The organism is Nocardia aegles, from assembly GCF_052545135.1.
Window position 1 is genome coordinate 339,939 of record NZ_JBQWRI010000004.1, and the last position, 55,410, is coordinate 395,348.

Annotated in this window: 60 protein-coding genes, 1 other RNA gene and 3 pseudogenes (2 of these 64 running past the window's edge); 27 read left to right on the plus strand and 37 right to left on the minus strand. The window is 66.6% G+C overall.

Annotated elements, in window-relative coordinates; genetic code table 11:
- The 6 genes and pseudogenes from ACT89H_RS15015 to glnA (ACT89H_RS15040) form a co-directional block, all read right to left on the minus strand.
- Positions 1-755 carry the 5' portion of a hypothetical protein gene (locus tag ACT89H_RS15015; protein ID WP_445109199.1) on the minus strand. The gene continues 1,393 nt to the left of window position 1, outside the view, so only the first 755 of its 2,148 coding nucleotides appear in the window; it begins with the start codon at positions 753-755; the stop codon falls past the left edge of the window.
- 248 nt (positions 756-1,003) lie between these two features.
- On the minus strand, positions 1,004-1,324 hold the full coding sequence (locus tag ACT89H_RS15020; RefSeq protein ID WP_445109200.1) for a hypothetical protein: 321 nt from the start codon (positions 1,322-1,324) through the stop codon (positions 1,004-1,006).
- 91 nt (positions 1,325-1,415) lie between these two features.
- Positions 1,416-1,763, minus strand: coding sequence for a hypothetical protein (locus ACT89H_RS15025; protein WP_445109201.1), 348 nt, complete (start codon positions 1,761-1,763; stop codon positions 1,416-1,418).
- A 21-nt stretch (positions 1,764-1,784) separates the two neighbouring features.
- On the minus strand, positions 1,785-2,111 hold the full coding sequence (locus ACT89H_RS15030) for a hypothetical protein (RefSeq protein ID WP_445109202.1): 327 nt from the start codon (positions 2,109-2,111) through the stop codon (positions 1,785-1,787).
- Positions 2,112-2,577: 466 nt separating this feature from the next.
- Positions 2,578-2,697: pseudogene (locus ACT89H_RS15035) on the minus strand (type II toxin-antitoxin system PemK/MazF family toxin); the annotation flags it as partial.
- Positions 2,698-2,883: 186 nt separating this feature from the next.
- A complete protein-coding gene (gene glnA / locus ACT89H_RS15040; protein ID WP_067800793.1) occupies positions 2,884-4,320 on the minus strand; it encodes a type I glutamate--ammonia ligase in 1,437 nt (478 codons plus the stop codon).
- Between the two features lie 253 nt (positions 4,321-4,573).
- Between glnA (ACT89H_RS15040) and ACT89H_RS15045 the strand changes: the two genes are divergently transcribed.
- Positions 4,574-5,029 (plus strand): RDD family protein, encoded by a 456-nt coding sequence (locus ACT89H_RS15045; RefSeq protein WP_445109203.1) that lies wholly within the window; start codon positions 4,574-4,576, stop codon positions 5,027-5,029.
- A 79-nt stretch (positions 5,030-5,108) separates the two neighbouring features.
- On the opposite strand, the gene ACT89H_RS15050 is transcribed toward ACT89H_RS15045, so the two are convergent.
- Together ACT89H_RS15050 and ACT89H_RS15055 are read right to left on the minus strand one after the other, a co-directional pair.
- Positions 5,109-5,843, minus strand: coding sequence for a DUF4191 domain-containing protein (locus ACT89H_RS15050; protein ID WP_445109204.1), 735 nt, complete (start codon positions 5,841-5,843; stop codon positions 5,109-5,111).
- A gap of 62 nt (positions 5,844-5,905) precedes the next feature.
- Positions 5,906-6,349 (minus strand): TY-Chap domain-containing protein, encoded by a 444-nt coding sequence (locus ACT89H_RS15055; RefSeq protein WP_445109205.1) that lies wholly within the window; start codon positions 6,347-6,349, stop codon positions 5,906-5,908.
- A gap of 207 nt (positions 6,350-6,556) precedes the next feature.
- Between ACT89H_RS15055 and ACT89H_RS15060 the strand changes: the two genes are divergently transcribed.
- The 3 genes from ACT89H_RS15060 to ACT89H_RS15070 all read left to right on the plus strand — a co-directional run bounded on the left by ACT89H_RS15060 (position 6,557) and on the right by ACT89H_RS15070 (position 8,645).
- Positions 6,557-6,712, plus strand: coding sequence for a hypothetical protein (locus tag ACT89H_RS15060; RefSeq protein ID WP_445109206.1), 156 nt, complete (start codon positions 6,557-6,559; stop codon positions 6,710-6,712).
- Positions 6,713-6,789: 77 nt separating this feature from the next.
- Complete coding sequence (locus ACT89H_RS15065) at positions 6,790-7,530, plus strand: DUF2334 domain-containing protein (RefSeq protein WP_445109207.1); 741 nt, start codon at positions 6,790-6,792, stop codon at positions 7,528-7,530.
- An 8-nt stretch (positions 7,531-7,538) separates the two neighbouring features.
- Complete coding sequence (locus tag ACT89H_RS15070; RefSeq protein WP_445109208.1) at positions 7,539-8,645, plus strand: glycosyltransferase; 1,107 nt, start codon at positions 7,539-7,541, stop codon at positions 8,643-8,645.
- Here the strand turns inward: ACT89H_RS15070 and ACT89H_RS15075 are convergent.
- Positions 8,618-9,529 carry a DMT family transporter gene (locus ACT89H_RS15075; RefSeq protein ID WP_445109209.1) on the minus strand — a complete coding sequence of 304 codons (912 nt, stop codon included), beginning with the start codon at positions 9,527-9,529 and terminating at the stop codon, positions 8,618-8,620. The two genes, ACT89H_RS15070 and ACT89H_RS15075, sit on opposite strands and share 28 nt — an antisense overlap.
- Positions 9,530-9,640: 111 nt before the next feature.
- Here ACT89H_RS15075 and ACT89H_RS15080 point away from each other — a divergent pair, with 111 nt between their 5' ends.
- Genes ACT89H_RS15080 through ACT89H_RS15095 form a run of 4 tightly spaced genes read left to right on the plus strand, consistent with a single transcriptional unit; the run spans position 9,641 to position 14,021 of the window.
- The gene (locus ACT89H_RS15080) at positions 9,641-11,308 is read left to right on the plus strand and encodes a CocE/NonD family hydrolase (protein ID WP_445109210.1); all 1,668 of its coding nucleotides are present in this window, start codon (positions 9,641-9,643) and stop codon (positions 11,306-11,308) included.
- Positions 11,305-12,675, plus strand: coding sequence for a M20/M25/M40 family metallo-hydrolase (locus ACT89H_RS15085; protein ID WP_445109211.1), 1,371 nt, complete (start codon positions 11,305-11,307; stop codon positions 12,673-12,675). Before ACT89H_RS15080 ends, ACT89H_RS15085 begins: the two co-directional genes overlap by 4 nt.
- Positions 12,672-13,559 (plus strand): alpha/beta hydrolase, encoded by an 888-nt coding sequence (locus ACT89H_RS15090; RefSeq protein WP_445109212.1) that lies wholly within the window; start codon positions 12,672-12,674, stop codon positions 13,557-13,559. The genes ACT89H_RS15085 and ACT89H_RS15090 overlap by 4 nt, the downstream gene beginning before the upstream one ends.
- A gap of 9 nt (positions 13,560-13,568) precedes the next feature.
- Positions 13,569-14,021, plus strand: coding sequence for a 6,7-dimethyl-8-ribityllumazine synthase (locus ACT89H_RS15095; protein ID WP_445109213.1), 453 nt, complete (start codon positions 13,569-13,571; stop codon positions 14,019-14,021).
- A 5-nt stretch (positions 14,022-14,026) separates the two neighbouring features.
- Here the strand turns inward: ACT89H_RS15095 and ACT89H_RS15100 are convergent, their stop codons facing one another.
- The 5 genes from ACT89H_RS15100 to ACT89H_RS15120 form a co-directional block, all read right to left on the minus strand.
- The gene (locus ACT89H_RS15100; RefSeq protein WP_445109214.1) at positions 14,027-15,457 is read right to left on the minus strand and encodes a neutral zinc metallopeptidase; all 1,431 of its coding nucleotides are present in this window, start codon (positions 15,455-15,457) and stop codon (positions 14,027-14,029) included.
- A 152-nt stretch (positions 15,458-15,609) separates the two neighbouring features.
- Positions 15,610-16,554, minus strand: coding sequence for an endonuclease/exonuclease/phosphatase family protein (locus ACT89H_RS15105; RefSeq protein ID WP_445109215.1), 945 nt, complete (start codon positions 16,552-16,554; stop codon positions 15,610-15,612).
- 120 nt (positions 16,555-16,674) lie between these two features.
- The gene (locus tag ACT89H_RS15110; protein WP_445109216.1) at positions 16,675-17,364 is read right to left on the minus strand and encodes a class I SAM-dependent methyltransferase; all 690 of its coding nucleotides are present in this window, start codon (positions 17,362-17,364) and stop codon (positions 16,675-16,677) included.
- A 104-nt stretch (positions 17,365-17,468) separates the two neighbouring features.
- Positions 17,469-18,236, minus strand: a complete 768-nt coding sequence (locus tag ACT89H_RS15115) for an ESX secretion-associated protein EspG (protein WP_445109217.1) — start codon at positions 18,234-18,236, stop codon at positions 17,469-17,471.
- A gap of 1 nt (position 18,237) precedes the next feature.
- Positions 18,238-19,395, minus strand: a complete 1,158-nt coding sequence (locus ACT89H_RS15120) for a WXG100 family type VII secretion target (protein WP_445109218.1) — start codon at positions 19,393-19,395, stop codon at positions 18,238-18,240.
- Between the two features lie 253 nt (positions 19,396-19,648).
- Between ACT89H_RS15120 and ACT89H_RS15125 the strand changes: the two genes are divergently transcribed.
- The 5 genes from ACT89H_RS15125 (at position 19,649) to ACT89H_RS15145 (ending at position 22,438) form a co-directional block, all read left to right on the plus strand.
- Positions 19,649-19,963, plus strand: a complete 315-nt coding sequence (locus tag ACT89H_RS15125) for a WXG100 family type VII secretion target (protein ID WP_445109219.1) — start codon at positions 19,649-19,651, stop codon at positions 19,961-19,963.
- 15 nt (positions 19,964-19,978) lie between these two features.
- Positions 19,979-20,278, plus strand: coding sequence for a WXG100 family type VII secretion target (locus ACT89H_RS15130; protein WP_445109220.1), 300 nt, complete (start codon positions 19,979-19,981; stop codon positions 20,276-20,278).
- On the plus strand, positions 20,275-21,552 hold the full coding sequence (locus tag ACT89H_RS15135; protein WP_445109221.1) for a WXG100-like domain-containing protein: 1,278 nt from the start codon (positions 20,275-20,277) through the stop codon (positions 21,550-21,552). Before ACT89H_RS15130 ends, ACT89H_RS15135 begins: the two co-directional genes overlap by 4 nt.
- A complete protein-coding gene (locus ACT89H_RS15140) occupies positions 21,549-21,962 on the plus strand; it encodes a hypothetical protein (RefSeq protein WP_445109222.1) in 414 nt (137 codons plus the stop codon). The genes ACT89H_RS15135 and ACT89H_RS15140 overlap by 4 nt, the downstream gene beginning before the upstream one ends.
- A gap of 131 nt (positions 21,963-22,093) precedes the next feature.
- Positions 22,094-22,438: a hypothetical protein gene (locus tag ACT89H_RS15145; RefSeq protein ID WP_445109223.1), complete on the plus strand. Its 345-nt coding sequence runs from the start codon at positions 22,094-22,096 to the stop codon at positions 22,436-22,438.
- A gap of 1,177 nt (positions 22,439-23,615) precedes the next feature.
- On the opposite strand, the gene ACT89H_RS15150 is transcribed toward ACT89H_RS15145, so the two are convergent.
- The 14 genes and pseudogenes from ACT89H_RS15150 to ACT89H_RS15215 all read right to left on the minus strand — a co-directional run bounded on the left by ACT89H_RS15150 (position 23,616) and on the right by ACT89H_RS15215 (position 32,146).
- Positions 23,616-23,960 (minus strand): YrdB family protein, encoded by a 345-nt coding sequence (locus ACT89H_RS15150; protein ID WP_445109224.1) that lies wholly within the window; start codon positions 23,958-23,960, stop codon positions 23,616-23,618.
- 78 nt (positions 23,961-24,038) lie between these two features.
- The gene (locus ACT89H_RS15155) at positions 24,039-24,788 is read right to left on the minus strand and encodes a pentapeptide repeat-containing protein (protein ID WP_445109225.1); all 750 of its coding nucleotides are present in this window, start codon (positions 24,786-24,788) and stop codon (positions 24,039-24,041) included.
- A 50-nt stretch (positions 24,789-24,838) separates the two neighbouring features.
- Positions 24,839-25,258 carry a hypothetical protein gene (locus ACT89H_RS15160; RefSeq protein ID WP_445109226.1) on the minus strand — a complete coding sequence of 140 codons (420 nt, stop codon included), beginning with the start codon at positions 25,256-25,258 and terminating at the stop codon, positions 24,839-24,841.
- Positions 25,259-25,286: 28 nt separating this feature from the next.
- On the minus strand, positions 25,287-25,703 hold the full coding sequence (locus tag ACT89H_RS15165) for a hypothetical protein (RefSeq protein ID WP_445109227.1): 417 nt from the start codon (positions 25,701-25,703) through the stop codon (positions 25,287-25,289).
- Positions 25,704-25,730: 27 nt separating this feature from the next.
- Entirely contained in the window at positions 25,731-26,027 is a 297-nt protein-coding gene (locus ACT89H_RS15170; RefSeq protein ID WP_445109228.1) for a hypothetical protein, read from the minus strand.
- Between the two features lie 12 nt (positions 26,028-26,039).
- Positions 26,040-27,392: a hypothetical protein gene (locus ACT89H_RS15175; protein WP_445109229.1), complete on the minus strand. Its 1,353-nt coding sequence runs from the start codon at positions 27,390-27,392 to the stop codon at positions 26,040-26,042.
- On the minus strand, positions 27,389-27,694 hold the full coding sequence (locus ACT89H_RS15180) for a WXG100 family type VII secretion target (RefSeq protein ID WP_445109230.1): 306 nt from the start codon (positions 27,692-27,694) through the stop codon (positions 27,389-27,391). Before ACT89H_RS15180 ends, ACT89H_RS15175 begins: the two co-directional genes overlap by 4 nt.
- Positions 27,691-28,032, minus strand: coding sequence for a WXG100 family type VII secretion target (locus ACT89H_RS15185; RefSeq protein ID WP_445109231.1), 342 nt, complete (start codon positions 28,030-28,032; stop codon positions 27,691-27,693). Before ACT89H_RS15185 ends, ACT89H_RS15180 begins: the two co-directional genes overlap by 4 nt.
- A gap of 10 nt (positions 28,033-28,042) precedes the next feature.
- Positions 28,043-28,519 carry a hypothetical protein gene (locus ACT89H_RS15190; RefSeq protein WP_445109232.1) on the minus strand — a complete coding sequence of 159 codons (477 nt, stop codon included), beginning with the start codon at positions 28,517-28,519 and terminating at the stop codon, positions 28,043-28,045.
- A 41-nt stretch (positions 28,520-28,560) separates the two neighbouring features.
- The gene (locus tag ACT89H_RS15195) at positions 28,561-29,142 is read right to left on the minus strand and encodes a DUF3558 domain-containing protein (RefSeq protein ID WP_445109233.1); all 582 of its coding nucleotides are present in this window, start codon (positions 29,140-29,142) and stop codon (positions 28,561-28,563) included.
- A gap of 186 nt (positions 29,143-29,328) precedes the next feature.
- Positions 29,329-29,805, minus strand: a complete 477-nt coding sequence (locus tag ACT89H_RS15200) for a hypothetical protein (RefSeq protein WP_445109234.1) — start codon at positions 29,803-29,805, stop codon at positions 29,329-29,331.
- Between the two features lie 41 nt (positions 29,806-29,846).
- Positions 29,847-30,428, minus strand: coding sequence for a DUF3558 domain-containing protein (locus tag ACT89H_RS15205; protein WP_445109235.1), 582 nt, complete (start codon positions 30,426-30,428; stop codon positions 29,847-29,849).
- Between the two features lie 506 nt (positions 30,429-30,934).
- Positions 30,935-31,279 (minus strand): DUF397 domain-containing protein, encoded by a 345-nt coding sequence (locus ACT89H_RS15210; protein WP_445109236.1) that lies wholly within the window; start codon positions 31,277-31,279, stop codon positions 30,935-30,937.
- Positions 31,280-31,288: 9 nt separating this feature from the next.
- Positions 31,289-32,146, minus strand: a pseudogene (locus ACT89H_RS15215) (helix-turn-helix domain-containing protein).
- A gap of 297 nt (positions 32,147-32,443) precedes the next feature.
- On the opposite strand from ACT89H_RS15215, the gene ACT89H_RS15220 reads away from it, so the two are divergent.
- From ACT89H_RS15220 to ACT89H_RS15240, 5 genes are read left to right on the plus strand one after another with little or no spacing between them, the layout of a single operon-like run.
- On the plus strand, positions 32,444-32,815 hold the full coding sequence (locus ACT89H_RS15220) for a hypothetical protein (RefSeq protein ID WP_445109237.1): 372 nt from the start codon (positions 32,444-32,446) through the stop codon (positions 32,813-32,815).
- Positions 32,812-33,720, plus strand: a complete 909-nt coding sequence (locus ACT89H_RS15225) for a hypothetical protein (protein WP_445109238.1) — start codon at positions 32,812-32,814, stop codon at positions 33,718-33,720. Before ACT89H_RS15220 ends, ACT89H_RS15225 begins: the two co-directional genes overlap by 4 nt.
- Positions 33,717-34,022: a hypothetical protein gene (locus ACT89H_RS15230; RefSeq protein WP_445109239.1), complete on the plus strand. Its 306-nt coding sequence runs from the start codon at positions 33,717-33,719 to the stop codon at positions 34,020-34,022. The genes ACT89H_RS15225 and ACT89H_RS15230 overlap by 4 nt, the downstream gene beginning before the upstream one ends.
- Before the next feature lie 11 nt (positions 34,023-34,033).
- Positions 34,034-34,204: a hypothetical protein gene (locus tag ACT89H_RS15235; RefSeq protein WP_445109240.1), complete on the plus strand. Its 171-nt coding sequence runs from the start codon at positions 34,034-34,036 to the stop codon at positions 34,202-34,204.
- On the plus strand, positions 34,201-36,606 hold the full coding sequence (locus ACT89H_RS15240; RefSeq protein WP_445109241.1) for a helicase associated domain-containing protein: 2,406 nt from the start codon (positions 34,201-34,203) through the stop codon (positions 36,604-36,606). Before ACT89H_RS15235 ends, ACT89H_RS15240 begins: the two co-directional genes overlap by 4 nt.
- A gap of 453 nt (positions 36,607-37,059) precedes the next feature.
- On the opposite strand, the gene ACT89H_RS15245 is transcribed toward ACT89H_RS15240, so the two are convergent.
- On the minus strand, positions 37,060-38,637 hold the full coding sequence (locus ACT89H_RS15245) for an AAA family ATPase (protein ID WP_445109242.1): 1,578 nt from the start codon (positions 38,635-38,637) through the stop codon (positions 37,060-37,062).
- Positions 38,638-38,814: 177 nt separating this feature from the next.
- Here ACT89H_RS15245 and ACT89H_RS15250 point away from each other — a divergent pair, with 177 nt between their 5' ends.
- The gene (locus ACT89H_RS15250; protein ID WP_445109243.1) at positions 38,815-39,783 is read left to right on the plus strand and encodes an ADP-ribosylglycohydrolase family protein; all 969 of its coding nucleotides are present in this window, start codon (positions 38,815-38,817) and stop codon (positions 39,781-39,783) included.
- Between the two features lie 12 nt (positions 39,784-39,795).
- On the opposite strand, the gene ACT89H_RS15255 is transcribed toward ACT89H_RS15250, so the two are convergent.
- The 4 genes from ACT89H_RS15255 to ACT89H_RS15270 form a co-directional block, all read right to left on the minus strand.
- Complete coding sequence (locus ACT89H_RS15255; RefSeq protein ID WP_445109244.1) at positions 39,796-40,035, minus strand: hypothetical protein; 240 nt, start codon at positions 40,033-40,035, stop codon at positions 39,796-39,798.
- Between the two features lie 118 nt (positions 40,036-40,153).
- Positions 40,154-43,165 carry a bifunctional [glutamine synthetase] adenylyltransferase/[glutamine synthetase]-adenylyl-L-tyrosine phosphorylase gene (locus ACT89H_RS15260; protein ID WP_445109245.1) on the minus strand — a complete coding sequence of 1,004 codons (3,012 nt, stop codon included), beginning with the start codon at positions 43,163-43,165 and terminating at the stop codon, positions 40,154-40,156.
- Positions 43,166-43,222: 57 nt separating this feature from the next.
- On the minus strand, positions 43,223-44,560 hold the full coding sequence (gene glnA / locus ACT89H_RS15265) for a type I glutamate--ammonia ligase (protein WP_445109246.1): 1,338 nt from the start codon (positions 44,558-44,560) through the stop codon (positions 43,223-43,225).
- Positions 44,561-44,753: 193 nt separating this feature from the next.
- Complete coding sequence (locus ACT89H_RS15270; RefSeq protein ID WP_445109346.1) at positions 44,754-46,292, minus strand: alpha/beta hydrolase; 1,539 nt, start codon at positions 46,290-46,292, stop codon at positions 44,754-44,756.
- Positions 46,293-46,478: 186 nt separating this feature from the next.
- Between ACT89H_RS15270 and panB the strand changes: the two genes are divergently transcribed.
- The 4 genes and pseudogenes from panB to ACT89H_RS15290 all read left to right on the plus strand — a co-directional run bounded on the left by panB (position 46,479) and on the right by ACT89H_RS15290 (position 49,844).
- The gene (panB, locus tag ACT89H_RS15275; protein ID WP_445109247.1) at positions 46,479-47,333 is read left to right on the plus strand and encodes a 3-methyl-2-oxobutanoate hydroxymethyltransferase; all 855 of its coding nucleotides are present in this window, start codon (positions 46,479-46,481) and stop codon (positions 47,331-47,333) included.
- A 175-nt stretch (positions 47,334-47,508) separates the two neighbouring features.
- On the plus strand, positions 47,509-47,976 hold the full coding sequence (locus ACT89H_RS15280; RefSeq protein WP_445109248.1) for a hypothetical protein: 468 nt from the start codon (positions 47,509-47,511) through the stop codon (positions 47,974-47,976).
- Between the two features lie 14 nt (positions 47,977-47,990).
- Positions 47,991-48,944: pseudogene (pip, locus tag ACT89H_RS15285) on the plus strand (prolyl aminopeptidase); the annotation flags it as partial.
- Between the two features lie 39 nt (positions 48,945-48,983).
- Positions 48,984-49,844, plus strand: coding sequence for a CHAD domain-containing protein (locus ACT89H_RS15290; protein WP_445109347.1), 861 nt, complete (start codon positions 48,984-48,986; stop codon positions 49,842-49,844).
- Between the two features lie 62 nt (positions 49,845-49,906).
- Here ACT89H_RS15290 and ACT89H_RS15295 read toward each other — a convergent pair whose 3' ends face one another.
- Positions 49,907-51,358: an RNB domain-containing ribonuclease gene (locus ACT89H_RS15295; protein WP_445109249.1), complete on the minus strand. Its 1,452-nt coding sequence runs from the start codon at positions 51,356-51,358 to the stop codon at positions 49,907-49,909.
- A 16-nt stretch (positions 51,359-51,374) separates the two neighbouring features.
- Positions 51,375-51,689, minus strand: coding sequence for a hypothetical protein (locus ACT89H_RS15300; protein ID WP_445109250.1), 315 nt, complete (start codon positions 51,687-51,689; stop codon positions 51,375-51,377).
- A gap of 452 nt (positions 51,690-52,141) precedes the next feature.
- On the opposite strand from ACT89H_RS15300, the gene ACT89H_RS15305 reads away from it, so the two are divergent.
- The gene (locus ACT89H_RS15305) at positions 52,142-52,516 is read left to right on the plus strand and encodes a hypothetical protein (RefSeq protein ID WP_445109251.1); all 375 of its coding nucleotides are present in this window, start codon (positions 52,142-52,144) and stop codon (positions 52,514-52,516) included.
- 87 nt (positions 52,517-52,603) lie between these two features.
- Here ACT89H_RS15305 and rnpB read toward each other — a convergent pair.
- Positions 52,604-53,018, minus strand: an RNA gene (gene rnpB, locus ACT89H_RS15310) — RNase P RNA component class A.
- Between the two features lie 36 nt (positions 53,019-53,054).
- Here rnpB and ACT89H_RS15315 point away from each other — a divergent pair.
- The 3 genes from ACT89H_RS15315 to ACT89H_RS15325 all read left to right on the plus strand — a co-directional run bounded on the left by ACT89H_RS15315 (position 53,055) and on the right by ACT89H_RS15325 (position 54,901).
- The gene (locus ACT89H_RS15315; protein ID WP_445109252.1) at positions 53,055-53,942 is read left to right on the plus strand and encodes an alpha/beta hydrolase; all 888 of its coding nucleotides are present in this window, start codon (positions 53,055-53,057) and stop codon (positions 53,940-53,942) included.
- Positions 53,943-54,063: 121 nt separating this feature from the next.
- On the plus strand, positions 54,064-54,630 hold the full coding sequence (locus ACT89H_RS15320) for an NUDIX hydrolase (protein WP_445109253.1): 567 nt from the start codon (positions 54,064-54,066) through the stop codon (positions 54,628-54,630).
- Entirely contained in the window at positions 54,530-54,901 is a 372-nt protein-coding gene (locus ACT89H_RS15325) for a GNAT family N-acetyltransferase (RefSeq protein WP_445109254.1), read from the plus strand. The genes ACT89H_RS15320 and ACT89H_RS15325 overlap by 101 nt, the downstream gene beginning before the upstream one ends.
- Before the next feature lie 6 nt (positions 54,902-54,907).
- Here ACT89H_RS15325 and ACT89H_RS15330 read toward each other — a convergent pair whose 3' ends face one another.
- On the minus strand, positions 54,908-55,410 hold the 3' portion of the coding sequence (locus tag ACT89H_RS15330) for a hypothetical protein (RefSeq protein ID WP_445109255.1). Its footprint extends 163 nt past the window's final position; 503 of the gene's 666 nt are visible here — the last part of the coding sequence; its start codon lies off the right edge, out of view; the stop codon is at positions 54,908-54,910.

A 55,410-nucleotide genomic window follows, 5' to 3' on the forward strand; every position in this document is an offset into this window, starting at 1 on the left:
ACCTTGTCCCACATTTTCCGATAGGTACGATCGTTGTCGGCGGTGAGCTTTAGATTCTCCGTTTTGAAGTCGTCGTCCCTGGCCGACCACTGGGCGTCCAACTCGTCGAGGAAGTCGGACGCCGATTTATAGGCGTCGACAGCCGCCCCCTTTCCCCCGGCTTGCGCCTCCGCGCCGTGCCCCATCGAATCGGTGAACGATTTACTAAGGTTATTGTCCCAGATAAGGGTGTCTTTACCCTTTTCCGGTGAGGTCAGGGCGATCGGCTTCTTCTTGTCCCCCATTTGCTTCTCGAGATACTCGAGCTGGTGGTTCGCCAAACTGATGTAGGTCTTCAGATCGTCCGAAGGGCTACCGGGAGGGAGCTTGATCTTCAACCGGAAGTCATCGAATCGGTCGCCCTCTTGTGGATCTTTTTCCAGACCCTCCATGTAGTTTTTCTTCTGTTCCTCCTCCGTGGGCGGAGGAGGAACGGGCGCCTTACGATCATGTTTATCGTCGCGCTTGTCCGGATCAGCACGATATACGCCGTCGACCAGCTTTACTTTGTAAGCGGACCCATCCGGGGTGAGCACGTAATCCATGTCCCCGGGACGGTCCCAAGAGTCCAATTTCTTGGGATCCCCACCCGGATCGGCCTCATACAGGATCACTCCGCCACCGGGCTTTTCCTGCGCGGTGTAGTAGCCCGACTCGGGACGGCTCGTCGATTTTGTATAGTTGCCATTCTTGTCGTAGGTGAAGTAGTTGGTCATGCGTCCTCCTGGACGGGCGGTTCACCGCGCCTGTCGCGAAGCCCTGCCCTGATGCCGTTGCCTCGATCGCCGATGAGGGAAATTCCGCCGCTTACCGGCAGCGGGGCGTCCCGCCCGGTCGACGAAGCCCGGATCGTTTCGCGCACCCGTTAGCAGAACCATCGCTCAGAATCGTGATTCCGAACGGTTCGCGAGCCGATTGCGACCATTCCGAATCCTCCCGCAGGATACCCCCGGGACGCTGGAGTTCAGACCTCCGCCGACGTACTCCGAATCGCCGCGCCACCTGCTCCGTCAGTCTGCTCGATCGCCCCTGCGGTCGCCTGGGAATTATCGCCCGTGTCCTGGCGGCCATCCGCCACCGAGTTCCAGCCGACCGCACGATCACGCCGGTACGGCCGACCGTAATTCTCCAGGAATCCGTAAGCCGCCCAGCCATTCGTCGCGATGAAATCGACTTCGTAATCAGGATCGTTCTTCGCGCGTTCCCGAAAGCCGGGGACCATGTCATGGTTGACGCCGCGAAGTCGGCGCCACTCTTGTGGATCCTGCTCGAACTCGGTGACCATATCGACGAACCCTCTCCATTCCGACCGACTTCCCCATTCTTCAATATCCCCATCCCTGGGAATACCGAGAGCAGGCCTGAGCAGGGAGTTTTCAGTACCCGGCGCCGAACGCCGCCTTCTCCATGAGGTGGTACTCGGCCTCGGTGGGCAACCCCAACGAGTCGGCCAAGCGCGGCAACGCGCCGTTGTACAGCAGCTCCGCACGCCGCCCCACCCGAGACTTCTGGTAGGCCAGGCGGGCAACTCGAACGATTTCGGCCGCGAGCCAGCTGTCGGTGTTCTCCCACACCTCGTCGCCGAGGTGAAGACCGACGATCGTGCCGCTTCGATCGCAGGCGACCCCGACGGAGTAGTCGGGATTGAACACCTCGTAGATCGACGTCAGCCAATCGGGCGGCGCTTCGCTCTCGACGGCGCCCGAGACGCCCAGCTCTGCCACGGCTTCGCTCCTAGGTCTGGTCTAGAGTTTCGGTTCCGGCAACGACACCGCTGGTGGCCACGCCGTCTGCTGGACGGCGAGCCGGTGCTGCCGGAGGGCGTCTTCGGTGCTGTCCCGAATCGCCGCCATGATGTCCGCCACCAACTCCTGGCTACTCGACGAATGCGCGATCGTTCCCTCCGCGATGTACAGATCGGTGAGGCGACCTGCCCCGTCGACCTCTGGAATCACCCTGGCGCTGGGCGAGGGCCGTCGAGCGCGGATGCCCTTGATCCGCTCCATCATGTCGTCGACGGCGTGCACGAACTCGCGACCGGATTCGAGCGCTGCCGCCGTGTACGGATGCATCACTCGGATCTTCCACCCGAAACCGATCCCACGCTAGGCATGGGGAAATCCCTCCGCGCTACGGCACCGCGGCCGGGCAGCGTCCGAGCAGGCCATACGGTCATCCGACGCCCCATCGAACCGGCGCCGAGCTCTCTCCGCATGCCACCTCCTGCAAGGACGATACGTATCCATTCTTCACGCTCAGCGCCAACTTCCCACGCATGAGAACGGTCCGCCGAGCTTGCCGATGAGAGCCGCAGTGTGAGTTTCGCCGTAAACGCGAACGAGCCCCTCCGATCGCGACCATTGAATGATCACGAAAAGATGGGCTCGTCGACTACCGCGCGTACCCCGCACGACGCACCTGCGTGCAGGCACTCCGCCAGGTCGGCGAACTTACGACTTACGTCCAAGTACAGCTCGGATTACGACCTGGCAGTTCGCTGGTTCAGGGCAGGCCGAGGGCGATGGCCAGCGCCCGGTTCACCGCGAGCACGTCGGCGGTCACGCGATTGCGCGCGTTGTTCGACACGATCAGCCACGGCTTCGCGCCGTAGCCGAGATCAGCACGGTACACCTGCCCCCGAACAGGCGCGGCCGTCACGCGGTAGCCTGCCGCGCGTTACGCCGCGCCCGCAGTGACCGCTGATCGACACCTACGGCCATCTGTGGCCGGATACGGACGAGTCCACCCGCCAGGTGATCGCTGCTGTGATCACTGAGCGGATGGACTCGAATCCGTCTACTGCGTACCTAAGGCCCGAATCAGGCCTGAATACGCAGGTCAGGCTTACACGTCGAAGTACAGCTCGAACTCGTACGGGTGCGGCCGCAGGTTCACCGGGGCGATCTCGCCTTCGCGCTTGAGGGTGATCCAGGTCTCGATCAGGTCCTCGGTGAAGACGTTGCCTTCGGTGAGGTAGTCGTGGTCCTGCTCGAGGCGGTCGATGACCGACGCCAGGCTGGTGGGGGCCTGCGGGATGTTCTTGGCCTCCTCCGGCGGGAGCTCGTAGAGGTCCTTGTCGACCGGGGCCAGCGGCTCGATCTTCTTCTTGATGCCGTCCAGGCCGGCCATCATCATGGCGGCGAAGGCCAGGTAGGGGTTGCCCGAGGAGTCCGGCGCGCGGAACTCGAGGCGCTTGGCCTTCGGGTTGTTGCCGGTGACCGGGATACGGACCGCGGCGGAGCGGTTGCGCTGCGAGTACACCAGGTTGATCGGGGCCTCGTAGCCGGGGACCAGGCGGTGGTAGGAGTTCACCGTCGGGTTGGTGAACGCCAGCAGCGACGGCGCGTGGTGCAGGATGCCGCCGATGTAGTGGCGGGCCAGGTCGGACAGGCCGCCGTAGCCGGCCTCGTCGTGGAACAGCGGCTTGCCGTCCTTCCACAGCGACTGGTGCACGTGCATACCCGAGCCGTTGTCGCCGAACAGCGGCTTCGGCATGAAGGTGACGGTCTTGCCTTCCTGCCACGCGGTGTTCTTGACGATGTACTTGAACAGCTGCAGGTCGTCGGCCGCGGCGAGCAGGGTGTTGAACTTGTAGTTGATCTCGGCCTGACCGGCGGTGCCGACCTCGTGGTGGCCGCGCTCCAGCTCGAAGCCGGAGTTCTGCAGGTTGGTCGAGATCTTGTCGCGCAGGTCGACGTAGTGGTCGTAGGGCGCGACCGGGAAGTAGCCACCCTTGTTGCGGACCTTGTAACCGCGGTTGCGGGTGCCGTCCGGGTTGAACTCCGCGCCGGTGTTCCAGGAGCCGGAGACCGACTCGATCTCGTAGAAGGCGCCGTTCATGGCCGAGTCGTAGCGGATCGAGTCGAAGATGTAGAACTCCGCCTCGGGGCCGAAGTACGCGGTGTCGGCGATGCCGGTGGAGCGCAGGTACTCCTCCGCCTTGCGCGCGACGTTACGCGGGTCGCGGCTGTAGGCCTCCCGGGTGAACGGGTCGTGCACGAAGAAGTTGAGGTTCAGCGTCTTGGCGGCGCGGAACGGGTCGACACGCGCGGTGGAGAAGTCGGGCAGCAGCAGCATGTCCGACTCGTCGATGGACTGGAACCCACGAACGGAGGAGCCGTCGAACGCTAGCCCTTCCTCGGCGAGGTCGGTGGTGAAGGCCTTCCCCGGGATCGAGAAGTGCTGCTGCACACCGGGCAGATCGCTGAACCGGATGTCGACGTACTCGATGTCCTCATCAGCGATGTATTTGATGACCTCGTCGGCCGTGCTGAACGTCACTTGTTCTCCTTACGGATCGGTTCCCAGCCAGTGTCGCTTGCATGGGTTCGTCGCGACCAGACGCTATGGATGCCGTGTTTCCCTGTCGTCAAGGCTGTGTTTCGCCGGTGTTACACGTGTGTCCGGCAGCGTGGTGCTGACCACCATGACTCGACATGCATGGTAGTCCTGCCTCCCGCCGATGTGCGCGCCGACGCTGAACTCCGCTTATGCGGCATCAGACGCCGGTTCGGCCGCGCCTATTCTGGGGTGCATGGCACGTATCACCGGCTCTTGGCTCTCCGGACCTCCAGCCGACTCCGGCGGCCCGGAAACTTCCGAATTCCCCGGTGAACAGCTCGGCCTGCCGAAGACCGGAGCGGGTTCGCTGGCCGGTATGGGCCGCCGTATCGCCGCCCTGTTCGTGGACTGGCTGATCGCGCTCGGCATCGCGGCGCTGATCACCCGCAGCGGTTCGGCGTCGAGTCTGACGCTGCTGATCTGGTTCGTCATCGGCGTCGGCGCCGTCACCCTGTTCGGGTTCACGCCGGGGCAGTACTTCCTGCGGTTGCGCACGGTGCGCATCGACGCGGCGGCGCCGGTCGGCTTCGTCCGGGCGCTGGCCAGGCAGGTACTGCTGCTGTTCGTGGTTCCCGCCCTGTTCACCGACGCCGATGGGCGCGGCATGCACGACCGTGCGACCGGCACGGCGCTGGTGCATTCACACTGAACTTCCGATCCGGGCGGTAGCGAACGACGAAAAGGCCCGCATCCCCGGGCGGGGAGGCGGGCCCTTCGAGGGAGCAGGATCAGCGGCGGCGGATGGTGCGCTGCACACCGCGCATCTTGGCGCCCGCGGGCATCGGCCCCTTCGGCAGGGCGGGCCCGCTGCGCGCGCTGAGGGCGGCCAGCCTGCCTTCGATGAGGTCCATGCGCTTGGTGTCGATGTTGCGCGGCAGCTTGGTGAGGTAGCGCTGGAGGTCCTTGAGCGGCACCTGGCCTTCATCGTTGCCGATGACGATGTCGTAGATCGGGGTGTCGCCGATCAGCCGGGCCGTGCGCTTCTTCTCCTGGGCGAGCAGCGACTTGACCCGTTGCGCGGAGCCCTCGGCGACCAGCACCACGCCGGGCAGGCCGATCACCCGGTGCACCGCGTCCAGCTGAGTGGTGGCGGCGATGCCGTTGCTCACCCGCCATTTGCCCTGGAGGTTGTCCAGCACCCAGGCCGCGGCGCCCGCCTGGCCCTCGGCCTTGCTATAGACGCTCTTCTGCACCCGCCTGCCGAAGATGATGAAGGCCACCAGCGCGCCGAGCACCACGCCCAGCGGGACGAGGAACCAGGTCAGCCCGAAGATCAGGCCGACCACGGCGAAGACGGCGGTGATGCCGACCAAGGCGCCGATCATCAGCGGCAGCAGCAGCTTGTCTTCCTTGCGCTGCATCTGGAACGCCTGCCACAACTGCTTGCGGCGTTCCCTCGACTGCTGCTTGCGGGCCGCCTTCGCCGCGGCCTTCGCTTCCTTGGTGGGCTTACCTGCTGCCATGACTCTCAGGATAGTGCCCAGGTAGTCGCAGCTCCGCTGTGGGACAGCGGGCCGAGCGGGCGCTACCCGCGGCGCGCGATCGAACCGAGCACGGTGAGATCCAGGTCACCCGACGCCTCGGTCCAGCCCATCGCGCGCAACTCGACCGGGGCGGCGACCCCCAGGGCATCGCGCAGGCCGACGGCGACCGAGCGCGCGAACTCGAGCAGGCTGCTCGGCGCGATGGGCCAGAACAGGATCCTGGTCCAGTTGTCCGCGTCCTGCCGATCCGCGGGCTCGTGCCAGCCGAGCGCGCGCAACTCCTGCGCGGCGGTTTCCGGTATCGGGTTGCTCAGGTAATGGTTGCCGGCCAGTTCGGCGGACAATTTGATGTCATATTGGACAAATTGGACATATCGATTTCCGGGGGCGGCGATGATCAGGGTTGCCCGCGAGGGCAGCTCCGAGAGACAGTGCGCCAGCGCTTGCACGAACCGCTCCCAGTCCGCTGTCGCCGGCTCGCTCATTCTTCCCCCGGGTATTCGCACTGGCCTGATCATACGCCGACCCGGCCGGGACACCAGATGAATCAAGTTGCGACGTCACACAGTTCGGTCGAACTACCGCCTTTGCCGAGGTTTTCGTTTCCGCCCGAGGTTTTTCCGCTGGCGCAGGAATGCCAGACAGAGCAACGCTTTCGATCGGGGTTCGAGTTCGCGCTCGGAATCGCCAGGATGGATTTCGCATCAGCCGCGGGACGTCCAGCGTGCGACGAGCAGGGACAGGCACCACCGGCCGAGTCGTCGCGGTCGCCCGAAGGCGCGTCGCTGCGCGGGCAGTCCGACGCGTTCGACCTGCCGATACAGCCCGCCCGGGCCGATATCTGGTGATCGGCGCGAACGTATCTTCAGCCGAGTGCACCGCGCTGTTCAGCTGGCGGCCACCGGGCGGTGTTACCTTCCCCGACGTGTGTGCGCGGTTGGTGGTGAGCGTCCATGACGTCGCACCGGCGAGTGCGGCGGAGACGGCGCGCTGGTGCGCCGATGCCGATCGGTTCGGAATTCCGCTGTCGCTGTTGGTGATACCGGGGCCGTGGCGGGGCATGCGGTTGGCCGACGACCCCGACTACGCGGCGTTCCTGCGGGAGCGCAGGCAGGCCGGTGACGACGTCCTGGTGCACGGGTGGTCGCACCGGGCGGGGCCCGAGGGGGATTGGCCGCGCCGAGCGGTGGCCCATGCGGTGGCGCGCGGCGCGGCCGAGTTCGCCGCCCTCGACGTCGGCGCGGCCACCGTCAAACTGCGCGCCGCCACCGAGGTGATGATCGCAGCCGGTTTGCCGACGACCGGTTTCACGCCGCCGGGCTGGCTCGCCTCGCCCGGCGCGAAGCAGGCATTGCGCGCGGCGGGGTTCACCTACACCACCTCGCATTTCGGAGCCGAGCAGCTGCGCACCGGACGCCGGTTCCGCGGGTTCGCGCTCTCGCACCGGCCGGGCGGCGGCTGGTCCGAGCGGTTCGGCGCGGCGATGCTGGAGACCGTGGCACGCCGCACGGCCGAACGCGGCGGGCTGGTCCGGCTGGCGCTGCATCCCGACGATCTGGGCAGACCGGGCCTGCGCGACACCACGCTGCGCGCCATCGACGCGGTGCTGCGCACCGGCGCGCACGCGATCACCTATCGCGAGCTGGTCGGATCGGCGGTCGGCTAGTGCGGATCGTGCAGATCGCCAACTTCTACACGCCCGCCTCTGGTGGTCTGCGCACCTGTGTCGACGAGATCGGGCGCGGCTATTCGGCGGCGGGTCACGATCGAGTCCTCGTCGTGCCCGGTCCGCGCGACGCCGACGAGCACACCGAGTCCGGTCACCGGGTCACCGTGCGCAGCCCCAAGTTCGGCGATGCCGGCTATCACGTGCTCACCGCCCGGCGCACCCGAGCCGTGCTCGACGGGCTCGCTCCGGACGTGCTCGAGTGCAGCGACAAACTCAGCGTCCGCTGGCTGGCGCCGTGGGCGCGCGCGGCGGGCGTGCCGCTGGTGTTGTTCTCGCACGAACGCATCGACGCCATCCTGCGCTCGCGGGTGCCGCGCGGCTTCCCGCTCACCGCGGCGGCCGATCTGGCCAACCGGCGGCTCTGGGTGCGCGCCGAGAAGGTCGTGGTGACCTCGCGTTTCGCTACCGCCGAGTTCGACCGGGTCGGCGCGCGCAATGTGCGCCGGATTCCGCTGGGCGTCGACCTGACCACCTTTCGCCCGGCCGGCGAATCATTGTCCGGCCGCCGCGAGGATCCGGTGCGGCTGGTCCTGGTGAGCAGGTTGTCGCGGGAGAAACGGGCCGAACGCGCCATCCAGGCGGTCCGCGTCCTGGTCGACTCCGGTATGCGCTGTGTGCTGTCGGTCATCGGGGACGGCCCGCTGCGTTCTCGCCTGGAGCACTTGGCGGCGGGGCTCCCGGTCGTCTTCCACGGCCACCTCACCGACCGGACCGCGATGGCCGCCCTGGTCGCCGCGGCGGATATCGCCGTGTTCCCCTCCCCTGCCGAGACTTTCGGCCTCGCCGTGCTGGAGGCACTCGCCTGCGGAACGCCGGTGGTCGTTCCCGCGGCGGGCGCGGCTCGTGAACTCGTCGGCGACCCCGGCTCCGGTCTCGTCTGCGACGGGACGCCGCGCGGCCTCGCCGACGGCGTGCGTGCGCTGCTCGCCCTCCCCGCGGCCCAGCGTCGCCGCGCGGCCCGTGCCGCGGCGGAGCGCTTTCCCTGGTCGGCGACGGTGGAGGGCATGCTCGCCCTCTATGCCGACTACGAGACCCCGGCCCGCTCCGCCTGACGCGTGCTCGCCGATATCTCCCGCTCGTCGTGCAGCGTGGGCGAATTCGCCAGCAGTGCGACACCGACGATCACCGCGGTGGCCGCGCAGGCCAGCAGCGGCGGGCGCGGGTGGATCGTCGCGGTGAACAGCGTCAGCCCGGCCAGGTAGCTCAGCACCGGGTCGGTGATCGTCATGGCGGTCAGCGCCGTGGGCAGCGATCCGCGCGCGTACGCCTCCTGCGTCAGGATGCCGCCGACGACGGTCGACACCGGAATACCCAGCAGTGCCCAGCTCGGGTCCGGCAGTGTGCTCGTCGCCACCACGACCAGGACCGCCGTGGTGGCGAAACAGCAGCCCGCCGCCACCGCCACCAGCGCGGACCGCAACTGGGCGGAGCGGACCGGCCGGGACACGCCGAACAACACGACGATCGCGGCGATCACCCCCACGCAGGCCTCCGGGAGCCGCTCCGTCCGCACCGCCGAATGCTCGGGAATCCCCTGCGCGATGAGCAGGATAAGCCCAGCGCACACCGCCGACGTCCCGGCCCAGTCCCGGGCGAGCAGCGCGCGACCGCGCCGCAACGCCGCGAACGGCAGCGCGAACAACAACTGCACCACCAGCAGTGCCTGCACCACCGCGATGGCGCCGAAGCGCAGCGCGACGGCGTGCACGACGAATCCGGCCACGTTCGCGCCCTGGCCGGCCAGCCAGCGGCGGTCGGTGATCAGACGACGAGCGATCGCGGCGATCACCAGGAATCGTCCCTGCCCGGACGCGACGGCCGCCTGTCTGGCCGCGCCCTGTTGCAGGAAGGCCGACACCGCGAACAGGAACGCGGCCGACAACGCCACGCCGATCGTCCCCACCGAGTCGACGGACCCGAAACCGCGCTCCGGCATGGTCTCGATGCTGGACCGTCCGGATGAACACCGGATGGCGTCTGCCCGGCTACTGGACGACTACCCCGGTTCCGGGGGCTGGACGGTCGTCCGGGCACACTCGATAGTCCTATGGTGATCGAACGAGCCGCCCTGTCTCGTGCCCTGTGCGGCCTGTTGTCGCTGCTGGCCGCGTTCACCCCGATACCAGCGGCCGCCGACCCGCCGCCGGTGCCCTATCAGTGGAGGCAAGCGTTCATCGACGGCACCGACGGCACCCGGCTGCACGCCGACATCCTGCGCCCGCCCGGTGTCTCCGACGACACCCGCACACCCGTCATCCTCACCGTCAGCCCATATCGCGCGCACCTGGCGTACCTGAGCGAGCCACGCCTGACCGGCGGCCCGTCCACCGACAACCTCACCGCCGACCTGTTCTTGCAGGCGGGCTACACCTACGTCATCGTCGACCTGCGCGGATTCGGCGGCTCCAACGGTTGCCCGGACTTCGGCGGCCCCGGGGAACGAGCCGACGTCGCCGCGGCCGTGGAGTGGGCGGCGAGCCGGCCGTGGTCCACCGGCAGAGTCGGACTGTTCGGCACGTCGTACGAAGCCTGGACCGGCCTCATGGGCCTGGCCGCGGCACCGAAGGGCCTCGCCGCGGTGGGCGCGTTCGAGCCGGTCGTCGATCCGTACTCCTACCTGTACATGCAGGGCGTTTCGTGGAAGTTCTCCGGGAAGCCGATCACCGAGAGCGGTGTGCGCCCCGCCGATTTCGCGGGACTGGAGCACCTGCTCATCGCCTCGACACCACCGCGTCCGGAGGACTCCGCCGAATATCGGGCGAACGCGACACAGTTGCCGTGGCAGTGCTACCGGCAGTACCTGGCGCAGATCGGTGACCACGACCCCGACACCGCCTTCTGGCGCGATCGCGACCTCGTCGCGCGACTGCGCGGCACCACGATTCCGCTGTTCCTCGGTCAAGGCTTCGTCGACTACAACACCCGGGCCTACCGTGTGTTCGATCTGTGGAACGGTCTCGGTCCGGGCGAGCACCGCGCCTGGTTCGGCCAGTGGGGACACCGCACCTGCCACGACAAATGCGGTACACCCCACTTCGACACCGAGCTGCTCGCGTTCTTCGACAAGCATGTCGCCGCCCGTGACGTGCAGGTGCCCGGCCCGCGGATCACCGTCGGCCAGTTCGACGGCGGCTGGCGCGCGGAGACGGCGTGGCCGCCCGCCGACGCCCGTCGGGTCCCGGTCGAGCTGCGGACCGGCGAATACACCGACCGCGGGCTGATCCCCGGATCCGATCGCGAGATCTGGTCGGTCTCCGCGCCGCTGACCGGGGACCAGCACCTGTCCGGCATCCCCACCGCCACCCTCCGGCTCAGTGGCCCGCCGAGCGCGACGGTCGCGGTCGAGCTCTACGACATCGCACCCGACCTGCGCGCGACCGTCATCACCCGCGGGATCGCCCCGGTCCGCGACACCGCCGAGGTCAGGCTGCTGGCGCAGGACTGGCCGCTGGCCGCGGGCCACCGGATCGGCGTCCGCGTCACCGATGTGGTCGACGACGTGTGGTCGCACTCCCCCGCCCTCGCGTCGGTCGCGGTGACCTCCGCGAGCATCGAGCTGCCCCTGCTGACCGGAACGCGTCGTCCCGACCTGCCGGGTGAGCTCACCGAAGGCATCGTGAAGTGGCGAAACGAGAAGACGATCGCCCTGGACCCGAGCATGTTGAACAATGCAACGGTGTCCATGAATCTGCCCGACCGCACCGGTGACCGATGACGGAGCCGGTCGACGATCTGACCGCCGAACGCCTCGCCGCCGCGCTGCGCTGTGCGACGGTGTCCACCGACGACCCGCGCGACGCCGACAGCGCGGCGTTCGACCGCCTCGACGCCCACCTGCGGACGTCGTTCCCCCTGGTGCACGACGAGCTCGAACTGCAGAAGTTCGCGCACAGCAGGCTCTACCGGTGGCCGGGCACCGAACCGGACCGGGTGGCCGCGATCCTGCTCGCGCACCAAGACGTGGTGCCGGTGGACGACGCCCAACTCTGGACGCACCCGCCGTTCGCGGGGGTGGTGGACGCCGAGTTCATCTGGGGCCGCGGGGCGATCGACGACAAGAGCCGCGTGCTCGCCATCCTGGAGGCGGTCGAAGCGGCGCTCGCCGCGGGACTGCGGCCCCGCCACACCGTGTACCTGGCCTTCGGGCACGACGAGGAGGTCTTCGGCGGCGCGGGCGCCGAGCGGATGGCCGAGCATCTGCGCAGGGCGGGCGTGCGCGCGGATCTGCTGCTGGACGAGGGCGGGGTGATCGCCGCGGGCGTCGTCGACGGTGTGCGGCAGCCGGTGGCGACGGTCATGCTCGGCGAGAAGGGTTACGCGACGGTCCGGTTGTCGGTCACCGAGGTGGGCGGGCACTCGTCCATGCCGGGCAAGCAGACGGCGGTCGGCCGGATCGCGCGGGCGGTCGGCCGGATCCAGGACCATCCGATGCCGCTGCGCCTGACCCCGGTGATCGCGGACATGCTGGACCGGGTGCGTGCGATCATGCCCGCGCCGCGGCGGCGTCTGCTCGCTCTGGCGCGGGTCGCCGCCCCGGTGGTCACCCGGATGATGGCGACCCAGCCGCAGACCGAATCGATGGTGCGCACCACCACGGCGCCGACGGTGATCCGCGGCGGAGTACGAGCGAACGTGCTGCCCCAGCGGGCCGAGGCCATGGTGAACTTCCGCATCCTGCCCGGCGACACGGTCGCCTCGGTGCTGGCGCACTGCCGGAAAGTGGTACGCGACAAGGGGATTCGATTCGATCTGGTCGGCATGTCGTCGGAGCCGTCCCGGATCACGCGACCCGGCCCCGCCTTCGAGCTGATCGCCGATCTCGCCCGTGCCGTCGTGCCCGGTATCGCGGTGACCACCGGCATCGTCCCCGGCGCCACCGACTCCAGGCACTACGACGACCTGGCGGTCACCCGGTGCAATTTCGCCCCCATCGTGCTGGACGAGCGCGACCTGGCCTCGATCCACGGAACCGACGAACGTATCTCCCGAGTCAACTACGCTCGACTCATCGAGTTCAACCGGCGACTGATCGAGCATTTCGCCACGGTCGGCACGCCATCGACATCAGGAGCGCAGGGATGACGACCGAGCCGACGGCCGGCGACGCCACGCCCATCGAGCCGCCCGCGGTCCGCACCGAGACCGGCGAGTTCGACGGTGTGGGCAGCGGAGTCGCCTGGCGGGCGTGGCTGCCGCAGGGCGCCGCGCGGGGCGTGATCGTTCTGGTGCACGGCGTCGCCGAGCATTCCGGACGCTATGTCCACGTGGGGCAGCGCCTGGCCGCCGCGGGTTTCGCGGTGTACGCGCTCGACCACATCGGGCACGGGAAGTCCGCGGGCCGCAAGGCCAACATCGGCTCCATGGCGGCTGCCGCCGACAATGTCGCCGCCATGCTGGAGATCGCGAGCCGCGAGCAGCCCGGCGTGCCGCGTTTCCTGGTCGCGCACTCGATGGGCAGTCTGATCACCCTGTATCTGGCCACCCGCGCACCGATCGACGTCGCGGGCATCGTGTTGTCCGCTCCGCCGCTGGACATCCCGGTGGGTAATCCGGTGCAGCGCATGCTCGCTCCGGTGTTGAGCAGACTCGCCCCGAACCTCGGTGTGCTGAAACTCGATTCGTCGCAGATCAGCCGCGACCCCGCGGTCGTGACGGCCTACGACAACGATCCGCTGGTATATCGCGGCATGCTGCCCGCACGCACCGGCGCCGAGATGCTGGATGCGGCGAATACGGTCAAGCGGCGCCTGGCGAAAGTCACCGTGCCGCTGCTGGTGCTGCACGGCACCGCCGACGCGATCGCCGCGCCGTCCAGCTCCGACCTCATCGAGCGGGGCGCCGGGTCCACGGACCTCACGGTGATCCGCTACGAGGGCCTCTACCACGAGGTGTTCAACGAGCCCGAGCAGGGGAAGGTGCTCGATGATGTCGTCGGTTGGCTGGAAGCGCACCTTACCGAACAGTAGTATCTCGCCATGAGTACTACCGGATCCATCGCGTTCATCCGTGCCGACTGGCACAGCTCGATCGTCGGCAAGGCGTACGAGGGTTTCCGCACCGAATACGCCGGCCTCGGTTTCGATCCCGCCGGCATCGACCTCTACGAGGTGCCGGGCGCCTTCGAGATCCCGCTGCACGCCAAGCGCTTGGCGCACTCCGGCCGCTACGCGGCGATCGTCGCCGCCGCGCTGGTGGTGGACGGCGGCATCTACCGGCACGACTTCGTGGCCTCGGCGGTGATCGACGGGCTGATGCGGGTCCAGCTGGACACGGACGTGCCGGTGTTCTCGGTTGTGCTCACCCCGCACCACTTCCACGAGCACAGCGAGCACGTCACGTATTTCACCGAGCACTTCGTCACCAAGGGCGCCGAGGCGGCGCGCGCGCTGGCGGGCACGCTCAGCTCGCTGCGGTCGCTGCCGGTGTAAGACGACTACCGGAACTTGGCCAGGCAGGCGCTCTCACCGTCCAGCACGCCGGTGCGGAACGCCTCCAACCGCTGGTAGCCGCTCGGCACCACCTTGCCGTTCACGTCGGCCGCCGCCGCGCCGTCGGCGAGCAGGCCGGAGACCGCTTCGTCCAGATCGCCCGCGGACAGGTGCGGGTCGCTGCCCGGCTCGCTCAACTTGGTGGTCACCACGCCGCTGAGGCACGCGGTGCGCAGACCGGCCGTTTCCGCGCCGGTCAGCGACAGCTTGCGATCGTGTTGCACCGCCAGCACATAGCGCGAGACGAAGACGATGAACGCGTTGTAGTCGCCGTCCACGACCGCCGACAGCGGGTCGTCGTCGGTCATCATTCCGCCGCGACGGGCCAGGGCGGGCACGTCCGTGCCGATCCGGTTCGCGCTCGGACAGTACGACACCGGCCGGGTGACGGTGCTGTCCGAGCAACCGCGGCCGACGCCGGAGTAGTCGAACTGCGGCGTCCGCGTGACCGGGAAGATCTTGGTCAGCGCCTGGCTCAGGCTGGTCAGCGCGGCGGCGTCCACGGGCAGCTGCGCCTGCTGCTCACCGGGCTCGAAGGTGGTGGGGAGATTGCCGCGGCGCTGGGCGATCTCCTTCCTGGTGATCTTCTTGCACCCGTCGGCACCGTCGGTGTAGCCGATCTGCACCGCGGTCACCCGCTCGAAGGCCGAGCCGTGCACGTTGTGCGGATCGTTCGGGTCCCGATCGCGCACGGCCACCGTGGCGCCGAGCACGGCGTTGAGGCCGTCGGTGGTGTTGAGCGTGAAGTGCGCCGAATTCCCTTCGGCCACATGGCGCAGGAAGACACCGGCGAGGCAGTCGGCCTGCTGCTCCTGCACGAGCGGCGGGGTCAGCAGGCCCGCGAGTCGGGCCTGCCCCTGGATGGCGTGCCCGTATTCGTGGGCGAGCACCATCACCACCGCCATCTCGCCGTACTTCTGCACCAGCTTCGGCAGCAGGACACCCCGGTCCCAGCCGATGGTGTGGTCACCGCCGCAGTAGGCGGCGTTGACCACCTGGTAGGTGTCGGACTTGCAGAACTGGATCGACTGCGTTCTGGGCGCCTTGGCATCCCAGGAGATGAACCTGGTCACCGGCTGGAACGTGCCCGGGAAGTGCTCGGGGTACTCGGTGGTCCAGAAGGCCTGCACGTCGGCGATGGTGTTCAGAGCCAGCTTGTCGATCGCGCCGCCGTCGCCGTTCTCCGCCGTGAGCGGTGCGTCCGGCACACCTTTGCGGGGACCGTTCGGGCCGGAAGCCGTCATCGATCCGGCCAGCTCCCAGGTGTCGGCGGGCGGCGAGACCTGCTGCGCGGCATTCGTACCCTGCGCGCATCCGGCCGATACCGCTGCCACCACCGCGAGCACGGCCACACCGAATCGCCTGTACTTCGTCATCGAACTCGCCTCCCCGAGTGCCGCGTCTCGGGCCCGCCGAGCGCTCACATCGTAATCGCCGCGAGCGCGCTTCGCGCAGCACAGCGTCACGATCGTCGCCGGATTCGCAAGGCGTGCAGCATGTTCGCGCCGGTCGATCGGCGCGTACCTCGTCACTGCAGGCGGATACGGGACAGCAGCGCTCGATGATCGGAGCCGGGGATCGAGAGGGCGCGCACCTGCTCTGCGGTGGCGTCGGCGAGCAAGATGTGGTCGATGCCGATCACCGGTCCCCAACTGCGGTCGGCGGGGAAGGTGGGCAGCAGGCCCGCGCCCGCTTGGTCGGCCGCCGAGGCGAAGCTTCCGCGCAGCAGGTCGCGGAAGGCCGTGTGGTCGCGGGTCGCGTTGAAGTCCGCGCCCACGACCGCCGGGCCCCGCTGCGCGTCGAGGATTTCCCGGGTCCTGCGCATCTCCGCCTGCCAGGCGGGGAAATCGGCCGGCGGCGGCACCGGATGGAACGCGAAGACGGTGATCGGTCCCCGTTCGGGGTGATCCATCGTCGCGGAGAGGTTGTTGAGGATGTATCCGTCGTATTTCTCGGTGTTCCGCAGCGGATATCGGCTGTAGATGCCGGTGCCGCCACCACCGTCGCGGGTGGGTTCGGTGTAGTGGTAGGGCAATTCTTCGAGCAGGCCCGCGGCCGCCAACCGATCCACCGCGGCGTCGGTCAGTTCGTCCACGGTCAGCACCTCGACCCGGTTGTCCCGGACCGTGCCCACCACTGCGGCCGGGTCGGCGCCGCCGAACAGCAGATTCGACTGCATGACGGTCAACGTCGGACCGTTCGCGGCCCGGCCCTCCGGTACGAACGCGGGCACCAACGTCCACAGCGCCGCCGCGGCCAGCACTCCGGCGACAGCCGCGCTGCGCCACCCGCGCGCGATCAGCACGAGCACCAGACCGACGATCGCGCCGATCATGAGATACGACGCCCCCGACGCGAGCAACACCAACCCGCGCCGCTGCCACGCCCCGAAATGCAGCACTATCCCGATGGCGCCCGCGGCCACAGCGCACCACCCCACACCGAGCAATGCCCGGTCCATCCATTTACGCATGCGGTCGAGCCTAGGCAATGTCGATCTGGTGCAGGTCGAGACCTCAGGACGCCCGGGCACTTCGGGGCCTGACTGTGTCTCGCGCCCGGGCCGGGCATCCCCGTGGCGCTGTCGGAGAATTCAGCCCAGATGGGCCGACAGCAGCCAGGCCGGAACCGACTTACGACCGTTGGGCTCGTCCTGTATGCCTTCGAACCGCACAGGCGCATCCTCGGGCCACTCCTCGGGCAAGTTGGCGTGAATTCGCGCCGGCCTGATCTCATCGATCGTCCAATACTTCGATACCACCTCCCGAAGCTCGTCGGCGGTAACGGGCGATGGCCCCGGCTGAGGCGCTTCGGGCAGAGCGGCCCGGTCGAACACGAGCGCGAAGTACGACGCCCCGGGCGCGGCAGCACGCACGATCGACCGCTGGTAACCGTCCCGCGACTCGACCGGGATCGAATGGAACAGCGTGCTGTCGACGATGGTGCCGAAGCGCCCGTCGTAGCCGGTGAACGAGGTGATGTCGGCGACCTCGAACGCCGCGTTCGTCAAGCCGCGCCGGGCTGCCTCGGCCCGCGCCAGCTCGACCGCGGTCGGCGACACATCCAATCCCACGGTCGAGTAGCCCCGCTCGGCCAGATACAGCGAGATCGCCGCCTCCCCGCAGCCGACGTCGAGCACGTCGCCGTGAAACTTGCCCTGCTCGATCAGGGCGGCGAGCTCGGGCTGGGGCTCGCCGATACTCCACGGCGGCTTGACACCCGGCCCGAACGGGCCTGTGCCTCGGTAGATGGCATCGAAATCGAGATCGTCCGGTGTCGTCATAGCACACGAATATCAGGAGATCCGCCCGATGTTCGGGACCTCGCCCGCGACGCGCGCTCGAGGAGCGGGACGGGGCCGGTGTATGCACCCGAGGTCAACCGCACCTACCACCCGCCGTCGCGGTCTTCGCGCAACCGCCGGTCGGCAGCGTCGATCCAAGCGGTGAATCGGGTGACGAGGTCGGCGGGGGTGGTGGGATATACCGAGACGTGCCGACCGCGTAGTTCGGTATAGCGGCCGTCGCCGGCGATGTCGTACCACTGCAGGACGTTCCAGGGCCGGGACAGGGTGTTGACGGCACCGGTGATCAGGCTCGCGCTGCCGCCGCCGTCCGCGGGGCGCTGCACGAGACGCTGATATCTCTCGCGCGGCGTGTTGCGGGCGACGTCTTCCAAGTAGCTGCCGTCGCGGCGGAGGTCATCCGGGTGGAAGGTGGCAGGTGGCTGTTTGCCCGGTGCGCTCGCGGGAATGGATTTCACCAGGAAAGAGGGCAAATCTTCACGGCGGTGCAGGCGCACTACGATGACGCCGTCCTGATCGCCGGTCGCGGCCTGGAACAGCGTCACCGCATCGTACGGGTTGGCCGCGCCGACGATCCGATACATCCGGACACTGCCGTCACCGGCCTTGTGTTTCGTTGTGCCACCGAGTATTTCGATCCGGAGGTCCGAGGTGGTCAGCGTGTGCAACGCGAGCTGGATTTGTTCCAACTCATCAGCTGGATAGCGTGCGCGCACGACGGTTCGGTGAGCGGCGAATTCGTCGCGCAGCTGGAAACGGCTGCAATAGTGCAGCGGGTTCGGGAAGCGGTCGTTAGCATCGCTGTACCACAGGGCCGCGAAATCGTCCGGCTCGAAGGTCCATTCAGCCAATTCAGCGTTCTCCGCCGATCACACCGCCGGGCACCGTTTTCGGCAGCTCCCCGAGCAGTTCGTCGGTGTTCTCCTGGTTGATCAGGTAATCGGGAATCTTGTGCTCCGATTCCTCCTCGGATTTGCCGCCTCTGGCGCCACCCATTCCCGGAGCCATCATGCCGGGCATACCGGACGCGGCACGACTCGCGTTCACGGCTGCGGCCATCGGCGTTCCGCCGGGTGCGCCCGGCGTGCCGAGCACACTGCGGCCTGGTGCACCGCTGCGGGTTTCCGGGCTGCCCGGAACTCCAAGACCGGGCGTGTGCGGCGAGCCCGGGTTTGTCCCGGTCGGCGTCGTCCCGGCCGGCGTCGTCGCGGCAGGGGTCGTCTTGGCCGGGTCGGTGGGGCTGGGTGTGCCCGTGTCAGTGGCGGTGGGGTTGTAGCCGGTCGGTGTGGTCTGCGGAGTGGCCTGGGTCTGCTCCGTGGGCTGGTCGCCGGCGTTTTCGGTGGACTGGTCCGGTTGGCCGTCGACGTTCTTGTTATCAGTACCGGCCGGGCTCGACGACGTACCGGGGCCCGAGCCCGTCGGATTGCCGCCGGTGTACATACCCGGGCTACCGGGGACCGGCGTCGAAGCCTCCAGCGGCTGGGTCGGATTCACCCCGACCGGCAGCACCGGAACTTTCGCGTCATAGTCGGCGAAGCGAGTCACGTAGATGTTGTTCATGGCGTCCCGCGCGCCCTCCTCGGCGTTGTTGCGGGAGCGTTCCTCCTCCGCGGCGCGCCAGGGGAAGATATTCGCCGTCCAGGAATGCGCCGCGTAGCCAGGGATCGCGTTGCGGGTGTCCACGATAGCCGCCGCCGACTCGTTGATCTGGTTGGACAGCCGCGTCAGCATCGGCTCGAGCTTCCGCGCGTCATCGGTGTACCGCTTGATCGCGTCCTTCGCCGCCTCCGCCGCCGCACCCTCCCACGCCTGCGAAATCGAAGAGATCACCGACCGCGCGAACGTCTCCACCCCCTGATCCCACAGCGTGGCGGCATTCGAGTACTGCACGGCGGCGTTGTAGGTGTTGTGGGTATTCAACCCCGCGAACGCATTCCTGATCTCCGCATGCGACCACGCCCCCACGTACTCGCCGCCGCCAGGAATCTGCTTGGGTTCGTTCTCCTGCATCCGACCACCCTCATTCCTCCACGAACGGCACGCTTCCCGCTGCTTGCCGCGTCGTCCCTCGTAGCCGGTGCTCCTGCGGTGAATGATCAGGGCCGGACCGGCTCCCCCGCCCCCTTCAGCTGTTACCGACCGTATCTGGAAGCCGGGGTCGCAAGCAACCGCACCGGCACGCGGACGGGCCGCCCTGGCTTCCCATGCCACCATGGTTGGAGTACGTTCGCGGTGAAAGATTTATCGGCGCAGGGGGATCGAGTTGGCCGGGGAGCAACCAGCACTGTCGGTCCAGACCGACGAAGTCAAAGCATTGGGACGCTTGGCATTCGATGTCGCCACTCAATGCCGGGAGGGGTACTCGGCGCTGGAGACGGATGTGCGGGACATGCTGGAAAGCTGGACCGGAAACAACGTGGGCGCGTTCTCGGCCGGGTGGGAAGAGCTCCATCAAGGCGCGGTGCAGGTGTGGGACGCGCTGTTCGAGCTGGCGGAGAAGCTGGGGATCACCGCCGACACCATCCGCGAGACCGACCGGGCTTTCGCTACCGGCGTCAGCTCGCTGGACCTGCCCTGAAGAGGGGGACGTCTCATGTCCGAACCACCGGCCTTCTCGGTCGATCTCGACAGACTCGACAACCTGGCTGCCCGAATCCGGGGCTTCGCCGGCCTGCTCGCCGACCAGCTCGCGGCAATCGACCGGAAAGCGAAAGAAGTCGATGCCGCCTCGACCGGTGCCGTGATGGCGGCCTACCGCGAAGCGCACGACGAGTGGCTGGCGGGCGCCACCGATATCCAGGAAGGGCTCACGGCCTTGGAAAAGGCCGTGCGGCTGGCCCATGAGGGCTATACCGGCGCGGTGGCCGAGAACCTACGGATTCTCGGCATATGACGGATCACGCTGCGGATCCGAAAGCCTACTACCAAGCGGCCACCAATTGCTTCGATGCCGCGTCGGCCCTGCGCGACAGTTTTCTGTACATCTTCGCGGAACTGTCCGAATGCGGCTCCATGGCAGGTGTCGACGAGAACGGCCAGCAGTGGGCACGCTCGTACAATGCGTCCGCCTATGAGGCGGTGGGGTTCTTCCAGGACGTCCACTCCACGCTGTACGCCTACGGCACCGCCCTCCACGACATGGGGTTCACCCACGCCCAAGCCGACGCCACGTTGAAGGGCGCACCGCAACCGGACCGGCCGACCAGCCCAGGTATGCCCGTCTTCGGCCCGTTCTCGATCCCCGCCTCGGCGGGCGGACCCGGCCAGGGCATCGTCGACAAGGGCATCAACATCATCAGCCACATCGGCATACCCGTTCCCGACGGCGACACCGGGAAACTCGCCAAGGCCGCCGACGCCTGGGACCGCCTCGGCACGATCTACCAGAACACGAACGCCCGCGACAAGATCACCATCGCATCGACGCTGTTCGACAACGCCACCCCCGACGACGCGGGCTACATTCGGGACGACCTCAAATCCCTGGCCAACTCCATCGATCAACTGCTGACCACCTGCACCCAGATCAGCCAGTCTTGCCTCGAGTACCGAGACGCGCTAAAGGAACTGCGTGCCGAGATCGAGGGCTTTCTGAAGTCTCTCGTCCAGGATCTCGCCATCGACGCCGCCATCACCGTCGGCCTGTCACTGATCAGCTTCGGCGCAGGTGCAGTCACCGCCGCCAAGTCTTTGGACACGGTGCGGCGGTGGGCCGGGAAGATCAAAGAAGGCATACTTCTCTGGCGAGGCCGCAAGGCGGTGCAGATCGCGGGGCTCAGACAAGAGGCGAAAGATGCGGCCATCAAGGCCAGGAAAGTCGTCACCGACCTGCGCGATCGGCTGCGTACGAAGATCGACGACGTCGGAAAGAAGCCGAATGGCGGTCCCAAGAATGCAGACGATGTAAGAAATGAAATAGATTCCAGAACTGCTCCCGGGAGAAACAGGCCGAACAGGCAAATGGATACCGAAGCCGAAATAAGGCAGCTATACGATGACTTGACCAGAGGTGCTGATACCCTGGATGTCGGCACCTATCCCGGCAGAGGTGCCCGCCTTGACGACGGTACAGAGATCAAGATCAGAGACAAAAGCGAATCTGGTGGTGTGACTATCGACATCCGCTACCCGGGAAGCAAGAGGCCAGTAAAGGTGCATTTGCCGTGATCGAAAAGCTGGAGAACTTTCTCCTCTACAATATTTCCGACGATTGGGCACCAATCGGCGAGTTCGACGGCACGATCGAGAAGATAGTTCCCGAGGAATATTCGCGTGCTCACGTTATCGGAATAATAAGAGAGTTATCGAACAAAGGCTACATCCAACTAGGAGCCTTCCCAGGTGATGGTCGATCGTGGGAGCCCTGGACGGTTGGTACGGAAGAGTCTATCGATCGAATCTCGTACGGTCATAATAATGTTCCCGGATACCTGAATATTCCAGACAGCGAGATCGGCTCCAACGAAGTATTCAGGGCGAAAATCACCGAGAAGGGCCGGCAAAGACTTCAAGAGCTGGGAGATCCGTATGAAAAATACGGAGACCCCTGGGCCGATGATCCCTACCTGCACGCGTGAGGTCGAGATCTCATCGAAGCCGGGTCGAGTTTGTTGGATCAAACGGTATTCTTAAATTCGAAACGACGTGACAAGTGACGCCGGAAGGCTTGCGCTTGACAACTGCTATCTCCAAGGGTGGAGGGGCATAGATGGCCGAGTATGAATTCATCGAACCGGAAGAATCCGACTTCCTCGAGGTCTTCGGAGCCGAACGAGTCGCCATACCGGGAACTACCGCCTCTTTCATTGTCCGTATCCACGCAGACGACCGAAATAAGCTAGAGCTATCATATGATGTTATTGCACGATCCGCCCGTATCCGATGGTTGCAGGATTCAACCCTTCTAGCCGACATCTTTCGGGAGCAGGTGAACCGCATCATAGTGGAAACCCGTGGTGTCATCAAAATCTCGACAAAAGGGTCCGATCTGGCCGGCGAATTGACCGTCGAGGTGTATCCCATCCGGATCAGTGATATATTACTCGCCCAATAGCATTGATATTATGCCTATTTATTAGAGCAACTCGTACGACTGATGCATGACGTCTGAAACATTCCCTTGCACACTCCAGGGACGAGGATACCGGCTTTCAACTCCCGGCGCTTGTCGCATGGGCCGAAGCGTTGGAGATCTGGCTGCGGTGGGCCGGTCAATCGAGATAAGTAGCAGGACACCAGATAGCGAAACCTCACGTCGAGATCCGAGACGCCGCAGGTCAGCGAACCGACCCGTACGGCAATCCCGTTTCTCGCAGGAGCCCGGAAAATTACACAACGATAGATATGGATCTGCCGTGACGCGCGACTACTCGGACTACTCGAACCTTTCCGGGGTATATCTAGAGGACAGTTACGTCCTGGACATTATCGAGGGGTCTTCTGACATTATTTTCCCCCTAGAGGCGGTATTGACACCTCAGCATCCGCTACACCATGATCCGCACCCTGGAGAGCAATACTGCTATTTACATGGAAACCTGGCAATTCCGAATGTCAGTCGCATCGATTGGATTGATCGTTCCTTCCAGAGATATACAGACGCCTCTGGTTCGGAAGACTTTGGAAGTATTGATTCCATGACCAACACCAACGGAATATACTCTATCGAGGGCGATTGGGGAAAGATTCGAATTTGGAGCGACAGCGATCCGCAGTTTACTGTTCCCGAAAGCAACGCCACGAGAATGCAAACACGTCCAAGGGCGGAAGTTCGTGACAGGAGGATGATGGTCAGCTCGAGTGCGAGAGCATGGATCGACGCAGCCATGAGAGTCGGGTCCCGAGAAACTGAGCAGATTCGATGCCCAGAGAATAGCGACGATTTTCTCGAGGTCACATGGATGCCCGGGCTGGGTCCAAACCTTGGAGAATACCGATTGCGCTGCCCTTCCTGTGGTGCAGTAAACTATATGCGAGCGAGCCGCACGATTGGCCGATAACCCTTACGAGCCAACAGCAAATGATCGGATAGTCTCGACAGAATCAACCCATCACGTATCCGCTGTCGCTGGGTCAATGAGAACGTCGCGCCGTCCCTCGGAGCCGGTGCGCCTGCGGTGAATGATCGAGGCCGGACCGGCTCCCCCGCCCCTTCGGCTGTTACCGACAGTATTCAGAGGTCAGGGTCGCGAGCAACCGCCATAGCGCACTCCGTACCTCACGCAACAGGCTCACGGCGTCAGGTGCCCAAGCCTGATCGCCGACAGATTCACGATCAGGACGACGACGAAGACGACCGCGGCCACTCGATAGCCCACAGCCCACAGTCCGGCCGCAGCGCTGCCGAAAACCGCCACCTTGACGACGACCGAGAGCAGTGGGCTGCCGAACGTCGCAGTCGGCGCCGCGAAGAGGCCCCAGGCCAGCGCCGCGAGGAGCGGTACGCCCACAGCCAGCACGAGTTTGACCGAAATCGCAGTGGCGATCTTCCAGCCCCACAGTCCCAACGCCCCGAGGGCGACCAACTCCATCCCGAATGCCAGCGTGAGGTTGGCCCACTTCCGGACTTCCTGCATGTCCGCTCTCCCGAGAGTCGACGAGAGCACCGCTCTCTAACAAGAGCAGTGTGCAGGCAGGATTCGGCTTAGTCAAGTTCAGGTCTGCGCTGGGGCGTACACCTCGACGTCCGGCGCGCCGCGAGTCGCGAACCATGTTCTCAACTCATCGCCAGCGAGGGTATGCGGGCTCGCGGCGCCTATATCGATCGGCCCGAGAATCATCCCTTTGGCGCCCTCCAGCTCGCTTCCTCCGAGCTTGCTTTTGGTGAAATCCGTCGACGCGAACAGGCAATAACGCAGATCGGCATCGCGCAGGTCGGCCCCGGCGAAGCTGGCGTCACGGAGATCGGCTCCACGCAAGTCTGCTTGGCGAAAATCCGAATCCTCGAATACAGCGCCCTGCAACCGCGAGTTGCGAAAAGTCGCGCCGAACGCATCGCACCCTCGCCCCTCCGCCTTGCGGAGGTCGGAGCCTGACAGGTCGGCGTGCCTCACCTTCGCTGACAGCATCCATGCTCGGTACAGATCAGCCTCCACGGCACGGATGCTGCTCAGATCGGCTTCATTGAGTGCCGCCTCCTGGAGCTGAAGCCCGGAAAGGTCGGAACCGGCGAAACCCAGGCCGTCAGCCGCCAAGATCGATTCCTCAGACAGATATGACTCGGGTTCGGCCGAAAGTTTGTCGAGATATCGTTCGAGAGTCTCGCGTGCCGTCGTGTCGTTCGGCCATCCGATGACGCTCTCACGCGAGCGTCCGTAATTACTGCTCATCGAACCCCAGACTACCTTTCCTTGCGAAATCGGATGGTTCGCGACCAACTGCTCGGGGATGCGCTCATCGAACAAGTGACATTCCGTCGGTATCGGGAATTGTCAACATCCAGAGGTTCGATCACTCAATTACAGACACGCCTGTGTGTATCGGCCCACGGATCACCATATTTTTTGTACGGGTTGCCGAGTTCCGCTAGTCGCTGCTCGCCTCGTTCTATGAGCTCGGCGCGGAAGACCTCATTCGATCCGATCTCGCTCACAGGTATCTCGAGGTAGCCGCTCACATTGTTATGCCCGTGGGCAATCCGATGAATTGCTTCGTCGATCGTGACGTCCCACGCTTCCCATAACCGACCACCACCAGGGAAGGCACCGAATCTGATGTAACCCTTAGTGGCGATTTCCCGGATCGCATCGAGGACGAATTCCCGTGAGTAACTCTCCGGGTTAATCTTGGCCACCATTCCATCGAAGGTGGCAATTGCGGCCCAATCGTCGGACAACTCATATAAGAGGAAGTGCTCGATTTTCTCGTTTATCACTTTGACAGATGCACCTTCCTGATTCGGATCATCGCGCGTGTATAAATGGATCGCCTGCCCACGGGTCGCCGTATTTCTTGTACGGATCTCCGAGTTTGTGTAACCGCAACCTGCCGGCATCGGTGATATTTGCCCTGAACACCTCGTTCGTACCGATTCCATCGTACGTGATATCGAGATACCCCGTCTCTTCGTTATAACCGTGGGCAATTCGTGACATAGCTTCGTCGATCGAGACATTCCAGGGCTCCCAAGACCTGCCGCCGCCAGGAAACGCTCCAAATTCTATATACCCCTTTGCAGCGACCTCACGAATCACCTTCAAAACGAATTCCCGTGAGTAATTTTCCGGGTCGATCTTTCTAACTGTGGTGTCGAACTCAGAAATCGGCGCCCAGTCGTCATCCACGTAGTACAGCAGGTAGTTCTCCAGCTTTTCGTTCACGATCGGCGCACCTCAACCATTTTCGGATCAGTCGCCGTTGAACCAGAGATAGCCGCTACGACGAATGGCAGTCTGTGCGGCATCCCGAAGTCGCCCCCACATCTCTTTCTCCGCGTCGTTCCGGGCAGGCATCGCATCGATCTCATCGACAAGGAACCGCAATTGATATGAGTTAAACATCGTGTCCCCGTGCGGAATTATTCCGCCCAGCATCGACCCCTCCGCTGCTTTGCCGCACATTTCTAGCAAGGTTCCTTCCGGATCATCGCTGTATCTTGATATCTCGGAATGCGACAGACCTTGAACTATAATTGTGACCGACATTCATTGCCCCTTCTATTCCGGATGCATGGTGATAACAGTGCCCCGCTTGTCCTGGACTACCTTATAGCGGGTCGTGGGAGCTCCACCCGCCATTTCAGACTGACTTCCAATAATTCTTCCCGCGTCCACGATCCGCTCATACGTCCCGTATCGGTTCGGACCGGTTGCGGGCACATTCTCGGACGCTTCGACCAAAGCATCGAGATCTACGTTCGGGTCGAACAGGCTCTTGTCCGACCCGGCATCCTTCCCACCAGGAATATGAGTGTCGCGTACGTGTTGCTCGCCTTCGTCGGTGAAAGCGGGTGTCGGTACCTGTGCAGCTGATCCGGCTGTAGTTCGACCACTCGTGCCGTGGCCATCATCGCCGTCTATGAAGACGCGCATGGCGATGATGGTGGCGAGGGAGGTGAGGTCGGGGACCTTGTCGAAGGCGCTGATGACACCGACTGCGCCGGCCGCAGCCGCGGTGAGGCCGACAACTCTGATCAGGTTACTGGCCTGGTAGAGGCTGCGGATGGTGGTGATGGTTTCGGCGACGGCGACGGTGACGCCTCCTCCGCCGGCGGCGAGGCTGCCGCCGAAGCTGAGCAGCGCGGTGGCAGCGGCGGCAAACACGATGAGTCCGATCGCCCACTCAGCGGTGGTGATCGCGGATTGGATTCCTCGGCTGACGTCGAGGGTTCCGGTGTGGTAGCTCGCGACAGGCGCGGCGACGTTGAGTGATGCCGAAGCGACCTGGTCGGCGCCGGTCCGCAAGACATTGAACTGGTCTTGGATCATTTGCCGATTCAGCAGGTCGTCCATGCCGTCGAACATGGCGGCGATCGCACTGATGCGGGCGGCGGCACCGATGATGGTTTCGTTCTTGGCGAAGGTATCCCAAATACCGGCCGCCTTGGCGAGTTTATCGACGTCACCGTTGGGGAGTTTGCCGAATTCTTCCAGGATCTTCGAAACGAGTATAGCGAAGAATTCCTCGACACCCCCGTTGTGATTCACACCGGTTCCGTTGTCGTGCACCGATGTCGGGATCGTGACCTTGTATTCGGTCATCGCACGCACATCCGGGCGCGGCGGAGGTGGGTTGCTCTTGTTCCTGATCCCGTAGTTGTAGCCGTTGGCGGCGAGGACGTAGCCATAGTTGGTGAGCGCATCCGCCAGGTTCGTGCACGTCTGCATCGTGCTTCGCGCAATGTGATCGTATTTTTCGCCCCACTGCTTGCAGCCCGGTGCGTCACCGGCCATGCCCGCGCATTCGCCTTTCACGGCATCGTGCACTGGCTTGTCGGCTCGGCGAAGGTCGGCGGCGAGGTCGTGGCATTTCTTGGCGGCGTCGTAATAGACCTGCCAGTCGAGCTTCACGGTTGCCCGCCTCGCAGCATCTTACGGTTGAGCTCGATGGCGTGCGTGTAATCTTCGTGCGCTCGGCGGGCGGCATCGCTCATATCCCAGATGCCTTCGGCGAATTCACGCGCACCAGTGAGCCATTGGCGGTGGGCGTCGGCGTATGCCTGGGCGGCGACGCTTTCCCAGCCACTGCCTTGGAGAGCAGCGACTTTATCGTCTATCTCATCGAGGTGGTCGGCAACGAATCCGGCCAAGCCGGCGAGGCGGGCGACGATCTGGTCGAGGTGATCCAGGTCGACCGAGAACTCCGAACTCACGGCAGGTCCAGACTGGAGGCGCCGAGGGCAGCCGCAGTGTGCTCGTCGCGAGCTTGGTAGGTGTCGGCGGTTATGCCAAGTTTTTGCGCCATGCCGGTAAGGGCGGTGATGATCTGGATTCCACCGTCGTGGACTTCGGTCCATCCGCTACCGAACTCGGTTGCCAAGTCGCCGGTCCAGCTGCCGTTGATCAGCGAGTCCACGTCTTTGGCCGCAGAATCCAGCGCCGAGCGCAGCGCTTCGGCCAAGTCGTAGACATGCTGTCCGACCTCACGCACCTGCTCGGGAACCACCGAAATGCTATTAACCGGGCCGTTCTTGTGTTCGCCATCCGACATCCGTCTGCCCTCATTCCTTCGCGAACGGCATCGAGAAAATCCGCTGCGGGGACGGAGGCTGCTGCGGCAATGACGACTCCAGATCGCGATAGCGCGCCGCCCACTCGGCATCCTGCTGGGCATAGCGGTCACGGATCGTGCGGAACAGATTTTGGATGTCCTCCACGACCTGGTAGTGCGAATCCATCACCTCGTAGACGCCGTTTGTAGAGCCCTTGGCCTTTTCGCGGTAACGCTTAACCATCGTCTTGCCCGAGATGAGTTCCTTACCGCCCTCCCCCCTGTAATTCTCACCGAGGCCCCAATCACTGATCGCCGCAACGTCGGCCATGATTCGCTGGATCTTCTGGATTTGCTCTTTGAAGAACTCACAGTCACGCTCGACGTACACGAACTGCTCGGGGTCCATCCGTACCACCAAGCGACCTTCATGTGCCTCGTTGAGCAGGTGCGCCAGCGGCCCGGCTGGCTGTACAGCCTCACTCATTGCTCGTTTGCCTCCCCATGAATTCGATCAACCCGATGCTGTCACGCCGTGGTTGGCATGGTCGGCACGACCTTCTCCGCCAACATTCGCGCAATCTCGCACGAATCCACAGTCCCCGTCTCACTTCGGGATGGTGGATTGTTCACGCCGAATTCGAGGCTTCCGCCGCCTTTCATCTCCACATCGAGGGTGCACGCCTCCATGATGTGGGGGCCATCGAACTGGCGCGTCGAGATCGCCCGTCGACCGTTGACCATAAACTCACGGGTGTCGGCGTAGTTGCGACTACGCACCACGTCGATAGTCAGATTCGTCGTCCGGATACTCGCGGCGTACCCGTTCGACCGGACCCATGCGCAACCCTGCCACTTGATCCGGCCATACGGGCTATCGGCGTCCAGGTTAGCTAGATCCCGGCCATGCAGCTTCTCCGCGGCTAATACGCTCTCCGGCACGTCCTTACACGGGTCGTACGAACGCGGCACGTCAGCCGCCAGCGACGGTCCCGGCGTGCTGGTCGTCCCCTTCGAGGAGTCGTTATCTCCCGGCCCGCACCCAGCCAGCAGCATCACGGCACCGAAAGCCAAGCCAGTGGCACGAAATACGTTGCCTTGGTACGACATACGCTCCCCTCGCAGCCGGTACATCGAAGCGATCGCGGGTCCGGACCGGCTTCCTCCGCCCCTGGTGACTGGCTCCTGACCGTACCCGGCTTGCAGACCGCCCTGCAACCGACCAGGGGGCGCGTTCGGCCCGTCACTACCGGCAGCAGCGGAACCTGCGCATCACAGTCGGCACAGCCGCCGCCCTCATTCCTTCGCGAACGGCATCGAGAAGATCCGTTGCGGAGACGGGGGTTGTTGCGGCAATGACGACTCCAGATCGCGATAGCGCGCAGCCCAGTCGGCATCCTGCTGGGCATAGCGGTCGCGGATCGTGCGGAATAGGTTTTGGATGTCCTCCACGACTTGCAAGTGCGACTCCATCACCTCATACGCGCCGTTCTGCGAGCCCCGCGCCTTCTCACGGTAGCGCTTCACCATCGTCTTGCCCGACACCAACTCCTTGCCACTGTTGCCGTGATAGTGCTCGCCCAATCCCCAGTCTTCCATCCGTGAAATGTCGGTCATAATCCGCTGAATATCTCGGATTCGGCCTTTGAAGAACTCGCAGTCCCGGTCGACATAGACGAATTGCTCTGGGTCCATTCGTACCGCCAACCGACCGTCACGCGCCTCGTTGATCAGGTTCGCCAACGGCCGCGGCAGCGGTGAATCCTCACTCATTTTCGCCTTCCCTCCCTATAAATTCGATGAGCGCTACGATGTCAAGACGTCGTAGGCATGGTGGGCACGACCTTCTCCGCCAAAGTCCGCGCGATCTCGCACGAATCGACGCTGCCGGTGTCCCGGTTCGACGGCGGATTGTTCACATCGACCTCGAGGCTGCCGCCCTTCATTTCCACGTCGACGGTGCAGGAGTCCTTGATGTGCGGACCCTCGAACTGGCGAGTAGAGATGGCCCGGCGACCATTGACGGTGAATTCGTTGGAATCAGCGAAATTGCGACTACGAACTATATCGACAGTCAGATTTGTTGTCCGGATACTCGTTGTATATCCGTTGGTTCGGCCCCATGCGCAGCCGCGCCACTTGATTCGTCCGATCGAACCATCGCTGTCCAAGTTTGCCAGGCTCTGACGATCTAGCTTCTCCGATGCCAGCACACTTGGGGGTACGTCCTTGCAGGGGTCGTATGTCCGTGGCACGTCGGCGGCAAGTGATGGTTGCGATGCTCTCGTGCTCGGAGACTCAGAATCACCATCGCCCGACGACCCACACCCGACGGCAAGGATGGTGGCACCGAACATCAAGGTAGCCGCACGAAACACATTGCCACTGACCGTCATACGATCTCCTCGCAGCCGATGCCTCGAACTCCGGGACCGGACCGGCTCCTCCGCCCCCTGCTCAGTTGCTGACCGTACCGGGCCGTTGATCAGCCTCGCAAGCAGGTGAAGTCGAACTCCCCTCCGCCGCACCCGCGACGAAGGCTGCCCATTCACCACTATCGAAGCAAAGCTCGACGCTGCTTTCGATAGATGTCACGAAGGTGTCGGCGCCAGCTCGAGTCACGACGACGCTGCCGATAGCACCCTTGGCGTCGCTGCGAGCTGCATCGACGAAACGCGTCGAGTCGAGGAGATCGAACGCGATCGTGCAACGTCTGGGCGTTTGCTGTGCCGAACATGGATCCTTACGTCGCTAGGTACGACCTGCACGCATCGCTCACTGTCGCTGAGGTGATTCGACCTTTCCCATCCCAGGGTGGGCGCAACCTCCACGCATTGTTAACTGTTGCCGCTGTAGCTGGATTTCCGCCATTCGATACGGTCGGCGGTGGCCACCGACCGTCCTACTTCGCGGGAGCGGAGTAGAAGTCGAATTCGCCGTCGTTCGCTCCGGCAAGGAATGCGGTCCACTCGATCGCGTTGAAGCGCAACTCGACGTCGGCGGAGGCGACAACGGTATCCGCGCCGTCCTTCGACACTGTGGCGGCACCATTCGCACTGGCCAAGTCCTGGCGAGCCTCGTCGACGAAGGTCGACCACTGGGCGGCACTGAACTCGATCACACCGTGGTCGTGATGCTTCGCGTGCCGGACGAAAACGCTGTCCACGGCAGGCGCAACATCAACGCAGCCTTCGCCGTTGCCGCTGTAGCTGGATGTCCGCCAGAGGAGACCGTCTGCGGTGTTCATGTTCACTCCCTATTTCCCGAGGGCCGCCAACCGGCTTCTGATCGCCTCGGCGGTGTCGGATTCCGACAAAGCAGCCGCACAGAGCCGGTCTGTCGACATCTTATACAGCTCTACCTGGTCCTCCTCCTGGATGTAGAGCGCACCTGCGGGATACTCCACGTACCCGATGCTGCGGGCCGCGTCGAAGTTCAGAACAATGAAGTCACCGTCGAGTCCGTCGTGAACGGCGACGCTCACAGGCATCACATGCAACTCCACCGTCGGTAGCTCCATCACGCGCAGTAGATGCTCGAGCTGCGCTCGCATCACTTCCGTCCCCCCAGCGACACGATCGAGCGCGTATTCCTCGATCACCGCCCGTAGGCGGAGTGGACGCTCACCCGTCAGTCACTGGCGGGCCATCCGGGCACGCACTACCGCAGGTGCGTCAGCAGGCGGAACACGGAGATGACCTTCGAGGAGCGCCGCAGCATAGTCGGCCGTCTGGAGCTGGCCGGGCAGATGCATCGACGTGTAGCAGAACTGACTTTCCGCAATGCCTTCCAGCCCGACGAACGTCTTGAACCAGTTGGGAAATGCCGCCCCGAACGGTGCCCACCACGTGGTCTGATCTGCTTGCGAGGCAAGGGAAGCGATGCGTTCGATGTGCGCGGGATCCGCGCCGTAGAACTTCATCAGCACCGTCACCTCGGCGGGCTGCTGGGTTGACTTGCCGCTCTCCAGATAGTTGATCTTCGTCGGTGTGCAGTCGAGCTGTTCACCCGCCTGCGTCTGCGAGACACGCGCCCGCTCCCGCGCGCTCTTGAGCTCTCGGCCGATCAAGAACCGCAGAGCGTTCGGGTCGGTCCGCTTGCCCACATCAGTCACATCGACCTCCGTATCCGTACGACGTCCGGTAGCACCCTAATCCGTTCGCCGACTGCACATCTGGCCGTATTGCCTGATGTAAATTTACACGCTATCTTACCTGTCAGCTTGTGGCGCGCGTTACACCAATACCGACCACTTGGGGGAACCCGAGACCAGCAGGGGTGATGACCATGCTCGTTTCCAGTCCGAATCCAAATCACACGACCGACAGGCGGGTGCGCCATGTCGGATGACACCACTAGCCCGTCAGAAACCGCTGTTCAACGCTGTCATCGCTACCGGCGGGAGCTGGGTTTGCCCGCGGTGCTCACGCCGCAGTCGCGCCGGATCGTCTTGCACGCGGGCCTGGTGGGCGCGGTGGTGATGCCGGAGCGGCTCGGCGCGCGGGTGGCTCAGCGGCTGACGGGGCGCGGGTTGCTCGGCCCGGTGATCGCGCATCGGGAGTCGGCTCGGACGGCGGTGCTGTGTGGGCTGCCCGACGGGTACGAGCAGGAGGTGTCCGGTGTTCTGCTGCGGCTGAATGTGGGGATCGCGACGCGATGCATCGTGCTGCCGTCTCCCGCTGACGAGCGGACGGGGTATCGGCAATGGAGTTATCTGCCCCGCAATAGTTTTCGGCCGTCGATGCGTGCCGTGCTCGACGCGGTTGTGGAGGGGGCACGGTGACGGCGCAGATGTACGCGTACCTGCGGCTGCCGCTGGTGGGTGGTCGGCGGGACGAGATCGTCCGGGAGATAACGGATTTCGCGGCCGGGCACGGTTTCGGTGTGCGGCGGGTGTTCTGTGAGGCCGGTCCGCCCGCGAGTGTGTTGTGGTCGCTGGTGCAGGAGCTGGATCGCAAGTCCGGGAATCATCTCGTCTCCGAGCTGACGATGTCCGCGCATCGGGAAGGCATCGACTTGGAGCGGCTGCTGGCCGCGGCACCGTCGCCGAACGGTGCGCTGCGGGCGCTGTTCGCCGAGTTGGACCGCAACGGCGGCGGGTATGTGGTCGTTCCGTCACCGGAACACCTCGAGGGCTTGGAGATGCCGAGACCTGTTCTGCTGCGGCGTCTGTCGGAGATGCGGCCCGCCGTCGGCGTGCTGTATTTGCGTCCAGGATCGGGCGGGGTACCACCGCGAAAGGGCCGGATGCCGCGCGGCGTTCTCGGTGAGTTCAGGGTGAAAGCATTCGGCTTGGCGGTCGAGGTGGCGCGGCTGAACCTGCACGTCTACCTGTCGCGGGCCGGACTGGGTGAGCTGGTCGACCAGTGCGATGCGGTGGTGCGCGAATTCGTCCGCGACGCGATTCGTGCCGCGGAGGCGTCGGGCGTGGCGAACGAACTGCGCGTGCGGCTGATCCGCCACCCGCAAGCGCTGACGGTGCGGTTCGACGAGACACGCGAACACGACGAGCCGGTCACCGAGGCCGTGCGCGCCCGCTGCGCTCGCGTGCATCGGTCGCTTTCGGCCGCCGGAGGGACAGTCACGTCGTGTGAATTCCCGTTGCCGGGAGTCGACCCGGGTAGCGACGGCATCGCGGAGTTGACGCGGGCCGTTCGCGGCTACCACAGCCGGATCGAGCGCCGGTGAGGACGAGGGCATACGGGATCGTCCGGTGTGATCGCTCGGGCCGGCAGACCGCCGCGCATGTCGCGCAGATCCGCGCGCTGGCCCGGCGCTACGACTTCGACCTGGACGGAATCGTCCTGCGCGCCTCCGACGCCCGGTTCCCGACGCTGCTGGCGGCACTGAGCGCGGCGGGCGTGCGGGCCCTGGTGATCCCCTCGGTCGCGGATGTCGCCGGGTGGCTGGACGCGATGCGCCAGGACGCGGACGTGTGGACCCTGATCCCGCCCGGCCGCTGGCCGCGTCGCCCGGTTCCGGGGTCGTGATGGAGTGCCGCGTGACCGTCCGGTTCGAGCACGGACCGGTGCTGCGCTATCGCGCCGAAGAATGCGTCGCATACGCTTTCGCGCGTGCGGCGCACTCGCACCAGCTGGCACGAGTGACGATCGAGCATGTGGCGGACCCGGATCTGCCGCCACTCCCCTGCGCTCGGCTGTGGCTGCCATGAGCTTGTGGCCGCACCAAACCGAGGCCGTCGCACGGATCTACGCCGCGCTTTGCGATGGGGGCCGTGCCACGGCGGTCGCGGCCTGCGGCACCGGAAAGACCGTCATCGGCGCGGAATGCTCGGCGCGGCTGGTGCCGGACGGATCTGTTCTCGTGCTCGTGCCCACCTTGGAGCTGTTGTCGCAGACAGCGGATTCCTATGCGGCACATCTCGGAGCTGGGACAGGGCCGATCGTCAGGGTATGTGGCGACCGAAAGGTAACGGCGGGCGCGGAAGTCACCGACCTGCACGCACCCATCACCACCGATCCCGCCGTCGCGGACCTGGCCGGCGACACAGGACGCGTCACGGTATGCGGCTACCCGACAGCGAAGCCGCGGTCAGAAATCACCGCACCGATCACCACCGATCCGGCCACCGTTGCGAACCTGGTCGGTGATGCGGGGCGGGTCACGGTATTCGCGACATACGCGAGCCTGCCCGTGATCGTCGCCGCGCATACCGAATACGGTCTTCGGCATTGGGATTTGGTGATCGTCGATGAAGCGCACCGCACCGCCGGGGTCAAACGCCAGTGGGCTCGGGTCCACGACGACCGTCACATTCCGGCGCGACGGCGCCTCTATCTGACCGCGACACCACGGATCATGGCCGCCACCGGCGACGATTCCGTGAGCATGGACGACGCGACGATATTCGGTCCGCAGGTTTTTCAGCTGCCCTTCGCGACCGCGATCGAATCCGGGCTGCTGGCCGACTACCGGGTCGCGGTGGTCATGGTCACCGACGCCGAAATAGCCGAACTCACCTCGGCCGGGCGGGTGGTGCAGGTCGCCGGTCGTGCGGTGCCCGCCCGGATGCTGGCCATGCAGATCGCCTTGGCGAAAGCGGTGCGCGACTATCGGCTGCGCCGCGTCATCACCTACCACGGGCGGGTTTCGTCGGCTACCCGGTTCGCCGCCGGGCTGCGTTCGGCCATCGAGCTGCTGCCGGTCGCGGAACGGCCGCCGTGGCCGGTGCGAGCCCGCTGGGTGAGCGGTGACAGCTCGCCGCGGCTGCGGCGCGAAGCACTCGCCGGATTGCGGCATCCCGGCGCCGCGACGGCCGTGGTGTCGAACGCGCGCGTCCTCGCCGAAGGTGTCGACGTGCCCGCCCTCGACGCCGTGATGTTCGCCGACCCGCGCGACTCGGCCACCGACGTGGTGCAGGCGGTGGGCCGGGCCCTGCGGCGCGGCGGCGACAGCGGCAAGATCGCCACGATCATCGTGCCGATCTTCCTCACCGAAGGCGAGAACCCGCAGGCCGCGCTGGACGGTTCGGAGTTCGACACGGTCTGGCGGGTGGTGCGGGCATTGCGCGCGCACGACGAACGCATCGCCGACTACCTCGACCGGCGCCGTCGAGACACCCGCGCGCTGGAACCCCGCCACGTCGAGCCGATGCCGAGTTGGCTGCACGTCGATGGCGCACCGACGCGGGTCGGTGCCGAGTTCCACCGATCGATCCTGCTGCGCACCGTGCGGATGACAACATCGGCATGGTGGGAGAACTACGCAGCCCTGCTGGCCTTCCACGCCGAGCACGGGCACGCCGACGTCCCCTCCGGCTACCGAACCGCCGACGGGCGGCAGCTCGGTGCCTGGCTCACCCGGTGCCGGAAGGCGTACCGGGCCGGGAACCTGCCGGATGAACGCGCACAGCGACTGACGGACCTCGGAGTGCAATGGCATCCCCTACCCGCCAGATGGGAGACCGGAATCGCGGCGCTGCGTGAGTTCCACGCCGAGCATGGGCACGGCAATGTGCCGATCACCTATTGCGCGCCAAGCGGTTTCGAACTCGGACAATGGCTGCGAAAGCGCCGTGAATACTACAAGGCCGCAAGCCTTTCCGAGGAACAGGTCGTGGCCCTGGAGTCGTTCGGCGTCGACTGGGACCCGAGCACCAGCACTCGCACCAGCCGGTGGACGTCCGGGCTGGCCGCCCTCCGCGCGTATCGGGCGGCTCACGGGCACGCAAACATCCCGGTCGGCTTCGTCACCGCCGATGGGGATCCGCTCGGCAAATGGCTGTATCGCCGCCGAACCGACTACCGAGCCGGAACCCTGCCCGCGGAGCGCGCCGCCGAACTGCGAGCCGAGGGAGTCGAGCTGACCGTGGAGCCCTGGGGCGAGCACCTGTGGCGCCGCCATCTCGAAGACCTGGTGGCGTACCGCGTCGAACACGGCCATGCCGATCCACCCCAAAGGTTCACGACATCCGACGGATTCCGTCTCGGCGCCTGGGTCAGCCGATGCCGCGCCGACTATCGCCGTGGCCGGCTCAACGCCGACCAGATCAGCGACCTGCGGGCACTCGGAGTCACGCTCGAACCCGGCAACGAACATCCGACGACCCTTTGAGCGTCGGGCTGCCGTCACCGACTCCGCACGACGCGCCCTGGAGTCGCCCGCATCTCTCCTTCACTACGCGTTTCGTAGGCCCCGACCCTACGAAACGCATACTGACTTCGCAATCATAGGGATGAGGACATCCAGCACCTGTTCAGCACGATCCGCTACCGCTATGCCCAGTAGGGTGCCGAATGGAACGCGGTTACGCGACCTGGAGGCGTCACTGCCGGCTCAGCCCGACTCAGGTGTCGTTGAGGTACAGCCGTTCAGGTACAGTACTTTTCCGTACGCCCCGGGTCCGCCTCTGCAGAGTATGCCGCCCGGGGCACGGCTTTATCTGCCGAATGCCGGTCGTCCCCGCCCCGAGAAGTTCGGGTTTCCCGCGACACTTATTGCCCGTGAGACCAGCTATCTGCATCAACATAGGCGAGCTGTAGGTAACGCTCGGCGACTGACGCGCCCTCAGGCGCGGAGCAGGGTTATTCGGCGTCCGGCCGGGCTGGTGGTTTTATCGAATCGGGTGCGTTCGGTGATGGGATCGGCGTCGGTGCGGCAGTCGAAGATCACCAACACCCCGGTGGACAAACCCAAACGCTCCAAATATCCGTCCAACTGCACCAACCCCTCTGCCAGCGGATCGGCTCGACCGTCACGCCACACCTTCAACTCGAGCGCTTCGCGCTGCTCGGCGCGGTTGCCGTCGGCATCGGTGTAGGGCTGCCGGACCAGCAGATCGATCCGGCCGCGCCCCACGCCGTATTCGCGGTCGATATATCCGCCGCCGTTCACGATCCGGTGCAGGAACGCCATCAACACCAAGTGGGGCGCGACCTCGCGATAGCTCTGTCTCGACGCCAGGATCTCCCCGTGCAGCTTCCAGAACGAGGCGAACTCGTCCAATAGCCGAGGAAAATCCAGCCGACCGTCGTCGAAGCGGAAACGGCGCGGCTCGGCGGTGACGTTCTCCTCGATCCCCGAACCCAGCATTCGGACGATCACCTCGTTGTAGATCGGGTTCGCCACTCGCACCGGCTTGCCCTGAGCGATCAAACCCAGATCCCGGACATAGGACAACGCATCGGTGAACTCGACGTCACCGTCCACATCTCCACCCGCCAGCAGCGGTTCGATCACCTGCCGCACGCGGGGCTCGGTGAGCTTGTCCACCAATGAATCCAGATGAGTCGCACGAGCCATGATCAACCGTTCCTTGGCCTGGTCGATATGGTCGTCGGTGATGGTTGCCTCGATCCGCATCTTGTCGACGACCTCGGCGGCCAGTGCATTGACCAGCCACGGCTGGCCCTGCGTGTAGTGGTAGGCCAGATCCAGGGCGTGGGCGCTGAATTCCTGCCCGGTTTCGGCGGTGTGCTGGGCGTACAGCGCGGCCACCTCGGCGCGAGTGAAGTCGCCGAGGCGGATGGATTCGACCTTGATATTGAACGGGCTCGCGGTGCCGAGCCGGCTGGGGTCACCCCCTGCGGCGGCCTTGTAGTCCCGCACATCACGCAGACCGCACAGAACTATCGAGTGCACGAAACCGTCGCGGTTGGTGGTGTAGCCGTCTCGTAGCTGGCGCAGGACACTCACCAGGCTCGCATCACGGAGCGCATCGATCTCGTCGAAAAACAGCACCAGCGGTCGAGGACACCGTTCGGCCCACGCACTGAGCCCATTGCCCAGCATGGTTCCCGCTGCGGCATCCGGCCAGGATGACGGGGGCAGCAGATCCGAAGGGAGCTTCGCGATTCTGGCGGCATTTCGTATTCTGTCCAAGATCGCCCGCTCCGCGGCAGCGATGTCGTCGCCGAACGGGCTCGCTACCTCACAGGAGAAGTGCAGTACCAGATACTCGCCTTCCGCGGTGAGGTGGCGAGCGAGTTCGGCCAAGACAGTGGTTTTCCCCGTCTGCCGTGGGGCGTGCACCACGAAATACTGACCACGGGCGATATACCGACGAGCTTCGGGCAGCCGTTCGCTCGTCGGCAGCATGTAGTGCCGCTTCGGACTGCACGGTCCGGTGGTGTTGAAGTACTTCATGCCCCTCCCTGTCCTGTCGCGACACCCGGCGACGGCAGCCTACTCGGGTGACCCCGCACGCCACGCCCTAAAGTCGCCGCATCTCTCCTTCACTACGCGTTTCGCAGGCCCCTGCCCTACGAAACGCGTACTGACTGACTTGGCAATCACAAGGGTACTCTGGCTACTATCGACGCGGTGCATGTCGATTTGATGCTCGATTCGCTGGATGGGCTGTCGGTAGGGGACGCGGTGGGCCAGGAATTTCCCATCATGCGCCGGTCGATAGCGGACCTTCAGGCCGGCAATGTTTCGGGCGGCCCGTGGAGGTGGACCGACGACACCGAAATGGCGTGCACCGTAGTCGCAGAACTCCTCGGTTACGGCGGAATCGACCAGGATCGGCTTGCCACCCGGTTCGCCGCACGATGCGACCCGAGCCGTGACTACGGCTTCGCCGCGCGGGACACCTTGCGCCGTATCGGGAACGGCGTGCACTGGCGCGACGCGGCCGGAGCCGCATTCGATCGCCAGGGTTCCTGTGGCAACGGCGCGGCCATGCGGGTGGCCCCGCTCGGGGCCTTCTATGCCGGGGACCCGGATAAGGCTGCGGCCGAAGCGGTCCGCTCGGCGCAAGTGACGCATCTGCATCCAGAAGGAGTCACGGGCGCGGTCGCGGTGGCACTCGCCGCCGCACAGGCCGGTCACGCCCGCATGCGCGGGATTCGCCCCAGCCCAGCGGAATTCATCACCGCCGTGCTCGACCGCCTGGACAACGGCGAAACGAGCCGCCTGATTCGCCACGCCCGCACCCTGCTCGGCGCCTCGGCCGAACAGGCCGCGGACGAGCTCGGCAATGGATCCGCGGTGACCGCGCAGAACACCGTCCCGTTCACACTATGGGTCGCCGCAACACATCTGGACAACTACCCGGCCGCGATCACCACGTGCCTCGCGGCAGACGGAGATATCGACACCACCAGCGCCATTGCCGGCGGGATCGTCGCCACTTACACCGGCAGCCGACCAGGCCCCACCGCCGGTGTGCCGCAAACCTGGCTTGCCACGCGGGAACCCCTGCCCATCTGGCTGAACCCGAACCGGCGGCGAGGGCGCAAGAATTCCGCCTCCGGCCGGATTCGACGATGGCTTCATACCTTTAAGTGACAGTGCATCCGGCTACTCGGGCCGTGGGTGGTCGGGCTTGCGTGACCCGTCGTCATTGAATGCCTGGTCATTGAAATCGTCGTCACCGAACCGCGAAGACAGGTGGATGCGATTTTCCTCTGGGACGGCGTTCCGACGCGCGTTGAAATCGGCGAACATTGCCGCATAGCGGTCCAACTGCTCTTGGCTCAGCGGAGGCTTTCCGTCCTCCTGTCGAGTCGAGAAACGGCGGCCCTTGTATATTTCAGCCATAGTGCGGACTCCTGATGCCCCGCCCGTCTTGTGGTCTTCCCGAATCGTCCTGGATCTGAGGGAGACTCGGGTTCAGGCCACCTCTGCCGAGCTGGTCGGTTGATGGTAGAGGTGTTCGTCAGCTACCGAAGACTCGTTCGACGACCGCTTTCGCGCGCCGCGTGACGCGCATGTAGTGGTCGAGGAATTCGCTGCCGTCGTCGTTGGGCCACCCCGCGACGCGGGCGATGGCCGAAAGGAGCCGCCCCGGACCCGGGAGCTGGTCGCTCGGCTTGCCGCGCACCAGGACCAAGGCGTTGCGGGCGTTGGTGGCGGTCAGCCACGCGTCGCGCAGCAGCGCTACGTCGTGAGCGTCCAGCAACTCGGTCTGCTCGATCACGTCCAGTGCCTCGAGCGTGGAGGTGTTGTGCAGGCCGGGTACCTCGTGGGCGTGCCGCAGCTGCATCAGCTGAACCGTCCACTCGATGTCGGCCAGGCCCCCGCGCCCCAGCTTGGTATGGGTCGCCGGATCGGCGCCGCGGGGCAGCCGCTCGGCATCCACCCTGGCCTTGATCCGCCGGATCTCGCGCACCGCCTCGGCCGACACCCCGCCCTCCGGGTACCGCACCTTGTCGATGACGTGCAGGAAACGCACCCCCAGTTCCTCGTCGCCGGCCACTTGGTGGGCCCGGAGCAGCGCCTGCACCTCCCAGGGCTGCGCCCACTGCTCGTAGTACGCCGCGTAGGCGGCCAGCGTGCGCACCAGCGCGCCGTTGCGCCCCTCGGGACGCAGCCCGGCGTCCACGTGCAGTGGCGGGTCGGTGCTCGGCGCGCCGAGCAGTCGCTGTACCTGGTCGGCCACTCCGATCGCCCACTTCACGGCCTTGGTCTCGTCCTCGCCCGGCCGCGGGTCGCACACGAACAGCACGTCCGCGTCGGAGCCGTAACCGAGCTCCATGCCACCGAGCCTGCCCATGCCGATCACCGCGATGTCGGCGGGCGCGCGGCAGCCCAGGTCCGCTTCGGTCGCCCGGATCACCGCGCGCAACGACGCCTCCAGCACCGCGACCCACACCGACGACAACGCCCGGCACACCTGCGGCACGTCGAGCATGCCGAGCAGGTCGGCCGACGCCACCCGTGCGAGTTCGTGCCTGCGCAGCGAACGAGCGGCGGCCACAGCGCGTTTCGGGTCGTCGTACCGTGCGGCGGCGGTGAGGATGCCGCGGGCCACCTCGTCGGGCTGCGGGCCGAGCAGCAGCGGGCCGCCCGGGCCGTCGGCGTACATCCGGATCGTCTCCGGCGCGTTGATCAGCAGATCGGGTAGGTATTCCGAGGAGCCGAGCACGATCATCAGCCGTTGCGCGATCGCCCCCTCATCGCGCAGTTCGCGCAGGAACCAGATCTGGTCGGCGAGTCCCTCCGACACCCGGCGATAGGCCAGCAGGCCCGCGTCGGGATTCGGTGTGTCCCCCAGCCATTCGAGCAGCGTGGGCAGCAGCAGGGCTTGAATGCGGCCCTTGCGGGACACCCCGCCGGTCAGGGCCTTGAGGTGGCCGAGGGCGTGTTCCGGCGCCGCGTAGCCGAGAGCGGCAAGCTGGCGGATGGCGGCCTCGGGGCTCAGGCGCAGCGCGTCGGGTTCCAGCCGCACCACCGAATCCAGCAGCGGCCGGTAGAACAACTTGGCGTGCAGGCGCCGCACGCGCACCGCGTTCCGGCGGATCTCACTGCCCAGCACACCCACCGCGTCCTGCCTGCCATCCGGCCGGATGTGCGCCGCGCGGGCCAGCCAGCGCATGCCCTCCTCGTCGTCGGCGGCGGGCAGGGTATGGGTGCGACGCAACCGCTGCAACTGGAGCCGGTGTTCCAGCAGCCGCAGGAACTCGTAGGAGGCCGTGAGATTGGCCGCGTCGTCACGACCGACGTAGCCGCCCGCGGCCAGCGCGGTCAGCGCCTCGACGGTGCCTTGCACGTGCAGCGTCTCGTCGACTCGCCCGTGTACCAGTTGCAGTAGCTGCACCGCGAATTCGACGTCCCGCAGGCTGCCGCGCCCCAGTTTGAGTTCGCGTTCGCGCAGATCGGCGGGGACCAAGTCCTCCACGCGGCGGCGCATCGCCTGCACGTCGGCGACGAAATCGGGACGCTCCGACGCCGACCACACCATCGGCATCAGCGCGGCGCGGTACTGCTCGCCGAGCGCGATGTCACCGGTCGCCGGACGATTCTTCAGCAGCGCCTGGAACTCCCAGGTGCGGGCCCAGCGCTTGTAGTAGGCGACGTGCGAATCCAGTGTCCGCACCAGCGCACCGGCTTTGCCCTCCGGCCGCAGCGCCGCGTCGACCTCGAAGAACGCCTGACTCGCCACGTTCATCAGCTCGGCGGCCAAGCGTGTGGCGATGCCGTCGGCGGGCTCGGCGACGAACACCACGTCGACGTCGCTGACATAGTTCAGCTCGCGCGCGCCGCACTTGCCCATCGCGATCACGCCCAGCCGCACCGGAACCGGCTCGTCCTTGCAGACCCGCGCCACCGCGACCGCCAGCGCCGCGGTCAGGGCGGCGTCGGCCAGGTCGGTGAGCTGCCTGCCGACCACCTGGTAGGGCAGCACGGGCTCGTTCTCCACCGTGGCCGCCAGATCCAGCGCGGCCAGCAGCATCAGATGATCGCGGTACCGCTTGCGCAGCGACGCCACCACTTCGGGTCCGGAGATGCCCGCGCGAAACAGCATCGGCGTCGCGTTCGGCCCTGCCTCGGGTGCCGCGTCGACCACCGCGAGCAAATCGGCGATCAGCTCGTCGCGTCCGGGTAACCCCTTGCGGCGCAACCCTTCCCACGCCTCCGGCGCCGCGACGAGATGATCACCGAACGCGCTGGACGAGCCGAGCAGCGCGAACAGCCTGCCCCGCAGCGACGTATCGGTGCGGACCGCCGAATCGACGGCGGCCCAACCGTCCCCGATGCTCGCGCGCAGCCGCATGAGCGTGCTCAACGCGAGATCGGCGTCCGGCGCGCGGGACAGCGACCACAGCACGGGAATACTTTCGACGTTGTCCCAACCCAGGTCGCGCAGCGACGCGGCGGCGGTCGGCTCGAGCAATCCGAGCCGACCGACACCTGGGACAGCGGAGCGGGCTGACGGTGGCCGGACCATGGTTCTCAAATTACAGGGCCGACACCGAGCGCACGCCGCCCCCGCACGTCGCCCGGGTTACAACCCGAGGTATTCGCGGAGTTCGAACGGCGTGACCTGGCTGCGGTAGTCCGCCCACTCCCGGCGCTTGTTGCGCAGGAAGAAGTCGAACACGTGCTCGCCCAGGGTCTCGGCGACCAGCTCCGAGCGCTCCATCGCCGCCAGTGCCTCGTCCAGCGTGCCGGGCAGCTCACGGAACCCCATCGCGCGCCGTTCGGCGACGGTCAGCGACCACACGTCGTCCTCGGCCTCCGGCGGCAGCGTGTAGCCCTTCTCGATGCCCCGCAGACCGGCCGCGAGCAGCACGGCGAACGCCAGGTAGGGGTTGCACGCGGAATCTGGGCTGCGGATCTCGACACGGCGCGAGGACGACTTGTTCGGCGTGTACATCGGCACGCGCACCAGGGCGGAACGGTTGGACCGGCCCCACGAGGCCGCGGTCGGCGCCTCGCCGCCGTGGATGAGGCGCTTGTAGGAGTTCACCCACTGGTTGGTGACCGCGCTGATCTCCGAGGCGTGCTCGAGGATGCCCGCGATGAACGCGCGCGCCGTCTCCGACAGGTTGATCGGGTCGCCGGGGTCGTGGAAGGCGTTGGTCTCGCCCTCGAACAGGCTCATGTGCGTGTGCATCGCCGAGCCCGGGTACTGGGCGAACGGCTTGGGCATGAAGGTGGCGCGCACGCCCTCGTCGATGGCCACTTCCTTGATCAGGTAACGGAAGGTCATCACATTGTCGGCCATCGACAGAGCGTCGGCGTAGCGCAGGTCGATCTCCTGCTGGCCCGGAGCGCCCTCATGGTGACTGAACTCCACGGAAATGCCCATGGATTCCAGCGCGTCGATGGCGTGGCGGCGGAAGTTCGGCGCCGAGTCGTGCACGGCCTGGTCGAAGAACCCGCCGGTGTCGGCGGGTACCGGCACGCCGCCGTGCGGACCGTTCTCCAGCAGAAAGAACTCGATCTCCGGGTGCACATAGCAGCTGAAGCCGACGTCGGCCGCCTTGTTCAGCTGGCGACGCAGCACGTGGCGCGGGTCGGCCCAGGACGGTGAGCCGTCCGGCATGGTGATGTCGCAGAACATACGCGCGGAGTGCTGGTGGCCCTTGCTGGTGGCCCACGGCAGCACCTGGAAGGTCGACGGATCCGGCCGGGCGACCATGTCGGCCTCGGAGACGCGGGCGAAGCCCTCGATGGCCGAGCCGTCGAAACCGATACCCTCTTCGAACGCGCCCTCCAACTCGGCGGGCGCGATCGCGACGGACTTCAGGTAACCCAAGACGTCGGTGAACCAGAGACGCACGAAGCGGATGTCCCGCTCTTCGAGCGTCCGCAGCACGAATTCCTTCTGGCGATCCATGCCCGCGAGCGTAGGCATCCGGCGTTAAATCTGTGTTACATACACGCTTAAGATTGCTGACCTGGATTTTCTCGGAAGACTCCGCACAGTCGGATCGTCCGGTTTGTGAGATTTTTCCGGTGAGATATGGCCGGTGAGATTTTGCCGGACCGATCCGGGTCGCGTGACCGATCAGCAACCGAACGCCCCCGGCTCAGCAGGTGAGGCCGGAAGTGGGCTCGGTCAGGTCGACCAGATAGGCGATGACCGCGTCGTCGACGCAGGGGACGCCACCGGCCAGCGCCACCGTGTGCCGGTTGCCCCGATAGGTGATCAGCGCGGCGCCCAGCTGGTCGGCCAAGTCGACTCCGGCCTGATACGGGGTCGCCGGGTCGTCGGTGGTCGACACCACCACCGTCTTCGGCAGGCCGGTCACGGAAATGCGATGCGGCGCACTCGAATTGGGCACCGGCCAGGCGGTGCACAGTTCCAGCGGCGCCGAGCCGGTGCCGCGCCCGTCGTCCAGGAACGGGGCCGCCTTCCGGTATTCCGCGTCCTGGCGCCCGGCCACCGCGCGATCGGTGATGCGCGGATCATCCACACAGCGGATCGCGTTGAACGCGTCGGCGGTGTTGGCGTAGGTGCCGTCGTCGCGGCGGCCGTCGTACAGGTCGGCCAGCGTGAGCAGCGTGTCACCGCGCCCGTCGCGCAGTTCGGACAGTCCGAGCGTCAGCACCCGCCAGAATTCGTCGGTGTAGAGGGCCTGGCGCACGCCGGTGAGCGCGTCGCCGTAGGTCAGCCCGCGCGGATCGGTGGTCGCCGCGGGCTTGTCCCACAGCGGGTTCACCAGCGCGCGGAACCGCGGCACCGCCTGCGCCGGATCGGCGCCCAGCGGGCAGTCCGGCTGCCGCGCGCAGTCGGCGGCGTAGGCATCGAACACCTTCTGGAAGCCCGCCGCCTGGCGCAGCGACTCCTGCACCGGATCCTGCGCGGAGTCGATGGCGCCGTCCAGCACCAGGGCGCGCACGTGGTCGGGGAACCGCTCCGCGTATGCCGAACCGATCTTGGTGCCGTAGGAGTAGCCGAGGTAGGTCAGCTTCGCGTCGCCGAGCGCGGCACGCATGATGTCGAGGTCCTGCACCACCTCGCGGGTGCCGACATGGGCGAGGAACTCCTTTCCGGTCCGCTCGGCGCAGCGGCCCGCGTACCGGCTGTTGTCGGCCTCGGCGTGCGCGATGCCCGCCGGCGTGTAGTCCTCCTCCGGCTCCGCGCGCTCGGCGTCCTGCTCCTGGGGTGTCTGGCAGACGATCAGGGGGGTGGAGGAACCGACGCCGCGCGGGTCGAAGCCGATCCGGTCGAAGCGCTCGGCCAACGCCGTCTTGTTGCCGAGCGACGACAGGCCGAGGCCGGACTCCCCTGGCCCGCCCGGGTTCATCACCAGCGAACCGACCCGCCGCCCGGTCGCCCGCATCCGGGACACCGCGATCTGCGCGGTCGGCCCGTCGGGCGCCGCGTAGTCCAACGGCACGGTGATCCGCGCGCACTCCGTGCTCGGCGGCAACCGGTCGTCCGGCCCGCCGAATCCGGTGCAGTCACCCCACTGCACCGCCTGGCCGTAGAACTTCTCCAGCCCGACGGGCGCCGCGGGCCGCGGCTGCCCCGTTTCGGTGTGCGTGACAGCGCACCCCGACACCAGCACAGCGAGCGACGCCAGCACCGCCACCGGGAGCGCACCGCGCCCACTCCGCACCATCGACATGCCTCGATAGTGCCATCGGGCAAACGCGGCGGCCGCCCCGGGCGAACCCTTCCCGCGCTGTGACCAATCGCACCGGTCATCGGCCTGATCCGCCTCGGTGGCGGGTGGCACACTGAATCTCGTCAGACAATCCCGGGGACCCGGACGGGCCTCGAGGCGACACAGACGAAAGGGACGATGATGTCCGGATCCGATTCGGAAACCCCTGTCTACGGTACGGTGCCCGCCGAGCCCAAGAAAATGCGCAAAACCCGGGTGCACCACCTGCGGCAGCTGAAAGCCGACGGTGAACGCTGGGCGATGCTGACCGCCTACGACTATTCCTCGGCCCGGCTGTTCGAAGAAGCGGGCATTCCCGTGCTGCTGGTCGGCGATTCCGCGGCCAATGTGGTGTATGGCTACGACACCACCGTGCCGATCACCGTCGACGAGCTCATCCCGCTGGTGCGCGGGGTGGTGCGCGGCGCTCCGCACGCGCTGGTGGTGGCCGATCTGCCGTTCGGCACCTACGAGTCCTCCCCGCAGCAGGCGCTGGCGACGGCGACCCGGTTCATGAAGGAGGGCGGGGCGCACGCGGTGAAGCTGGAGGGCGGCGATCGGGTCGCCGAGCAGATCGCGGTGGTCACCGCGGCGGGCATCCCGGTCATGGCGCACATCGGCTTCACCCCGCAGAGCGTGAACACCCTGGGCGGATTCCGGGTGCAGGGCCGCGGCGACGGCGCCGAGCAACTGATCGCCGACGCCATCGCGGTGCAGGAGGCGGGCGCGTTCTCCGTAGTGCTGGAGATGGTCCCGGCCGAGCTGGCCGGACAGGTCACCCGCAAGCTCACCATTCCGACCATCGGCATCGGCGCGGGCGCCGACACCGACGCCCAGGTGCTGGTCTGGCAGGACATGGCCGGCTACACCAGCGGCAAGACCGCGAAGTTCGTCAAGCGTTTCGGCCACGTCGGCGACGAACTGCGCACCGCGGCAGCGGCTTACGCCGACGAAGTGCGCCGGGGCACCTTCCCCGGACCGGAGCACTGCTTCTGAACCCGCCGCAGAGTATGACGCGGACCATAGCCGATCTCCGCATCGGCCATCTGCGACCCGACGAGCTACGCGCACCTCGGCTGAACTCTTCCCACGAAAGACGGCCGGTTCGGGCCGGTCGGCAAAATCAATGGCAGACTCGATGCCGACAATCCCGACACGACCAGAGGTATCCATGCCGTACAGCCGTTGGATTTCACGCAGCACCCTGCTGGCGGCGGGCGCTCTCGCCGCCGCGGCATTGACCGCTTGCGGCAGCAATTCGGGCCCGGCACCCACCGGCAGCTCGAGTTCCACCACGGTGTCGGCCACCGCCACCCCGGGCGCCACCGCCGCTCCGGGCACCACCTCCGGCCGGGTCGCGCCGACGAGCCCGGAGATCTCCGACGCCGCCGCGGCCCAGCTGTGCGACATGATCCGGCCGGAACTGTCCAATTGGCGGGTCCAGGGCGGGACGCTGGGCACGATCGGGCTCAACGCCCTGGTGCACGAGTGGGCGCTGCGCAACGGCGGCATCAACGGCGCGGTGCTGGCGGACAAGCCGATCGTCGACCGCGTCACCATCAAGGCCTGCCCGGACGTGCGCCAGCAGGCCGTGGAGGCGCTGGGTATCCCCGACCTGGCCTCTGGCCTGGCGTTCTGAGCCGGGCGGCCGTAATGCGCACCCTCTATCCCGAGATCGAGCCGCATGCCTCCGGCATGCTGGCGGTCGGCGACGGCCAGTCGGTTTACTGGGAGGTCAGCGGCAACCCGGCCGGCAAGCCGGTGGTCTTCCTGCACGGCGGGCCCGGCGGCGGCACCGCGCCGTTCCATCGGCGCTTCTTCGATCCGGCCGCCTACCGGATCGTGCTGTTCGACCAGCGTGGTTGCGGCCGCTCCACCCCGCACCTGGCCGACGGCGCGAGCCTGGAGCACAACACCACCGGCCACCTGATCTCCGACATCGAAGCCTTGCGCGAACATCTCGGCATCGCCCGCTGGCAGGTGTTCGGCGGTTCGTGGGGTTCCACGCTCGCGCTGGCCTACGCGCAACGGCACCCCGGCCGGGTGACCGAACTGGTGCTGCGCGGCATTTTCCTGTTGCGCCGCAAGGAAATCGACTGGTATTACAACGGTGCCGCGGGTTACGTCTACCCGGACGAGTGGGAGAAGTTTCTCGCGCCGGTGCCCGAGGACCAACGCGATCAGGATCTGGTCGAGGTATACCACCGCCTGTTGCACTCGCCCGACGAAGAACTCGCCCGCACGGCCGCGATCGCCTGGTCCCGCTGGGAGGGTGCGACGAGTTCGCTGCTGCCCCACCCGGATCGGGTGGCCGAGACCGCCGAGCCGCGATTCGCGCTGGCGTTCGCCAGGATCGAGAACCACTACTTCCGGCACGGCGGGTTCCTCGAGGAGGGCCAGCTGTTGCGTGACATCGGCGCCGTAGCGCATATCCCGGCCGTGATCGTGCAGGGTCGCCACGACATCGTCTGCCCGGCGGTCAGCGCGTGGGAATTGCACCGAGCCTGGCCCGGCTCGGTCCTGCACATCGTGGACGACGCGGGCCACGCGGCGAACGAGCCCGGCATCACCCATCACTTGGTCGAGGCCACCGACCGGTTCGCCGAAGCGGGGGCGAGCACGGTGCTGACGGCGGGGAACGCTCTGGTGGACGCTTTGCGCGAGGACATCGACCGGCTCTTGGCCGCCGAACCCGAGGTCCGCGCCGACGCGGAGGACTCGGTCCATCAGATGCGGGTGGCCACCCGCAGGCTGCGCAGCGTGCTGCGGTCCTACGGCACACTGCTCGCCAAGAAGCCCGCCGCCACGATGGGCGCGGAACTCAAATGGCTGGCCGGATTGCTCGGCGAAGCGCGGGACGCGGAGGTGCGCGCCGATCGGTTCGCCACGCTGCTGGCCGACCAGGCCGAGCGGGCCGATCCGGCCGAGCTCGACGCCGTCACCGCGCGTCTGGTGGACGCCGAGCGGGAGCGCTATCGCGCGGCGCACGACGAGGTGCTGACCGCGTTGGACGGCGCACGCTACCGCGAGTTGCGCGACGAACTGTCCGGATGGCGCACCGATCCGCCGCTGCGCCCCAACCGCGCCGAAGCGGCGGCGGCGGACGTGTTCCGGGAGGTGCTCCGGCGCGACCTCGACCGGGTGGAATCCCTGATCCGCGTCGAACCCACCGTCGACCCGCTCGAACGGGTGGAACTGCTGCACGATATCCGCAAGAGCGCCAAGCGGCTGCGGTATTCGTGCGAGGCGGCACAGCAGGTCCTCGGCGACGACGCCGCCGATCGCGGCGTCCGGGCGAAGAAGCTGCAGACCGTGCTCGGCGACCACCGCGACGCGGTGGAGTCGCACGACGCGATCCTGCACCGGGCGGCCGAGGCCGCGGCGGCGGGCGAGAACGCCGGCTTGTACGAGATGCTCGCGGCCACGGAGGACGCCGCGGCCGGTCGTGAGCTGAGCCGCTACCCGGTGACGGCAGCGGCACTGTTCGGAGCCGCCGCCTCTCGGTGACCCGGCATCCCCCGCGGTCGGCGCGTTCCTCGACGACCGCCTGTCCTCACCCACCGCACCCGTTACGCCGGATAGCCGAAGGACACTTTCCGCTCCATCGGGTCGGCCGACAGCAGCCGCACCCGCACGGTCTCGCCTTCCGGTGGGCTCCCGGCGCACGGGCCCAGCACCGGCGGGTCGGCGACGAAGACCACGGCAGGCCGGCTGCCGTTGGCCTCGCGCACCACGACGGCGTCGAACGCCTCGCCGGTACGCTGCGCGAGCAGGGTCGATTCGGTCAGGTCGATGCAGGCCCGTTCGATCTTGCCCGCGACGCCGTCGCTGCGCCGCATGGAGTCGGCGGCACTCGCCAGCCCCTCCCGCACCCAGCGCGGCACGTCGGCGCCCGCGCACCGGGCCAGGCAGATCTCGGTCGCGAACCGATCCGACAACCGCCGCAGCGGAGCGGTGACGTGCGCGTAGGGCGCGCCGATCGCGCTGTGCCGCAGCGCTTCCGGCACGTGCGGCGCTTGCGGCGCACCGTCGAGCACGGTGTAGGAGGCGCCGCGCAGCAGGGTCGTCGCCTCGGACATCAGCACCAAGGCCGCGGGAGTCCCGGTGTCCAGCCGGGCCAGCATCTGCCCGACCGCTTCGCCCTCTGGCCAGGCCACGCCCAGCGCCTGCGCGGTCCGGCGCATCGAATCGATCGCGGATTCCTGCGGCGGCGGCATGGTGCGCAGCAGCGCCACCCGATGACCCTCCGGTCCGGCCGCGTCCAGCATGATCCGCGCCGCGCACATGCCGGTCAGCAGCGAGACCTGCTCGTTCCAGTCGTCGGCGGCGGTGCGCGGTTCCACCACCAGTCGCCAGTGCCCGTCGGCGCGCTCGTCCTGGACGACACTCTGCGCGGGCAATCGCAGCCCGATCGCACCGCGCGCCAGACCCGCCTCGATGCGCCGCGTGCCGAACTCCGGCAGGGCAGCGATCGAGGGATGCAGCCGACCCGACTCCGCGTCGGCCTGCACGGTCGAGTAGTCGAGCCGGGCACGGGAGCGCACCAGGGCGCGGACCACCGAGAACCGCACCGGTTCGGCGTGCTCGTCGAGTTCGATCGTCCACAGCGCGGCCGGACGCGTGCGGTCCGGAAGCAGGCTGGCGGACCCTTCCGACAACGCGGGCGGGTGCAGCGGCACGGTGCCGTCGGGAAGGTAGAAGGTCTGGCCCCTGGCGCCGGACTCCTTGGCCAGCGCGCCGTCGGGGAAGATCACGGCGCCCACGTCGGCGATGGCGTAGTGCACGGTGAAGCCGCCGGGGGTGCGTTCGATATGCAGGGCCTGGTCCAGATCCATGGCCCCGGGTGGGTCGATCGTCACGAACGGGATGTCCGTGCGATCGACCCGGTCGCCCGCGAACGCGTCCACCGCGTCGCGGGCCTCGGCACTGGCCTCGGCAGGGTACGCCGAGGCCAGGCCGAACTCGGACCGGATGGCGCCGAAATCGACCGGTGCCGACACGATCCGCTGGTGGAGTTCCACGCTTCCGCGCCGGGTCCTACTGAAGCGCCAGCATGGTGCCGTTCAACTGGTCGAACGGCCCGTAGACGGTGAAGGTGACCCGGCCGTTCGGCACCGAGGACGACACCTGAGCCGCCGCGTCCAGCGCTTCACCGAAGGAGGCGGCGGACGGATGCGGCAGCCCGGCGATAGCCAGACCGACATGATTCTGGTGCACCCACGCCGTGTCGGCGGGACTCAGGTCGACCTGAACCCCGCCCGGCAGCGGGGTCACCGCGACTGCGCCGGCCGAACCCGCACCCAGCACCGCGAAAATCGAAGCGGCGCCTGCGACCAATGCGCCGGCAACCATGGAGCGAACTACTCGCATATGTGTTGAGACCTGCTTTCCCGCGATCGAAGTATGAATGGCCCGGCGCTGCCCCGCACCGGGCCTTGCCAACGGCGACTACTTTATGACGTCGATCACGATCAGGGCCAGTTCAGTACGAATCGGACAGCGGAGGATCGCGCCCCGAGACACGACCGCGCCGGCGCTGCTAACGTGGCCCGCCGTGACGGGCGTGGTGCGCCCGCGCGTTCGGAAAATGTCCCGCACGTCGACAATTTGGGAGCTCCATACCTATGTCATCGATTTTGTTCGACTATCTGTTGCCGCTGCTCGGCCCCGAGCAGGCCGCGTACTGGGCGCAGGTTTTCGTGATCGATCCGATCTGACTCGCGCGATTCTTTTCCCACTACTCGTCGCCTCCCGTTAACCTGACGGGAGGCGACGGTGGTTATCGGCCGCTAGCATGCCGCTCCGTGACAAGAACTACCGCCGCGATCGCGGCCAGCGCCACCCTCTTCGCCCTGCTCCTCGCCGGTTGCGGGGACGACAAGACCAGCACTGCCACCTCGTCCGCCGCCACCACCACGGCGGCACAGGCCGCCGCCCAGGTCGACAGCGTGAAGGCGGGTGCGTTCGTCGTCAGCTTCCGCGGGGCGTTCCCCAAGCTGGCCGAGGGCAAGGACGACGCGAAGATCGCCAGCGTCCTGACCGAAACCTGCGGCGACATCAAAGCGGGTAAATCCGAGGACGACGTCGTCAAGAACATCATCAAGCGCGCGGGCGGCCACACCCAGCCCAGCCCCGAGGAAGCCAGGGCGATCTACCAAATGGCCAAACTCATGTGCTGACCCCGCTCGATCAGGGCGTGCTTCGCACACCCGCTGATTCCGCCGCGCACCGCGTGCGGAATCGAGCCGGTGTGCGAACTCCCCGGGCGGACGAGTTGGTCTGTAAGCCGGATCCTGTCCCCGGCACCGGGCCGGGAGGCGGCCATCCATCTGGGCACTCCGTCGCCGGGTGCCTCGAGCGGTCCACCCGCAGGCTCGGGCGAGCAGCCCTCGAGCGCCTGCGCAGCCGCACCGCGTACGGTGCGGCCTTCGACCTTGCTCCGGGCGGGGTTTACCGAGCCGCCCCGGTCACCCGGGGCGCTGGTGCGCTCTTACCGCACCGTTTCACCCTCACCGCACGACCACTGGGCCGTGGGCGGTCTGTTTTCTGTGGCACTGTCCCGCGGGTCACCCCGGGTTGCCGTTAGCAACCGCCCTGCTCTGTGGAGTCCGGACTTTCCTCGGCGCCGGGCGGCGGCACATCCGTGCCCGTTCCCGACGCCGCGGCCGCCCGACCAACTCGTCCGCCAGAACAGGATACTGGGTACGGTTGGTGGCCATGGAACGTGTCGAGGTCGGCTTCCCATCCGGAAGCGAACAGTGCGCGGCGTGGCTCTATCGCCCGGACGGCGCACCCAAACCCCGCCCGCTAGTGGTGATGGGACACGGCCTGGGGGCCAATCGGGAAATGGGACTGGATCGGTACGCGCGGCGTTTCGCCGCCGCGGGAATGGCGGTCCTGATATTCGACTATCGGCATTTCGGCGCCAGTCAGGGCATGCCACGCCAAGTGCTGAGCATCGCGCGCCAGCGCGCGGACTGGCATGCCGCCATCGCGTACGCGCGCACGCTGCGCGGTATCGACGCGACCCGGATCGCGTTGTGGGGCACGTCGTTCGGCGGCGGGCACGTGCTCTCGGTGGCGCCGGACGATGCCTATATCGCGGCTGTCGTCGCGCAAGTGCCGTTCACCAGCGGCCTGTCCTCGGCGTTGGCGAAGGGGCCGATCAGCCTGGTCAAGGTCAGCGCCATCGCGGCCACCGACCTGCTGGTCGGAACGCTGCGGCGCAAGCCGATCGGCGTCCGGCTGGCCGGACGCAGAGGCGCCGCGGCGCTGATGAGCGCACCCGACGTGCCGGACGGCTTTCGCAGGCTGACCGACGAGAGCGAGACCTACGAGCCGAAAGTAGCCGCGCGCGTGGCGTTCTCGGCGCTGTTGGACGCACCCGGGCGACGGGCGAAGGCCCTGAAGATGCCGGTGCTGTACGCGCTGTGTGACGATGATTCCGTCGCACCGGTGAAATCGGCGCTGCGCGCCGCCGAACGCACCAAGCACGCGGTGGTGAAACGTTATCCCGCAGGACATTTCGACATCTATTTCGACGAGGTCTTCGAGAAGACCGTGTACGACCAGACCGAATTCCTGGTGTCGGTGCTGCGGCCATAGGACGTTCGCGGCCCGGCCCCGCGGCCGGGCCGCACATCGGCGCCGCGTCGTACACGGCCCGGCTGAAACCTGTCGTGCTGGACGGCTGAACCTGTCGGTGCCCGGCGCTACCGTTCGTGCCATGCATCCCGCCACCACCGCGGTCGCCGAGACCGTCCGCCGGATCGTGCCGCTCGACGAGCTCGAACGGCAGCACATCGACACGACGCTGCGCTGGCTGGCGTCGACCGACGACATCTTCCGGCGGGCCAAACCAGCGACGCCGCCGCGGCACCTGGTCTCCTATGTCGTGCTGGTCGATCCGGCGGCACGGGCGGTGTTGCTCGGCAGACATCGCCTCGCCGGGCTGTGGTTGCCGACCGGAGGGCATGTCGATCCGGGCGAGCATCCGCTCGACGCCGCGCGGCGTGAAGCGGCCGAGGAGATCGGCGTGCAAGCCCGTTTCGACGTCGTCGGGCCCGACCCGCTGTTCCTCACCGTGACCACCACCGTCGGCTCGGGCGCCGGTCATGAGGACGTCAGCCTCTGGTATGTCATCCGCGGTGACCGCGCCGACGATCATGCCCTCGATCCGCGCGAGTTCGACGGTGAACGTTGGTGGGAGCTGGACGGATTCGCCCGCCACGACACCGATCCGCACTTCGGGCGTTTGCGCAGCAAACTCGACATCGCTCTGCGACCCGGCTGAGGGTTTCCTCGAGTCGACGGAATCGGCCGATGCTGTCGTCGCGGAACAGGCCCGCGGGCACGGGATCGGCAGGGCATTGACCACGGACGCGATCCGCCGGTACGTGCCGGCCCCCGGCACGCTCGAGGTGGTCACCTTCGGGCCCGACCATCCCGGCGCGGGCACCGGCGGTGCGCGCGCGTTCTACGAGCACCTGGGCTTCCATCCCGCGGAGGCGGCGGATCCCGGGCCGAACGGCGGATCTCGGCAGATCTACCGGTGTCGCGTGTGAGTCGGGTCAGCCCCGGCGCAGCGCGCGCCAGAAGATGAAGGCCAGGACCGCAGCGGGAATCGCGGCGAGGAGGGGTTTGTCGCGCAGCGTCTCCAGAAGCGTGCGGCCCGGACGAGCCACCGGCCCGGGGATTCCCGCTGCGCCACGTTCGGCGGCAGTGGCGACGTCCGCCTGAACCTGCTCGGCGCGTTCGGCGGCGCGTCGAACCGACTCCGTTACCGGCGTTTCCTGCCTGCTCCCGGTTTCGGCCGCATGCCTGCCGGTGGATTCCGGCTCCCGTTTCTCCCCGGCACCAGCGGCGGCGCTCGCCTGCGCGGCCGTATCGGTCGGAGCCTCGGCCGACGACACGGTCGCCCCCGCGTCGGGCGTGCTGCCCGCCTGCGGGGCCGTACCGGTCGGAACCATCCCCGAAGTCACCGTCTCCGCCGCATCGGCGGTGCCGCCCGCCTGCGCAGCTACGTCTTCCGCGACCTGCGCCGCGCTTCGCGGGTCCGGTGTTCTCCCGGCGC

Bases quoted from the DNA above. Each gene is read 5' to 3' on its own strand.
- ACT89H_RS15260 (WP_445109245.1), bottom strand. From the start codon at position 43,165: ATGGTCCGGCCACCGTCAGCCCGCTCCGCTGTCCCAGGTGTCGGTCGG.
- ACT89H_RS15105 (WP_445109215.1), bottom strand. From the start codon at position 16,554: ATGCGTAAATGGATGGACCGGGCATTGCTCGGTGTGGGGTGGTGCGCT.
- ACT89H_RS15110 (WP_445109216.1), bottom strand. From the start codon at position 17,364: ATGACGACACCGGACGATCTCGATTTCGATGCCATCTACCGAGGCACA.
- ACT89H_RS15085 (WP_445109211.1), top strand. From the start codon at position 11,305: ATGACGGAGCCGGTCGACGATCTGACCGCCGAACGCCTCGCCGCCGCG.
- ACT89H_RS15145 (WP_445109223.1), top strand. From the start codon at position 22,094: ATGGCCGAGTATGAATTCATCGAACCGGAAGAATCCGACTTCCTCGAG.
- ACT89H_RS15080 (WP_445109210.1), top strand. From the start codon at position 9,641: ATGGTGATCGAACGAGCCGCCCTGTCTCGTGCCCTGTGCGGCCTGTTG.
- glnA (WP_445109246.1), bottom strand. From the start codon at position 44,560: ATGGATCGCCAGAAGGAATTCGTGCTGCGGACGCTCGAAGAGCGGGAC.
- ACT89H_RS15090 (WP_445109212.1), top strand. From the start codon at position 12,672: ATGACGACCGAGCCGACGGCCGGCGACGCCACGCCCATCGAGCCGCCC.
- ACT89H_RS15095 (WP_445109213.1), top strand. From the start codon at position 13,569: ATGAGTACTACCGGATCCATCGCGTTCATCCGTGCCGACTGGCACAGC.
- ACT89H_RS15050 (WP_445109204.1), bottom strand. From the start codon at position 5,843: ATGGCAGCAGGTAAGCCCACCAAGGAAGCGAAGGCCGCGGCGAAGGCG.
- ACT89H_RS15255 (WP_445109244.1), bottom strand. From the start codon at position 40,035: ATGGCTGAAATATACAAGGGCCGCCGTTTCTCGACTCGACAGGAGGAC.
- ACT89H_RS15190 (WP_445109232.1), bottom strand. From the start codon at position 28,519: ATGAGTGAGGCTGTACAGCCAGCCGGGCCGCTGGCGCACCTGCTCAAC.
- ACT89H_RS15280 (WP_445109248.1), top strand. From the start codon at position 47,509: ATGCCGTACAGCCGTTGGATTTCACGCAGCACCCTGCTGGCGGCGGGC.
- ACT89H_RS15060 (WP_445109206.1), top strand. From the start codon at position 6,557: ATGGATTTCGCATCAGCCGCGGGACGTCCAGCGTGCGACGAGCAGGGA.
- ACT89H_RS15075 (WP_445109209.1), bottom strand. From the start codon at position 9,529: ATGCCGGAGCGCGGTTTCGGGTCCGTCGACTCGGTGGGGACGATCGGC.
- ACT89H_RS15100 (WP_445109214.1), bottom strand. From the start codon at position 15,457: ATGACGAAGTACAGGCGATTCGGTGTGGCCGTGCTCGCGGTGGTGGCA.
- ACT89H_RS15200 (WP_445109234.1), bottom strand. From the start codon at position 29,805: ATGAGTGAGGATTCACCGCTGCCGCGGCCGTTGGCGAACCTGATCAAC.
- ACT89H_RS15245 (WP_445109242.1), bottom strand. From the start codon at position 38,637: ATGAAGTACTTCAACACCACCGGACCGTGCAGTCCGAAGCGGCACTAC.
- ACT89H_RS15135 (WP_445109221.1), top strand. From the start codon at position 20,275: ATGACGGATCACGCTGCGGATCCGAAAGCCTACTACCAAGCGGCCACC.
- ACT89H_RS15045 (WP_445109203.1), top strand. From the start codon at position 4,574: ATGGCACGTATCACCGGCTCTTGGCTCTCCGGACCTCCAGCCGACTCC.
- ACT89H_RS15120 (WP_445109218.1), bottom strand. From the start codon at position 19,395: ATGCAGGAGAACGAACCCAAGCAGATTCCTGGCGGCGGCGAGTACGTG.
- ACT89H_RS15210 (WP_445109236.1), bottom strand. From the start codon at position 31,279: ATGAACACCGCAGACGGTCTCCTCTGGCGGACATCCAGCTACAGCGGC.
- ACT89H_RS15185 (WP_445109231.1), bottom strand. From the start codon at position 28,032: ATGTCGGATGGCGAACACAAGAACGGCCCGGTTAATAGCATTTCGGTG.
- panB (WP_445109247.1), top strand. From the start codon at position 46,479: ATGTCCGGATCCGATTCGGAAACCCCTGTCTACGGTACGGTGCCCGCC.
- ACT89H_RS15055 (WP_445109205.1), bottom strand. From the start codon at position 6,349: ATGAGCGAGCCGGCGACAGCGGACTGGGAGCGGTTCGTGCAAGCGCTG.
- ACT89H_RS15320 (WP_445109253.1), top strand. From the start codon at position 54,064: ATGCATCCCGCCACCACCGCGGTCGCCGAGACCGTCCGCCGGATCGTG.
- ACT89H_RS15020 (WP_445109200.1), bottom strand. From the start codon at position 1,324: ATGGTCACCGAGTTCGAGCAGGATCCACAAGAGTGGCGCCGACTTCGC.
- ACT89H_RS15170 (WP_445109228.1), bottom strand. From the start codon at position 26,027: ATGTCGGTCACAATTATAGTTCAAGGTCTGTCGCATTCCGAGATATCA.
- ACT89H_RS15130 (WP_445109220.1), top strand. From the start codon at position 19,979: ATGTCCGAACCACCGGCCTTCTCGGTCGATCTCGACAGACTCGACAAC.
- ACT89H_RS15315 (WP_445109252.1), top strand. From the start codon at position 53,055: ATGGAACGTGTCGAGGTCGGCTTCCCATCCGGAAGCGAACAGTGCGCG.
- ACT89H_RS15150 (WP_445109224.1), bottom strand. From the start codon at position 23,960: ATGCAGGAAGTCCGGAAGTGGGCCAACCTCACGCTGGCATTCGGGATG.
- ACT89H_RS15270 (WP_445109346.1), bottom strand. From the start codon at position 46,292: ATGGTGCGGAGTGGGCGCGGTGCGCTCCCGGTGGCGGTGCTGGCGTCG.
- ACT89H_RS15300 (WP_445109250.1), bottom strand. From the start codon at position 51,689: ATGGTTGCCGGCGCATTGGTCGCAGGCGCCGCTTCGATTTTCGCGGTG.
- ACT89H_RS15195 (WP_445109233.1), bottom strand. From the start codon at position 29,142: ATGTCGTACCAAGGCAACGTATTTCGTGCCACTGGCTTGGCTTTCGGT.
- ACT89H_RS15240 (WP_445109241.1), top strand. From the start codon at position 34,201: ATGAGCTTGTGGCCGCACCAAACCGAGGCCGTCGCACGGATCTACGCC.
- ACT89H_RS15205 (WP_445109235.1), bottom strand. From the start codon at position 30,428: ATGACGGTCAGTGGCAATGTGTTTCGTGCGGCTACCTTGATGTTCGGT.
- ACT89H_RS15030 (WP_445109202.1), bottom strand. From the start codon at position 2,111: ATGCATCCGTACACGGCGGCAGCGCTCGAATCCGGTCGCGAGTTCGTG.